A 57,671-nucleotide genomic window follows, 5' to 3' on the forward strand; every position below is an offset into this window, starting at 1 on the left:
CAAGGAAAGGCCAACGCCCCAAGAACACAGACAAAAAGCGCCGCGCAGGCAAACACACAAACAAGCAGCCCACACCCCAAAAAAACCAAAACCGCCCCCGCCGAGCAGGCGAAAAACCTATCCTTAGGGGGAATCCCCTGCCTTGACAACCAGCCCAAAGCGCAACCATAATCGCCCTGAACGTTCGCTAACCGAATCCATGTTCATATATCGAACAAATCGGAAGTGAACAAACCAAAAGCGTCAGCCCCGGCCCGGAGACCGTCCCGCACAAGCCCTTGCCTGCAAAGGCAAACAGCCTGGCGATACGCAGCGCCCCAAAAGGAAATTCGACATGATCAACAAGATTTTCGAGTCACTTCAGTCGGCGGTCGCCGATGTCCACGATGGCGCGACCGTCATGATCGGCGGCTTCGGCACGGCCGGCATGCCGTCCGAGCTGATCGACGCGCTTATCGAACAAGGCGCGCGCGAACTCACCATCGTCAACAACAACGCCGGTAACGGCGACATCGGCCTCGCGGCGCTGCTCAACGCCAAACGCGTGCGCAAGATCATCTGCTCGTTCCCGCGCCAAAGCGATTCGTATGTGTTCGACGCGCTCTATCGCGCCGGCGAAATCGAACTCGAACTGGTGCCGCAAGGCAACCTCGCGGAACGTATTCGCGCAGCAGGCGCGGGCATCGGCGGGTTCTTCACGCCCACGGGTTATGGCACCAAGCTCGCCGAAGGCAAGGAAACCCGTCTGATCGACGGCAAGCATTACGTGCTGGAGTCGCCGCTGCATGCGGACTTCGCGCTGATCAAAGCGTTCAAGGGCGACCGCTGGGGCAATCTGGTCTATCGCAAGACCGCCCGCAACTTCGGTCCGATCATGGCGAGCGCGGCGAAAACGGCCATCGTGCAGGTGTCGAAAGTGGTGCCGCTCGGCGAACTCGATCCGGAAAACATCGTCACGCCAGGCATCTTCGTGCAACGCGTGATCGAAGTGCCGCAAGCTGCGCATCAAGCCGAACTTGCATCCGCGAACGCCGCCTGAGGAGACCGACATGAAAAAACTGACCCGCGATGAAATGGCCAAGCGCGTTGCCCAGGATATCCCTGAAGGCGCTTACGTGAATCTCGGCATCGGCGTGCCGACGCTGGTGGCCAACCACCTTGGTGCCGACAAGGAAATCTTCCTGCACAGCGAAAACGGCCTGCTCGGCATGGGCCCGGCACCCGCGAAGGGCGAGGAAGACGACGAACTGATCAACGCCGGCAAGCAGCACGTCACGCTGCTTACGGGCGGTGCCTACTTCCATCACTCGGATTCGTTCGCGATGATGCGCGGCGGCCATCTGGATTTCTGCGTGCTCGGCGCGTTCCAGGTGTCGGCGAAGGGCGACCTGGCGAACTGGCACACCGGCGCGCCCGACGCGATTCCGGCTGTCGGCGGCGCCATGGACCTCGCAATCGGCGCGAAGCAGGTCTACGTGATGATGGAGCACCTGACCAAGCAGGGCGAAAGCAAGATCGCGGCGGAATGCACGTACCCGGTCACAGGCGTGAACTGCGTCGACCGCATCTATACGGACCTGGCCATGATCGACGTCACCGACAAGGGCCTCGTGGTGCGCGAGATCTTCTCGGACATCGACTTCGATGCGCTGCACAAACTGACCGGCGTGCCGCTGATCGACGGCACTCAGGCGGCACGCGCGGCCTAAGCACGGGCGCGGCAGCCGTCCGCACGAAGGCCTGTGGCGAGTCAAACCGCTGGCCGGGCGATGGCAACGCGCACGCCGCGCAGCGTGCTGCCACCAATGTGCGCGCGCGCAACGTGCCGTCGCCGATGAGCAAGCCGTGCAGCGTGCAGCCACCAATACGCGGGTCGCGCAAACCGTGCATCCGCCAATGTCCGCAGCGCGCATGAGGCAAGCTTCATGCGCGTGACCCGATGCCACGGCGTCACGTTGTTACAGCGAGCCGACGCGGCAGCATTCTGAACAGAATGCGCCGTAACGCCGTGTGCGGTACGCTCTCGATAGAAAGCGCCAAGGTCGCGCCTCGCAGCACGCCCGGATCGCCGCGGCGAAACCTTCACTTCCGACACCCTCATCGACGCCATCATGCTCGACTCCAGCGCCCGTCTGACCGGCCTTCTTTGCGGCACACAGCCGATGAACGACATCTGGGCGCCGCGTGCCACGCTGCAACGGATGCTCGATGTCGAAGCAGCGCTCGCGCGCGCTTCGGCTGCCCATAACGTGATTCCGCACAGCGCCGTGGCCGCGATCGAGGGCGCCTGCCAGGCCGATCAACTCGACGCCGACGCACTTGCGCGCGACGCGGCGCTCGGCGGCAACCTCGCGATTCCCCTCGTCAAACAACTCACCGCGCGTGTCAAAGCGGCGGACGCCGAAGCGTCGAAGTACGTCCATTGGGGCGCGACGAGCCAGGACATCATCGATACAGCAACGGTGCTGCAACTGCGCGAGACCTTCGATCTGCTCGACAGCGGCTTAGAAGCCACATGCGATGCAGTCGCGAAACTCGCGGCCACCCATCGCGCGACGCCGATGATCGGCCGCACCTGGCTGCAGCAGGCCCTGCCCATCACGCTCGGTCTGAAATTCGCACAATGGCTCGACGCGTTGCTGCGTCATCGTGAGCGGATCGATGCGTTGCGCGCGCGTGTGCTGGTGCTGCAATTCGGTGGCGCGGCGGGCACGCTGGCGAGTCTGCGTGACGCGGCGCCGCAAGTTACCCAATCATTGGCGCAAGAACTCAAGCTCGCTGTGCCCACCTTGCCATGGCACACGCAGCGCGATCGCATCGCTGAAACAGCGGCGCTGTTCGGCATGTTGATCGGCACGCTCGGCAAAATCGCGCGCGATATCTCGCTGCAGATGCAAACCGAAATCGACGAACTGGCCGAGCCCGCCGCGGCAGGCAAGGGCGGTTCGTCGACGATGCCGCACAAGCGCAACCCGGTCGGCTGCGCCGCGGTGCTGACGGCCGCGACTCGCGCGCCGGGGCTGGTGGCCACGGTGTTCGCCGGCATGGTGCAGGAGCACGAGCGCGCGCTCGGCGGCTGGCAAGCCGAGTGGGATGCGTTGCCGGACCTCGCGCGCCTTGCAGGCGGAGCGCTCGCCAACATCGAGCAGATCGCCACGGGTCTCAACGTGAATGTTCCGCGCCTTGCCGCCAATCTCGACGTCACGCACGGATTGATTCTCGGCGAAGCCGTGATGCTCGCGCTCGGCGACAGCATCGGCCGACTCGATGCGCATCGTCTGGTCGAGCGCGCATCGAAAGCGGCAATCGCCGAGCGCAAGACGCTCTTCGAGGTGCTCTCGGCGGACCACGCCGTGATCGAACATCTTTCGCTCGAGCGCCTGAAGCAACTGCTCGATCCTGCTCAATACGTCGGCCAGGCGCACGCTTATGTGGACGCCGCGCTGGCCCTTCATCACACGCGCGCCAAACGCGCCACTTCCAAGGAGTAACCGGCATGCCCTACGCCGCAGTCAACGGGACCGAGCTGCATTATCGAATCGACGGTGACCGTCACGGCAATGCGCCGTGGATCGTGTTGTCGAATTCGCTCGGCAGCGATCTGTCGATGTGGACGCCGCAAGTCGCGGCGCTGTCCAAACACTTCCGCGTGCTGCGCTACGACACGCGCGGTCATGGTCACTCGGAAGCACCGAAGGGTCCGTACACGATCGAACAACTGACCGGCGACGTGCTCGGCCTGATGGATACGCTGAAGATCGCGCGCGCGAATTTCTGCGGCGTGTCGATGGGCGGCCTCACTGGCGTCGCGTTGGCCGCGCGTCACTCGAATCGTCTTGAGCGCGTGGTGCTGAGCAATACGGCGGCGCGCATCGGTTCGCCGGAAGTGTGGGTGCCGCGCGCTGCACGAGCCCGCACTGAAGGCATGCTCGCACTGGCCGACGTGGTTCTGCCGCGCTGGTTCACCGCCGACTTTATCGAACGTGAACCGGTGGTGTTCGCCATGATCCGAGACGTGTTCGTGCATACCGACAAGGAAGGCTACGCATCCAATTGCGACGCCATCGACGCCACCGATCTGCGCCCTGAAACCCCCGGCATCAAGGTGCCTGCGCTAGTGATCAGTGGCACGCACGATCTGGCCGCAACGCCGGCACAAGGCCGCGAACTGGCGCAAGCGATTCCGGGCGCGCGTTATGTCGAACTGGACGCCTCGCATATTTCCAACATCGAGAAGGCCGAGGCTTTCACGAAGACCGTGCTCGACTTCCTGACGGAGCAGAAATGAACGACGAAGACCGTTACGAAGCCGGACTCGGGGTGCGCCGCGAGGTGCTGGGTAGCGCGCACGTCGACCGGTCGCTCGCGAACCGCACCGAGTTGACGGAGGAGTTCCAGAATTTTATTACCCGCTATGCGTGGGGCGAAATCTGGACGCGTGAAGGCTTGCCGCGTCACACCCGCAGCCTGCTGACCATCGCGATGATGGTCGCGCTCAATCGCGGCGAAGAACTCGCATTGCACTTGCGCGCCGCGAAGAACAACGGCGTGACGCGCGAGCAGATCAAGGAAGTGCTGCTGCAAACCGCAATCTATTGCGGTGTGCCGGCTGCCAATTCGGCGTTCCACCTGGCCGATAAACTGTTCCGCGAAGACGACGCTGCAGCGGCAAAGCCGTAACGACGCTGCAAAACTGGCGCGGCGTGTGGCCGCGCCGGCATTCGCCGCGCGTCACGCCGTCACGCGAGTCCTGCCTGCCGCCTTCCACCGGAATGACGCGATGTGGAGCCTGAAGCGTACGTCAGACAAAACGCGCTTCAGGCCGTTCTGCTCTCATCCATCACTGCCGTGTCCACCGGCAACTGCAAGCGCACGGCGCGCAACACCGTATCCTTGATGACCTCGCGCCAATGCGCGAGTGCGGCCTTGTCCATCAGCGCTTCACCGAGGAACGCCCCTAGCGTGTACTGATTGGCGTTGTAGAAATAACCGAGCGACGCGATTATCAGGTACACGTCACGCGCTTTGACGTCGGCACGAAAGACGTTTTGCGCCTTGCCCGCGTCCAGCAACTTCTGCACGACCGAAATCGCATAGCCCGAAATCTCCTTCAGCTTTGACGATTTCTTCGCGTGCTTGCCCTGATGCAGATTCTCGCTCGACAGCAGGGTGACGAACTCAGGGTGATCGAGGTAATACTGCCAGACGAATTCGACCATCTGTTCGAGGCCGTGCACGGGGTCGTCCAGATCGAGATCGAGCTTGCTTTCGGCCTCGTTGAACTGCGTGTAGATCGTCTCCAGGACTTCGACAAACAACTGTTCCTTGCTGCCGAAGTAGTAATAGATCATCCGGTCGTGCGAACGCGCGGCCTTCGAAATACTTTCGACCCGGCCGCTTGCATAGCCTTGCTTTGCGAAGACCTTGATTGCCGCTTTGAGAATCTTGGCGCGCGTGTCTTGCGCCTGCTTCGCTCGGATGCCGATAGCGCCCGGCTTGCGGGCAGCAGTGGGACTCATGGCGGTCTCGGATCTCTTTGTTAGCGTCAGGTTGAACGGCATGCGCCGCAGCCGCTTGGTGCGCTCAGGTATGGCGCGCCTTCATCATACAGCCCATATCACGCGCGCCGAAATGCCCTGCAAGCTCATGTGCTTCGGCGTAGATTGATTCGTAATCCCTGCGGGGATGCCGCGCCGCAGCATTCAGATGGGTACTGGGAAACTACCGGGAAACTCGTTGCGCAGTCTATTTTGATCGAGTAGATTTCAAGCAAGTTTGGTGTAGTGGATGCTACACGAACGGTGAGTGACCGCAACATGGAAAAATACGGGTCACGCAAAAGTCCCTTAAAACAGGGATTATTTGTCAGCCGGGCAGGACCGATTGTAATGTCGTCGTATGGAATCCCCACCATGACAGAACATACGAAGGTCGATTTCGGTGCGGAGAGCGTCGACGGCGAAACCGCCTCGACGCCGGGTCCGACCGTGCTCGAGAAAGCGGCGCCGCGCAGCGAGCGGATGGCGTCGAACAAGATCGAATGCAATGCGTGCCCGGTGTTGTGCCAGATTTCGGAAGGCCGCACCGGCGCGTGCGATCGTTATGCGAATGCGGACGGGCGTTTGATTCGCGTCGACCCTGTGGTGTTTCTTTCGCGCGCCGCGGGTTCGTCTGAAGCGATCACTAGCAATGTGGGTACCACGGTCGAATTTGGTGCATCGTCCGAGGTGCACGATCCTGCCGCGGAACAGGCGCTGTTCGTCACCGGCGTTGGCGCATCGTCCACGTATCCCGACTACAAGCCCGCGCCTTTCATCGTTTCCTCGAAGTTGGACGACGTCGACATGGTCACAGTCGTCACCGAGGGCATTTTCAGTTATTGCAGCTTCAAGGTGAAAATCGATACCGACCGCTTTCTCGGGCCGGAGCAATCGAACGTGCGCTGCCATGGTGAGATCGTCGGCCATGTGACCACGGCGGAGTACGGCTCGCAGATGCTGAGCCTCGGCGGTGTTCACCACCTGACTGGCGGCAGCAAGAAAGAAGGCCGCGTAACGTGCGACATGATGCTCGCGCTCGGCAACAAGGAAGCGGTGGAGTTGACCATCGACGGCGGCGCGAGTCTGGTGATTCGTGCGGGCGCGGCGCCGATTGTCGACGGCGTCGAAGAACAGCGCATGCGGGTGGGTTGTGGGTCGGCCACTATCGGCATCTTTGCGAAGCAATGGTTCGGTCACGCTGACGAAGTGGTGGTGGTCGACGATCACATCACCGGCGTACTCACCGAGCACCAGGCGGGCCGTTGCCTCGGCATGACGCCTTCAGGTCTGAAGATTCGCGGACGCAAATCGACTCCTGGCCGTTATTTCCAGGTGGCGAACCCCGGCACCGGTTGGGGCGGCACCGACATTCAGGACCCGCTGGCGATTGTCGAAAGCTTCGATCCCGCGGTGGCGAAACCGGGCATGCGCTTGCTGATGGTGTCGACCACCGGCGAACACGCACAGTGGTATGAACTCGATCGGGACCTCGTGCCGCGCATCGCAGCGATGCCGGATGCCGTGCGCGGCACGGTCGAACGAATCGGCGAGAATTGCGAGCCGTCGCTTGCTACGGTGCTGTTTCTCGGCGGCGCGGGCGGCAGCCTGCGAGCGGGGGCAACGGAGAACCCGGTCCTGCTCACCCGCGCGATCAAACAGAGGTTGGTGAACGTAACATGTGGTGGTGCGCCAACCTATGTGTGGCCGGGTGGCGGCATCACCGTGATGGTGGATGTCTCGCGCATGCCCGATCGATCGTTCGGCACTGTACCTACACCTGCGATCGTCGCGCCGATCGAATTCACCATGACATATGACGCGTATCGCGATCTCGGCGGCCATCTCGACGCGGTGCGTTCACTGGAAAGCGTGCTGGCGAATGGACCGGAGCATACGGAAGGGGCGCCGCTCGCGCGCAGGACGCTCGCGCGCCACCCTGACAACCCGTGGCCGCCGGCCATGCCGCCAATGCCAGGCTAACGGCGCCGCCGCCACCGGCACACTCGACACGACGAACGCGACGCACACGATGAACGCAACCCGAACCCGGCTCGACGCGGCCCGCTGGCATTGGCAGCATGGCCCGATCGATCTGATCCTCAGCGCGGATGGCGAGCCTTCGGCAGTGCAGGCTGCTTACGAGGCGTGCTGGGCGCGCTTTGTGGACGTATTGCCCGAGTTGGTCAGTGAGTTGAGGTTGCTTCGTCAGCCTGTGCAGGGCGACGCGGCGCATAGCGATTGCACGTTGAAGGGCGCCGTGGCCCGGCGCATGTGGAGCGCATGTTATCCCCACCGCGCTCGCTATATCACGCCGATGGCGGCCGTTGCAGGCAGCGTCGCGGACGAACTGATCACGGCGTTTGCACGCGAAGGCATCTCGCGAGCCTTCATCAACAACGGCGGCGATATCGCACTCTATTTGACTGAAGGGCAGCAGTACCGCGTGGGCGTGTTCGCCGATCTGGCGGCGTTCTCCGGTGGGAAGGCGCCAGGCGATCTGGCTTTGGACGCTAACCTGACGCTCGACGCCGCCACGCCGATTCGCGGCGTCGCGACGAGCGGCTGGCGCGGCCGCAGCTTCAGCCTGGGGATCGCCGACAGCGTGACGGTGCTCGCCCGCAACGCCGCCACCGCCGATGCCGCCGCCACGATGATCGCCAACGCCGTCAATCTGGAGCATGCGGGAATCGTGCGCAGGCCGGCTTCCTCGTTGAAGGACGATAGCGATCTCGGTGATCTGCTCGTGACCGTCGACGTGCCGTCCTTGCCGCAACCACTAATCGATTTTGCGCTGGCACGCGGTGTCGACGCCGCGCAGCGTTTGCACGAACAAGGTTTGATCGAAGGCGCCGCACTGTTCCTGCAAGGGCGGGCGCGTGTGACCGGCGGTACCTATCAGAATGGCGCGTTATTCATGCAGTGCGCCCGGATAACAACGGAGGCTCCGTGTTCGAAATACGCCGCGTGCTGACGCACGTCGAAGACATTTTCCACGAGTTCGGTCCCGCGCCCGCGCAGCCGCTCAGGCGCGGCGCAATCGCCGCGGTGATGACGAATCCGTTCGCCGGCCGCTACGAAGCCAGAATCGAACACGCCATGGAAGCGCTCAAGCCGATCGGCTTCGACATGGCGCAACGGTTGCTGGCGGCGATGGCTGTGCCGCACGCGGCGATCGAAAGCTACGGCAAGGGTGCAATCATCGGCTCGCGCGGTGAACTTGAGCATGGCGCGTTGTGGCACGTTCCCGGCGGCTATGCGATGCGCGAACTGTTGGAGAAAAATGGCGTGCCGACCAACGCGATCGTGCCGTCGACGAAGAAAGTCGGCGCGCCTTCCACCGCGCTCGACGTGCCGCTGACGCATGTCAACGCGAGCTATGTGCGCAGCCATTTCGATGCGATCGAAGTGCGTGTGCCCGGTGCGCCCGTCGCGGATGAACTGGTGTATATCCTCGTGATGAGCACGGGCCAGCGCGTGCATGCGCGCGTCGGCGGCCTGGCGAAAGAGGCGATTGTGGGCAAGGACGGCTTGCGCTGAGCGGCGCCTGATCTACGCAATGCGCTGAAGCATTGCAATGAAACAGTGAGTCGAAGCGCTGAGCTGAAGCAATGCGCTGCGGCGAGTAAGTAGAACACCAAGCAGAACACGCATCGAAACCCGGAGATCGAAATGGCAATCAAGCTTCGCAAGCTGGTCGTGCAGGTCGATGAAACACGCATTGAAATGGGGCAGGCCATCGAGCCGCCGACACGCCGTGCAGTCGCGATTGCGGTGATCGATAATCCCTACGCGGGCCGCTACGAGGCCAAGCTGGACGCACTGATCGAAGCCGGTGAGGAACTGGGTGCATTGCTCGGCAACAAGTGCGTCGAAGCCTTGGGTATCAAACCGGGCGACGCGCAAAGCTACGGCAAGGCGGCGATCGTCGGCGAAGCGGGTGAACTCGAACATGCGGCGGCGATTCTGCACCCCAAGCTTGGTGCACCGTTGCGGGTAGCAGTCGAGAAGGGCGCGGCGCTGGTGCCGTCGGCGAAAAAAATGGGTACGCTTGGCACCGCGATCGATGTCCCGCTGGGACACAAGGACGCCGCCTTCGTGCGCAGCCATTTCGATGCCATCGAAGCGCGCGTGTCGGACGCGCCGCGCGCCAACGAAATTGTCGTGGCGGTCGCGGTGACGGCCTCGGGCCGGCCGTTACCGCGTATCGGCGGCTTGCAGGTGAGTGAGATCAAAGGCGAAGACGGTTTGCGCTGAGTTACTTTAAGGGTCGCGATGCTTTCGAATTTGCTGGTACAGCTGGTCAACGGACTCGCCGACGCGTCGACGCTGTTTCTCGTCGCCGCCGGTTTGTCGTTGATCTTCGGCGTGACGCGCATCGTCAACTTCGCGCACGGCTCGTTCTATATGTTCGGCATCTATGTCGCGTATAGCATCGCGAGCCGTTTCGGCCATACAGCGGGCGGGTTCTGGCTGTCGGTGCTGGCTGCTGCGCTGGTGGTTGCGGTGCTTGGCGCGCTGGTCGAAATGATCGTGTTACGACGCATTTACCAGGCACCCGAGTTGTTTCATCTACTGGCGACATTCGCGCTGGTGCTGATCTTTCGCGACGCCGCGCTGTGGCTGTGGGGCCCGGAAGACCTGTTCGGACCGCGCGCGCCGCATCTGGCTGGTGCAGTTAATTTTCTCGGCCATCCACTGCCGACCTACGATATCGCGCTGATCGTGATCGGGCCGGTGGTGTTGCTGCTGCTCTGGTATGCGTTGACGCGTACACGGTGGGGCACGCTGGTGCGCGCCGCCACGCAGGATCGCGAGATGCTCGGCGCACTCGGTATTAATCAGGCGTGGCTGTTCACCGGCGTGTTTTTTGTCGGCGCGTTTCTCGCCGGCCTGGGCGGCGCGCTGCAAGGGCCGCGCATGTCAGCGAATCTGTCGCTCGATCTGGAGACTATCGGCAATGCGTTCGTCGTCGTCGTGGTCGGTGGTATGGGGTCGATTCCGGGCGCGTTCGTCGCGGCGTTGCTGATTGCCGAGATCAAGGCGCTGTGCATCGGCATCGGCCATGTGTCGGTGTTCGGTATCGATCTGTCGTTGAGCCGCTTTACGCTGGTTGCGGAATTTGTCGTGATGGCGGTGGTGCTGGTGGTGCGGCCTTGGGGCTTGTTAGGGAAGGCGAGCGCTGCGGTGCGTGGCATGGCCGCGCCTGAAGCGCCATTAAGGCCAGCAGGCAAGCGCCTGAAGTGGTTGGCCGCAATCGCTTTGTTGGTGCTGGTACTCGCGCCGCTTGCGGCCAATGCGTTTCCCTATATGCCTGTGCTGCTGGTTGAAATTCTGATCGCCGTGTTGTTCGCGACGAGTCTGCATTTCATCATGGGCCCTGGCGGCATGCATTCTTTCGGCCACGCCGCGTATTTCGGGCTGGGCGCATATGGCGCCGCGCTGTTTCTCAAAGTTTTGAATCTGCCGATGGAAGCCGCGTTGCTGCTCGGCCCCTTGCTCGCCGTGGCAGGCGCGCTCGTGTTCGGCTGGTTTTGCGTGCGTCTCTCAGGCGTCTACCTCGCGATGCTGACGCTCGCATTCGCACAGATCGTCTGGTCGGTCGTGTTCCAGTGGGACGACGTGACGGGCGGAAGTAACGGCATTCTCGGCTTGTGGCCGTCGAACTGGTTGGCGTCGCCGGTCGCCTTTTACTATCTGACGCTCGTCTGCGCTGTGATCGGCGTGTGGCTGTTGCGCAAGATGCTGTTCTCGCCGCTTGGCTATGCGATGCGGGCGTCGCGTGATTCGGTGTTGCGCGCCGAGGCGATCGGCATCGATGTGAAACGCGTGCAGTGGGCGGCCTTCGTCGTCGCGTCGCTGTTTTGCGGGCTTGCCGGGTCGCTTTATGCCTTCTCCAAAGGGACGATTTCGCCGGAGGTGATCAGCGTCAGCCGTTCAGTAGATGGCCTCGTGATGGTGCTGCTCGGCGGCTTGCAGACGTTGACTGGCCCGATCGTCGGCGCGGCCGTGTTCACGTGGCTGCAGGACACCGTCGCGCGGCAAACCGATTATTGGCAGGCGTTGCTGGGCTTCGCCATTCTGCTGCTGGTGATTGCGTTTCCGCAGGGTATCGTCGGGTTCATTCGTGAGCGTTTCGGCGACGATACGGTGGATAAGGCAGAAGAGCGTGCTCCTTCGCCATCACAGGGTACGGCGATCAAGGAGGGGCTATGAGCTTGCTACGCGTCTCCGGTCTCTCCAAATCGTTCGGCGGCCTGAAAGCGGTCGACGATGTCTCCTTCGATCTCGAAGCCGGCCAACTGTTGGCGCTGCTGGGTCCGAACGGCGCGGGCAAGTCGACCTGCTTCAACATGGTCAACGGGCAACTGCAGCCGTCGTCTGGTTCGATTCGTCTCGACGATCATGAACTGGTCGGCATGCGGCCGCGCGATATCTGGCGGTTGGGCGTCGGCCGCACGTTCCAGATTGCCGCGACTTTCAATTCGATGACCGTGCTCGAAAACGTGCAGATGGCGCTGGTCTCGCGTGAACGAAAGACCTTCGGCCTCTGGAAACCCGCAGGCTCGCGCTATGCCGATGAAGCCATGACGCTGCTCGAACAGGTCGGCATGGGCGCCGATGCGAACCGCGCCTGCGGCGTGCTCGCATACGGCGACGTCAAACGCGTTGAACTCGCTATCGCATTGGCAAACCGCCCGAAGCTACTACTGATGGACGAGCCCACTGCCGGCATGGCGCCAAAGGAGCGCAACGAACTGATGGCGCTCACCAAGCGACTCGTCACCGAGCACAAAATCGGCGTGCTGTTTACCGAGCACAGCATGGACGTTGTATTCGCGTACGCCGATCGCATGATCGTGCTCGCGCGCGGCAAGTTGATCGCCGAGGGCGACGCCGAAACGATCCGCAACGACGCACGCGTGCAGGAAGTCTATTTCGGCACTGGCAAGACCTTCCAGCCATGCGCGCCGCTGCATGAAGCGGCAGGCGGCCATCAAGGACAAGGAGCGCTGCAATGAGCGAGCCGATGCTGAAAGTCGCCGGCCTCAACGCGTTCTATGGCCGCGCGCACATTCTGTTCGACGTTGGCCTCGAAGTCGGCCGCGGCGAAGTGGTCGCGCTGATGGGCCGCAACGGCGCCGGCAAATCGACGACGATGAAAGCCGTGATGGGCCTGCTGCCACGCCGTCAGGGAGAGGTCCGTTTTCGCGGGCAAAACATCGCGGCGTTGCCGCCGTATCGGATCGCCCGCATGGGCATGGGTTTCGTCCCTGAAGATCGCCGCGTGTTTTCCGATCTGACCGTGATGGAGAACCTCGATACAGGCCGTCAGCCGCCACGTGAAGGCGCGCCTGAGTGGACGCCGGAAAAGCTGTTCCGCCTGTTCCCCAATCTCGGTGAAATGCCGAAACGTCCAGGCGGCCAGATGAGCGGCGGCGAGCAGCAGATGCTTACCGTCTCCCGCACGCTGATGGGCAATCCGTATCTGGTGCTGCTTGACGAACCGTCCGAGGGCGTCGCGCCCGTGATCGTCGAGCAGATGGCCAACATGATTCTCGAACTCAAGCGCGAAGGGCTGTCGATTCTATTGTCGGAACAGAATCTGCATTTCGCCGAGCTGGTCAGCGACCGCGCGTACGTCCTCGAAAAAGGGCAGATCCGCTTCAGCGGCACGATCGGCGAACTCGCAAAGAACGAAACGGTCAGGCGCGCTTATCTGAGCGTGTGATTCCATTGGCGCTGCCTGCGTGCAGGGTGTGTACGCTTGCGACTGCTGGGCAGTCGGTGCGAAAGGAGAGGCAGATGGCAGCAGAGACGTTGACAGGCTTGTCGGGCAAGGTCGCGGTAACGAACATCGGTCTGCTGTTATCCGGCGATATCGACCAGCCGATTCTCGACGCGAACACGCTGGTGATCGATGACGGCGTGATCGTCGCGATCGGCCGCGAGAAAGATTGCGACCTCGAAGGTGCGCGGACCACCGTCGACTGTAAAGGCACCACTGTCGCGCCAGGCCTGATCGATTCGCACGTGCATCCGGTGTTCGGCGACTGGACGCCGCGCCAGAATCAGATGGGCTGGATCGAATCGAATCTGAACGGCGGCGTGACGACGATGATCTCCGCGGGCGAAGTGCATTTACCTGGCCGTCCGAAAGACGTGGTCGGCGTAAAGGCGCTTGCCATTACCGCTCAACGTTCGTTCGAAGGAATGCGCGGCGCAGGTGTCGGTGGCGGCGTGAAAGTCATGGCGGGTGCGCCGGTGATCGAGAAAGGCATGGTCGAGGAGGACTTCAAGGAGCTCTCGGAAGCGGGCGTGAAGCTGCTCGGCGAAGTTGGACTCGGCAGCGTGAAAGGCGGCGAGGAAGCGGCACAAATGGTCGCCTGGGCTCGCAAATACGGCATTCAAAGCACGATTCACACGGGCGGCCCGTCGATTCCGGGCTCGGGTCTGATCGATAGAGACGTAGTGCTTGCCGCTGACGCGGACGTGATCGGCCACATCAATGGCGGGCATACGTCGCTTTCCTATCGGCACGTATGCGATCTGTGCGAGCAATCGAGCCGCGCGCTGGAGATCGTTCACAACGGCAACGAACGGATCGCGCTGCTCACCGCACGTCATGCGATCGAATTGAAGTGTCCGCATCGGATCATTCTCGGCACCGATAGTCCGGCGGGCTCCGGCGTGCAGCCGCTCGGCATTCTACGGATGATCGCGCTGATCTCCAGTCTCGCCGACGTCCCCGCGGAAATCGCCTTCTGCTTCGCGACAGGCAATACCGCCCGGCAACGCAATCTGCGGCAAGGGCTGATCGAAGTGGGCCGACCCGCCGACCTCGTCTTCATGGACCGCGCGCAGCACACGGCCGCCGATACGCTGCTTGAGAGCGTGCAACTCGGCGATATTCCTGGTGTCGGCATGGTGATGATCGACGGGTTGATTCGCTGCCGGCGTAGCCGCAATACGCCACCGGCGACCGAAGTGCCGGTGGTGCTTTGAACGCGCGCCGCACGGCGTGGCCGGCATTGTCATGAACCGCCCGGCGCCTCTTACGCTGAATGTCAACGGCGCAACGCATCTCGTCAACGCCGGCGCCGACACGCCACTGCTTTATCTGCTGCGTAATGATCTGGCGTTGAACGGGCCGAAATTCGGCTGCGGACTTGGCGAGTGTGGTGCGTGTACGGTCCTGCTCGACGGCATGCCGACGCGTTCCTGCGTGACGACCGCAAAGGTGGCATTGGGACGTGAGATCACCACGCTCGAAGGACTGGGCACGCGCAACGCATTGCATCCGGTGCAGCAGGCGTTTATCGAAGAACAGGCTGCGCAGTGCGGCTATTGCCTGAACGGCATGATCATGACCGCCAAAGCGTTGCTCGATCGCGATCCGCATCCGAGCGTCGAGACGATCCGGCGGGAACTGTCGCGCAACCTCTGCCGGTGCGGCACGCATGTCGAGATCGTGCGCGCGGTGCAGCGCGCGGCCGAACTGCTCGTTGCGCAAACCTCCGCGCGTGAAGGAGTGCGCGCATGACAGGGCCGGATTTCAGCGTCGATCGACGTCCCGCACCGCTGTCACGACGGCAGCTCTATGACGCGCAGAGCGTGCTCATCATCACGCGGCCGCCGCAGGCACCCGTGAAGCCTGCGATCGGTCAGCCGGGGTCGCGTTCGTCGTTCGTGCCGACCGAGGCGGACATGTTTCTCGTGGTGCGCGACGACGGCAGCGTTGCGGCGTTCAACGGTCACGTCGATCTCGGCACCGGCATTGGCACCGCGCTCGCGCAGATCGTTGCGGAAGAACTGGACGTGCCGTTGACGCGCGTGTCGGTCGTACTCGGCCACACCAGCGAGGCGCCGAATCAGGGGCCGACGATTGCAAGCGCGACGATCCAGATATCGGCGGTGCCACTCAGGCATGCAGCGGCACAAGCGCGTCAGTTCCTTCTGGCGGAAGCAGCCGCGCGCTTGAACGTCAGCACTGAGCAACTCGACGTGCGAGACGGTGTGATTTTCACGCGCGACGGTGGCACGGAAAAGAGCATTGGCTACGGCGAATTGATCACCGGTCGGCGCATCGAATTGGACCTTGCCGCCGATGCGCCTTTGAAATCGCCGGACGCATACAAGATCGTCGGTAAGAGCACACCGCGTGTCGATATTCCGGCGAAGGCGACCGGTGAGTTGAGTTTTGTGCATGACGTGCGTGTGCCTGGCATGCTGCACGGGCGCGTTGTCCGTCCGCCCTACGCCGGTGTCGCGCAGGGCGACTTCATGGGCCACAGTCTGCTGCATGTCGATGAAGCTTCGGTCAGCAATTTGCCCGGCATCGTCAAGGTCGTGGTGATCCGCGATTTTGTCGGCATCGTGGCAGAGCGCGAAGAGGTCGCGCAGCAGGCGGTGAAGCGGTTGCATGTGCAGTGGAAAGCGGTCGAGGGTTTGCCTGCGCTCGAAACCAGCGAGGAAGTGGAAGCTGCGCTAAGAGCGAATCCGGCCAAACGGCGCGATCTGGTGATCGAAGGCGACGTTGACGCAGCACTCGCGCAAGACCCTGCTCGAACGCTGGAACGTACCTATGTATGGCCGTTTCAGATGCATGCGTCGATCGGACCGTCGTGCGCCGTGGCCGACTACCGGGATGCGAAGCTGAAAGTCTGGTCGGGCACGCAGAACCCTCATTCGTTGCGTGCCGATCTCGCCTTGTTGATGGCGCTGGATGAAGCGCACATCGAAATCGTGCGGATGGACGCGGCAGGTTGCTACGGCCGCAATTGTGCGGACGATGTCGCCGCTGACGCCGCGCTGCTGTCGCGCGCAACCGGCAGTCCGGTGCGGGTGCAACTATCGCGCGAAGACGAGCATGCATGGGAGCCAAAAGGCGCCGCGCAATTGATGGACGTGCGCGGCGCTTTGGGTGCCGAAGGCGAGCTCGCAGCGTACGACTTCGCGACGCGCTATCCATCGAACGACGCCCCCACGTTGGCGTTGCTGCTCACTGGAACCATCTCCGCACAGCCGCAGGTCTTCGAAATGGGCGACCGCACGTCCGTGCCGCCATACGACTACCAGACCATGCGCATTGTCTGCGACGACACGCCGCCGATCGTGCGCGCGTCCTGGCTGCGGGGCGTGTCGGCGTTGCCGAACACCTTTGCGCATGAATCTTTTATCGACGAACTCGCTGCTGAGGCGGGCGTAGATCCAGTCGAGTTTCGTTTGAAGCATCTGACCGATCCGCGCGCGATCGATCTCGTGAAGGCTGTGGCTGAGAAAGCTGGCTGGCAGCCTCGTAACATCGCCTTGAAAGATGATCAGGAAGAGGGCGACATTGCGCGCGGTAGAGGTTTTGCCTACGCCCGCTACGTGCACAGCAAATTTCCCGGTTTCGGCGCGGCATGGTCTGCGTGGGTCGCTGACATCGAAGTCAATCGCAAGAGCGGCGAGCTCGCCGTGACGCGCGTGGTGGTGGGCCAGGACACCGGCACCATGGTGAATCCTGACGGCGTTCGTCATCAGATACACGGCAACGTGATTCAGGCGACCAGCCGTGCGCTGAAAGAACGCGTGACGTTCGGCGACAACGCGGTCACGAGCCAGGAATGGGGCGCGTATCCGATTCTGACGTTTCGCGAAGTGCCGGTGATCGACGTCGTGATGATGCCGCGCCACGGCGAGCCACCGATGGGCACAGGCGAATCGGCGTCGCTGCCTGGCGCCGCGGCGATCGCCAACGCGCTGTACGACGCGACAGGTGTGCGTTTTCGCAGACCACCGTTCACACCGGAGACGATTCGCGCCGCACTAGCCGATGCACAAGCGGAAGAAGCGGCGGCGCGCAAAAAGAAGCGCTGGCGGCTGGGTTTTCTCGGCGCAATTGCTGCGGGCGCTGCCGGCTGGCTAGGTGCATTGGCCTTGACGCCACAAGCCATTGCGCCGATTACGCCGCCGCTCGCGAGCGCATTTGCACCCGAACTGGTGGCACGCGGCAAACTGCTTGCGGCGCTGGGCAATTGCGCGGTTTGCCATACCGCGCACAACGGCGTGCCGAATGCCGGCGGCAAACCACTCGATACGCCATTCGGCACGATCTACAGCACCAACATCACGCCTGATGGACAGACGGGGATCGGCACATGGTCGCTCGACGCATTCGTGCGGGCGATGCGGCAAGGTATCAGCCGCGACGGCCATCATTTGTATCCCGCGTTCCCGTACACGTCGTTCAGGAACACGTCCGACGACGATCTGAAAGCGCTCTACGCGTACCTGATGGCGCAAACGCCGGTGCGTTCCAGGCCGCCGGAAACGAAGCTGGCCTTTCCATTCAGCGTGCGTCACTTGATGGCTGCATGGAACGGGCTCTTCCTCGGACGCAATACGTTTACTGCCAGTGCGACGCAAAGTGCGCAATGGAATCGCGGGGCGTATCTCGTGAACGGCCTCGGCCATTGCAGCGCATGCCATACGCCGCGCAATGCATTCGGCGCCGAGAAAACTGGCGCCGCCTTCATGGGCGGCGGAGTGGTGGAAGGGTGGGAAGCGCCCGCGCTGTCGACGCTTTCCAACGCGCCCGTACCCTGGAGCGAAGACGAACTGTTCAGCTATCTGCGCTACGGTCATGCGCCGCTGCATGGCGTCGCGGCCGGGCCGATGGCGCCGGTCGTCAACGATCTGGCGGCGCTACCCGACAGCGATATTCGCGCGATGGCCACGTATCTGGCATCGTTGAGTCCGCTGGAGCCCAATGCGGATACTGTGTCGATGGCGCGTCAATACGAGCAGGCCAGCACGATAACGGGCACGGCAACGGGTCTTGGTGCGCGTCTCTTCGACGGCGCGTGCGCAGCCTGTCATCACACTGGCAGTGGACCGCAATTGTTCGGTGCGCATCCGTCGCTGGCGCTTAACACGAATCTGCATAGCACGACGCCTGATAATCTGATTCGCGTGATTCTCGATGGTATCGGCTCGCCGGCACGGCCCGAACTCGGTACGATGCCGGCTTACCGCGACAGTTTCAACGACGCCCAGGTCGCCGAACTCGTGAGCTACCTGCGTCAGCAATTCGCCGGCGGCAAGCCGGCATGGCAGGACGTCACAGCGAGCGTCGCGAGAATTCGCGCGATGCCGCGGGCAGAGTGAAGTCGCCAAACGCATTGCAGCATCGCTCGCAGCACCACTGGCAGCACAATTCGCAACACGGTTTGCCGAACGAATCGCCGAACGCTTCAACGCTTGATAAAAACGACCGCATTCCCGCAATCCTTTTGATAACGGAGAAACGCATGACCACGCGCGCAGGATGGATCTCTCGCTTCACGGTTTCAACGGTTCTATCGCTCGCGGCCGTTGGCGCGAGTGCACAGCAGACCGTCAAGATCGGTGAAATCAACAGCTACAAGGCGCTGCCCGCCTTTCTCGGCCCTTACAAGAACGGCTGGAATCTCGCGCTCGAGCAGGTGAACGCGGCGGGTGGCGTACTCGGCAAACAGCTTGAAGTGGTGTCGCGCGACGACAACGGCAATCCGGGCGACACCATCCGCGTCGCGCAGGAGTTGATTGCGCGCGAGCAGGTGCAATTGCTGTTCGGCGGGTTCCTGTCGAACACGGGTCTCGCGTTGACCGACTTTGCGAAGCAGAAGAAGATTTTCTTCCTCGCGGCCGAGCCATTGACTGACAAGATCGTTTGGGCCGACGGCAACAAATACACATACCGTCTGCGTCCTTCGACGTATATGCAGGTGGCGATGCTGGTGCCTGAGGCGGTGAAGCTGAAGAAGAAGCGTTGGGCGCTTGTGTATCCGAACTACGAGTATGGTCAATCGGCGGTGGCGACATTCAAGAAGCTGATGACGGCGGCGCAGCCGGACGTGGAGTTTGTCGCCGAACAGGCGACGCCGCTGGGCAATGTCGATGCAGGCGCGGTGTCGCAGGCGATCGCCGACGCGAAGCCGGATGCGATTTTCAACGTGCTGTTTGGTGCCGATCTCGGCAAGTTTGTGCGCGAGGGCAATACGCGCGGGTTGTTCAAGGATCGCAGCGTGGTGTCGTTGCTGACGGGCGAGCCGGACTATCTCGACCCGTTGGGTGCGGAGGCGCCGACGGGGTGGATCGTGACGGGGTACCCGTGGTATTCGATTGATACGGCGGCGAACAAGAAGTTTGTCGATGCGTATCAGGCGAAGTATCACGATTATCCGCGACTGGGGTCGGTCGTGGGGTATTCGGCGTTGATGTCGATTGCGGCGGGGATCAAGAAGGCTGGGTCGACGGATCCGGATAAGTTGGCCGCTGCGTTCAAGGGGCTAGGGGTGGAGACGCCCTTCGGGCCGATTACTTATCGGGGGCAGGATAATCAGTCGACGATGGGGGCGTTTGTGGGGGTTACCGGTCTTAAGGACGGTAAGGGTGTGATGACTTCGTATCGGTATATTGATGGGGCTAGTGTGCAGCCTTCGGATGCTGAGGTTAAGAAGTTGCGGCCGGCTGAATAAGGTTTCGTTTTTTGCCTTTTGTGGCGGCATTGGCCGTGTTCTTGGGGCGTTGGCCTTTCCTTGATCTGGCTTTGGTGCCTTTCCTTGAATTGTTAGTGGTCTATTAGCGTTGCCCCTGTGCGGGGCGGCACCTACTTCTCTTTGCCGGCTGCAAAGAGAAGTAGGCAAGAGAAAGCAGCTCAAACCGCTCATGCCAAGTGGGCGCCGTGGTTTGCCAAGGGTAGTGGTGCATCTGGAATCCGTGCTCTCGCACATTCCGCGTTAGTGACAAGGGAGTCATCAGCTCCCACTCCGCACTGCGTGCGTCGCGGACGGGTATGCATGGGAAACCACCGGCTTCGGTTGAGGTCTGTGGGAGCCATCGGCTTCGCCTCGGCGAGGCGCCTCTGCACTCACCCGGGAACCCCCCCTTCAAATGATTTGTCGGTGCCCCGCAATCACGGTCACGGCTGCGGCGGTGCAAGGACGAGCCACGGTCCGGTGGCGAGGCGGGAGCGCCAAAACGTAGTGAGTGGTTTTATGAACTGCTCTTCGGCGCGCGCAGCGCCGCCGGAAGCATGACGCCCTTGTCACTGGCGTATGCAGGGGCACGAACCCAGATTCCAGATGCACCACTACCCTGTGCAAACTACGGGACCCGCTTAGCAGGAGCGGTTTGAGCTGCTTTCTCTTGCCTACTTCTCTTTGCAGCCGGTGTATGGACCGGAGACATAGCCGGCAAAGAGAAGTAGGTGCCGCCCCGCACAGGGGCAACGCTAATAGACCACTAACAAAACAAGGAAAGGCCAACGCCCCAGGAACACGGCCAATGCCGCCGCGCAGGCAAAAAAACCCCCTACTCCTCCGCATCATGCTCAATCACAAACCGCCGCAAATAAGCCAGCACAGCGGCTTCCACCGCCCGATGATCAGCGGTGCTCTTCGACCCTGCGTTTTCCTCATCGCCAAACAACGAGGACGGCGCATTATGCACATCCACTTCCTGGCCTTCGCGGAATATACGAATTTCGTGAACGTCTTCAGCGTACTCGGCAACCCAATGCACGCCTTCGATATGCGCGCCTGCGCGAACGGTAGGTATCTTCATGGAAGTCTCCCGTCGGGCCGGACCACGGCGCCAACCCTTGCCATCACCATACGCCGTCCAAGCGGCAGGCGCGAGCGGTGCAGGGCAATTTCCTGAGATTTCGCTGCGCCGCAGCGAGCGCCCCCGACGTCTAACCATGCCGCCGATGGCGCCCGCGCGAACGCCCGCATCTCTCCAGCAGTGTTACTGCACCGTCGCCAACACGTCACCCACCGTCTTGAAGATATGCGCGATCTGCTCTTCATCGATGATGAGCGGCGGCGAAAACGCGAGGATATCGCCGGTAAAGCGCACCAGCACGCCCGCCTCGAAGCACTTCACGAACGCTTCGTAAGCACGCGCACCCGGAGCACCGTCGCGCGACTCGAGTTCAACGCCCGCGATCATGCCGAGGTTGCGAACGTCCTTCACATGCTTCGCGCCGCGCAGCGAGTGAGCGGCGGCTTCGAATTTCGGCGCCATCGTCGCCGCACGCTCGAACAGGCCTTCGCGGCGATATAGGTCGAGCGTCGCAACGGCGGCCGCGGCCGCGGCCGGGTGGGCCGAATACGTGTAGCCGTGGAACAGCTCGATCGCGCCCTGTGCGCCGGCGTTGACGATCGTGTCGTGGATCGTGCGGCTCGCGGCCACGGCGCCCATCGGGATCGCAGCGTTGTTGATCGCCTTGGCCATCGTGATCAGGTCCGGCGTCACGCCGAAGTATTCGCTCGCCGTCGCCTTGCCGACGCGGCCGAAAGCGGTAATCACTTCGTCGAAAATCAGCAGGATGCCGTGCTTCGTGCAGATCTCGCGCAGCTTCTGCAGATAGCCTTGCGGCGGAATCAGCACGCCCGTCGAGCCGGCCACCGGTTCGACAATCACGGCGGCGATCGTCGATGCGTCGTGCAACGTGACAATGCGCTCGAGTTCGTCGGCGAGATGCGCGCCCCAGGCGGGCTGGCCCTTCGAAAACGCGTTGTGTTCGAGGTTATGCGTGTGCGGCAAATGATCGACCGCCGGCAGCAGCGCGCCGGAGAACGTCTTGCGGTTCGGCGCGATGCCGCCGACCGAAATGCCGCCGAAGCCCACGCCGTGATAGCCGCGCTCGCGGCCGATCAGACGCGTGCGCTGGCCTTCGCCGCGCGAACGGTGGTACGCCAGCGCGATTTTCAGGGCGGTGTCGACCGATTCCGATCCGGAGTTCGTGAAGAAGATGCGGTCGAGGCCGTTCGGCATCAGTTCGGCGACTTTCGTGGCCGCTTCGAACGCCAACGGGTGACCCATCTGGAAGGTCGGCGCGAAGTCGAGCGTGGACAGTTGCTCGGTGATCGCGGCGACGATTTCGTCGCGGCCGTGGCCGGCGTTCACGCACCAGAGACCCGCGCAGCCGTCGAGCACTTCACGCCCGTCCGTGGTGCGGTAGTACATACCCTTGGCCGATTCCAGCAGGCGCGGCGCAGCCTTGAACTGGCGGTTGGCGGTGAAGGGCATCCAGAAAGACGACAGGTCGTCGATGACGGGGCGCGAAGTCATGGTTTTCTCCTCGAAGTGGTAGCGAAACTGTAGCGTCCGCGGTTTAATGGCGGCATAAACAGTTGACGCAGTGTGGTGCTAACTGTGTTGGTGGATTTGCACTAACTGTGTCGATCGCGCGATGATGCCGCGGTGACTTAACTTGACGCTTTATCTGGCGCCTTCCGGTCCATCTTTCAGGCAACGTAGCCGGCCGTCGCAACCGGCCTTTCAGTCCGAACCATGATCGAACTACAACTTGAGCGCGACCGACGCGCCGCTCCCACGCTCGTCGAGCAGGTCGTGCAAGGCTTCGCGCGCGCCATCGAGGCGCAGTCGCTGCGCGCCGGCGCGCTGTTGCCGTCGGTGCGGCAGCTGGCGCAAAGCCACGAACTGAGCACCTTCACGGTCACAGAGGCCTACAACCGTCTCGTTTCGATGGGTCTCGTGGTGGCGCGGCGCGGTTCCGGTTATCGGGTGGCGGCGCGCGCGCAGTCCGCGCGAGCGGCCCCGACCGACTGGCAGCCGCCGAGCCTGACCGCGACCTGGCTGCTGTCCGACGTGTTCGCCGACCACTCGGTGCCGATCAAGGCAGGCGGCGGCTGGTTGCCGAACGAGTGGATCAACGAGACGGGTTTGCAGCATGCGCTGCGTGCGATGAGCAGGGTGCCGGCGGCGCGTCTCGGCGACTACGGGCATCCGTACGGTTTCGCGCCGCTGCGCGAGCGGATTGCCGAGCAACTCGACCGGCGCGGTTTGCCGGTGGACGTCTCCAACGTGCTGCTCACGCAGGGCGCGACGCAAGGGCTGGATCTGATCGTCCGCACGCTGCTGCGCGCGGGAGACGCCGTGATCGTCGAAGATCCCGGTTACTGCAATCTGCTGCAGATTCTCAAGCTAGCGGGGCTGGTGGTGCATGGGGTGCCGCGCACTCCGGCTGGCGTCGATACGGATGTGCTCGAAGCGCTGGTCGCGCAGCACAAGCCGAAGGCGATTTTCGTCAACACCACGCTGCAGAATCCGACCGGCGCGACCTTCGGCATGTCGGCGGCGTTCCGCCTATTGCAGATCGCCGAGCGTCAGCGCATGTGGGTGATCGAAGACGACGTCAGCCGCGAACTGGCGCCGTCCGGCGCGCCTTTGTTTGCCGCCATGGAAGGCTTGCAGCGCGTGCTCTACGTCGGCGGTTTTTCGAAGACGGTGACGCCGGGGCTGCGTTGCGGCTACGTGGTCGCCGAGCGGGCAGTCCTGCGCGAACTGGCACGCACGAAGATGGCGGTGGGATTGACCTCGTCGGAAGCGATCGAACGGATCGTCGACAAAGTGTTGCTCGAAGGGCGCTATGCGCGTCACGTCGAAGCCGTGAACGAGCGGCTCAAACTCGCGCATGCGACCGTCGAAGAGCGGCTCGATTCGCTCGGCCTGGAACTGTTTCACCGGCCGCGAGCCGGTTTGTTCCTGTGGGCTCGCCTGCCGATCGAAGCGGAGCGCGCGGGCGAGGTGGCGACCGCCGCGCTCCGGCACGGTATCTGGCTCGCACCTGGCTCCTATTTCCGTCCCGACGACGCCCCGAGCGCCTGGTTCCGTTTCAACGCCCCGTACTCGACCGACGATGCGTTGTGGCGCTTCATCGAGCGAGTCGGGCAGGGTGCGATCTAGCCGGGCCCGATCTCAAACGGACTGGCCGAGCAGCTTGAGCGCGATCGGATACAGCGAGAGCACCAGCAGCAGCGCCATCGCCACATTGAAGATGCGCAGCCGCTTCGGGTCCGACAGCACTTTGCGCATCGCGGTGCCGAAGCCCGCCCACAGGCAGATGCACGGAAAGCCGATCACGTAGAAGATCACCGCCATCGCGATGGCGTTCACGCTGGCGCTCTCGCTGAGGTGGATTGTCGTGGCGGCAGTCAGCACCATCATCCACGCTTTCGGATTGACCCACTGGAACGCAATGGCTTCATAAAACTTCATGGGCCGGCGATCGCCTTTCCTGACCTTCAACTCGCCCGACGTGCCGATTTTCCACGCGAGGTACAGCAGGTACGCGACGCTCGCGACTTCGAGCACGGTGTACAGCACCGGGAAGTGCACGAAGGCTTCGCCCAGACCAATCCCCACCGACAGCATCAGCAGCACGACCCCGGCGCTGATCCCCGAAAGATGCGGCAGCGTGCGGCGAAAGCCAAAGTTGACGCCCGAGGCGAGCAACATCGTGTTGTTCGGACCGGGCGTGATCGTGGTGACAAGCGCGAACAGAATGCCGGCGGGCAGCGCGCTGAGGCTGAGGTAGGACATGGACATGGGTGGCTCCGGTGTCGGTCAATAAGACCTTTGGAGCATTCTAGCGAACCATGCCGGTACAGTACCTATACGGTTTGCTGGATGGTGTCCGGTACGGGTGAGGGTACCGGACACCTCTTAGTGCGCAGCCGCGGCCGCGTCGCTCGAACCGCCGGCCTTGCCTGGCTTCGTGATCCAGATGAGCGGAATGATGATGATCATGATGATCGCGGCTCCGTAGAACACGTCGTTCAGCCCCAACATGGCGGCCTGCGACTGCACCGTATGATCGAACAGCGCATACGATGCTTGCTGGCTGAGGCCAAGCACCGAGTGGTAGGTGTTCATCTGCGCATTGAATATCGGATTGGTCGGACTCGACTGCTGCGTCAGGATTTCATGGTGCATGATCGTCCGGTTGTTCCATACGACGTTCGCCAGCGACGTACCAATACCACCAAAGAACACGCGTCCGAAGGTGGACAGCCCGGCCGCGGCCGGCACCTTTTCGGGCGGCTGTCCTGACAGGATGATCACGGTGAGCGGAGCAAAGAACAGCGCCATCGGAATACCCTGCAACAGGGTCGGCAGGATGATGTATCCCTCGCTGATGTCGGTATAGAAATACGTGCGCATGAAGTAGACAATCGCGAATCCGATAAACGCGAACGTGCCGATAATGCGCGCATCGGAACGCGGCAGAATCTTGCCCATGATGGGGGCGCCGATCACCGCGAAAATGCCCAGTGGCGCCGTAGCAAGCCCTGCGTCGACAGCCCGATATCCCAGATACTCCTGCATCCACTGCGGAAGCAGCACCAGCGTGCCGAAGAAGATGCCATACGCCACGGCAATCGAAACGGTGCCGCCGAGGAAGTTGCGCTGCTTGAACAGCGTCAAGTCGACGATCGGATTCTTTTCCGTCAGCTCCCAGATAATGAATGCCGCGAGACCGACTGCGGCAACGATAGCCAGCACGACGATCGTGCTCGACGAGAACCAGTCGAGATCCTTGCCCTTGTCCAGCATCACCTGAAGCGACGCGACCCAAACAATGAGCAGCACCAGCCCGACAACGTCGATTGGCAGCTTTCTGGCCGGCGTATCGCGCTTGCGATAGAGAAGCCAGACCATCGCGGCGGCGAACAGCCCGACCGGGATGTTGATATAGAAGATCCACGACCAGCTATAACTGTCCGTTACCCAGCCGCCGAGCGACGGCCCGACAATCGGCCCGGTCACCACGATCATCGAGAACAGCGCGAGTGCCAGCGAGGATTTCGCCTTTGGCCACGAACTGAGCAGCAACGCCTGCGACATCGGGATGAGCGGCCCGGCAAAGGCTCCCTGCAGCGCACGCGCAAGCAACAGGATCGGCAACGTTGGCGCGATACCGCACAGCCAGGATGCGAACACGAACAACAATATCGAGCCGACGAACAGCCGGACCTGCCCCAGCCTCTGCGTCAGCCAGCCAGTCAACGGAATCGCGATTGCATTCGCAGCGGCAAAAACGGTGATGACCCACGTGCCTTCGTCGACCGATACGCCGAGGTTGCCGGAAATGGTTGGAATGGCGACGTTGGCGATCGATGAGTCAAGCACGGTCATGAAGCCCGCGAGACCAACGCTCAGGGAACCCAGAGCGAGTGTCGCCCCGGTCAGCGGCGGGTGATTGGGATGGTTGGTGTTCATGGTGATACGGCTGTCCTGTGTCTGGCAAGAAAGGCGCGGCATCTTTCACGTGCCGCGGTCCAATGAGCGGCGGTCATTCGTTTTCGGCGATGATCCGCGCGATCGCGGCATCGGCCTCGTCGCCGTACTTTGCGAAAACGTCGGTCTTATAGGCGGACGTAGACTGCGTACCGAGTTGGGCGCCGGCAGGGTCCTTGACGTTGACATCCACGTTCATTGACAGACCCACTCGCAGCGGATGCTTTTCCAGTTCCGCGGGTGGAATCTCGATGCGCACCGGCAGCCGCTGCACCACCTTGATCCAGTTACCCGTCGCGTTCTGCGCCGGCAGCAGCGCCAGTGCCGAACCAGTGCCTGGCGTAAAGCCCACCACCTTGCCGTGATAGACGACCGCGGAGCCGTAGACGTCGGCTGTCAGCTCAACTGGTTGCCCAACCCGGATGTGACGAAGCTGCCACTCCTTGAAGTTCGCATCGACCCAGACCTGCTCTAGCGGCACCACCGACATCAGCGCTGCGCCGGGTGACACGCGCTGCCCGACCTGAACCGAGCGCTGCGCGATATATCCGGTCACGGGGGCCGGCAACGTGGTGCGCGCATAAGCCAGGTAGGCGTCGCGAACGTGGGCGGCGCTTGCCAGTACGTCCGGATGCTTCTCGACCGACGTGTTGGCCGTCAGCGCGCGATTGGCGCCAAGCTGCTGCCGGGCTGCCTCAAGCGAAGCCTGAGCCGACCGGACCGCGTCACGTGCATGTGAGATTTCCTCGTCCGACACCGCCCCCGTCATGCCAGTGGCAAGCCGGCGCTTCAGATCGTCCTGCGCCTTCGAAAGATCCGACTGGCGTTCAGCGATATCTGCGCGGTATCTGTCGTCGTCGGCATATAGGCCATGGACTCTGCGAACGGTTTGGCCCAGATTGGCCTCGGCCTGTTGCAACGCAATCCTGGCGTCCGCGGGATCGATCTGGACGATCGGTTCGCCCTTCCTGACGATTTGCGTGTTATCCGCATTGACCCCGATGACGGTTCCCGTGACCTGCGGCGTAATTTGCACGACGTTGCCGTTGACGTATGCGTCATCGGTATCCACGTGATGACGGGCGTCGACGAAATAGAAAGCGCCAAACGCAGCGCCTGCGACCGCAAGCGAAGCGACAAGCAGCGAGAGCAGGAGTTTGCGTTTGCCGGGCTTCTTTTCCGGCTCTTTATCCGACGATGACTGAGGTGCGTTCATAGGTAGCTCCAATAAAGTTTGATGGTCGCGCTCAGGCCGATACGCCCGAGTGCCGATCTGGTCGTTCAGTGAGTTGCCGTGCTGCCGGACGGCGCAGGAATCGGTGTCTCCGTGTTTGCGGCAAGGCCAGCCTGCGAAGCATCGAATCCGCCGCCTAGTGCCTTGATCAGCCCGATTTGCATGCCGCGGCGATTCATTTCGAGGTTCACGACAGCTGTTTCGGCGGCGAGCCGGTTGTCGTCGGCGTTCAGTACCTGCAGTTGCTGATTCAAGCCAGCCTTGTATCGAACGAGCGCCAGTTGGTAGGCTTTGGTCTGTGCATCCAGGGCCTGCTGCGCATCGACCAGTTGACGGTCGGCCGAGTGGATCTGCGTGACCTGCGTGGCAACATCGGATAAAGCGCTGATCAACGTCTGGTTGTACGTCGCGACGTCGTAATCGAAGTCCGCGTAGCGGCCCTTCAGTTGGGCGCGCAGCGCACCAGCGTCGAAGATAGGAAGATGAATCGCGGGTCCTGCCTGAAGTTGGCCGCTTCCAGCCGTCAGGAATCGCCCCCAGCCAAACGCGTCCAGTGCAGCTGATGCGGAAAGATTGACGTCCGGAAAGAACTCGGCCTTTTTTTCCTTTACATCGTGGATTGCTGCATCCACCTGCCAATAGGCCGCAACGATGTCCGGGCGCCGCGAAATCAGGTCGGCGGGCAGGTTGTCGGGAAGCACGACGCCGGCGCCCTCTCCAAGCGATGGGTTGGCGATCTTGAGGCCGCCATCCGGTCCTTCGCCGAGCAGGGCACCCAATTGGTAGCGGACGGTCGTGATCTGTCCATCGAGGTCACTGACGCTGGAGCGGCTCGTTGCGGTTTCGCCGTATGCGGTCTGCCGCTCAACGTTGGTGTCGAGCCCCGCACCCACGCGCCCATCTGTGATTCGGCCGATATCCTCGCGATTCTTCACTTCGCGAGCCTCGATATCACGCAACGCATAGAGCTGCGCAAGATGGTTGTAGGTGCTGGCCACCGACGCGGCCAAAGAGATGCGCACCTGCTCGGCTTCGGCTTCGGCGACCTTCTCCTGCGAGACAGACTGACGAAGCCGTTCGCGATTCTTGCCCCACAGGTCGAGATCAAACGAAGCACTGGCGAGCACGTTGTTCTCGCTCTGCCAGGTGCCGTTGACCGGCGGTGGAGCGGACCCATTGTCGCTATAGCGCTCGCGCGTCCATGAATAGCTTCCCGTCACGTTTGGATAGAGTGCGGAATGGGCCGTGCCGACTGAGGCAGAGGCTTTCTCAATGCGTGCACGTGCCTGATCGATCGTTGGATTGCCGGCCAGTGCCTCGTCGATCAGCCTGGGCAGCTGCGCATCGCCGAACTGCTTGGCCCAATCCATTGCAGGCCACTGTCCGCCCTCGGCGGGCAAGCTCTCCTTCGTTTCATACTGGGTGGGCGGGGCAATCTGCTTGTCGCTTTTGATGCCGGCGTAGTTGACGCATCCGGCGAGGCCAAGCGCCGCCACCGCCGAGGCTATCGTGGCAGCCCATGCGCTCGCTCGGAGCTGGGGTCGGTCGTGGTTCATGATGGTTTCCGTTTTCCTTTGGCTCATCTGGGTTGTATGTCTTTGCTTCACTTGAAGTGCATATGCACACATTAGCGTTTAATTTTTCACTGATCGATCTACCGCAGTGAATCAATCTGTTGCGTCGTGGTTATCTTTCGGACAGGTAGCTCGTCATGCGAAACAGTTCACTTCGCAGATGCGCTGCCTGTTGCGGGCCAAAACTACGTTCGAAACTGGCCTGCGCCGTTGCCCAATGAGCGGCCGCTTCGTCGAGCTTCGTTATCCCTCTTCTGGTGAGTACGACTCGCAGTCGCCGATTGCTTTGCGGTTCGGCAGGAGCAACCACGAGGCCACGCCGAAGCAGGGGTTTAAGCGCTCGAACGAGGGTCGTTCTGTCCATCACCATCGCTTTGGCCAACTCGGCCATCGTCAGATTCGTACAACGACTCAGCGTTTTGAGGACGCTGAACTGCGTGGGCGTGATGCCGGCCTCAGACAAATGACGCTCATAGAGCTTTGAAATATGTCGGGAGGCTTGACGAAGAGCGAAACAGTCGTCGTCCGGAAGATCGTTTGAGTGCATACGCACAGAGTAATGCGGCCCCCGCCGGGAAGCGATGCTGGCCGGATTATCAGTTTGTTGTCGTTTCGTGCACCAATCGCCCGGGGAGCAACGGGGAATGGGGCTGGGCGCTGAGCGGACGCGCGCAGCGTGGGCCGGATCCAGGCGGCCTCATCGCCGAACACCGAAAGCGGCGCCTCATCCCGCCCTTTTTTGTTTCCGTCGCGCTTTGCAGGTCGTCTTAGCTGGACTAGCGCGATGTCGCCAGCGTTTCGAAGAAGGTAGCCGCATAGTCAATAAATGCACGCACCTTGGCAGGCAGCAGGGTCCGGTTGCTGTAAGCGAGCTGGATTTCGACGCTGTTGTCGACAAGTTGCGAACCGGTAAGCAACTGGACGAGCTTTCCCGAGGCCAATTCGTTCTCTACAAGCGCTGCCGGCACGACACCGATTCCGAAACCCTGCAGCACCATTTCCAGGTTGAAGGCAGGGCTGTTCGACGAAACATCGAAGCGAAGCGGAACGCTCAGCTCGTCCTCGCCAATCCGGAAGCCGATGGCGGGGCGGCGAATGGACGGCGACATCGGCACAAAAAGATGCTCGGCCAGTTCCGATGGATCTCCCGGCGTTGACGATGTCTGCAGATACTGCGGCGTCGCGACGATGACAACCGGAATGCGCTCGAGCAGGCGCACGACCGTCGTTTCGCTCGTCAGCATGTACGGAAGAACGAGGCCAAGGTCGAACCCGTCGCCGACCAGATCGACCGGCCGTTCCGTCAGCGTCACGTCGAGCGTGACCTTCGGATGGGCCCGCTTGAATCCGGCGATCAGGGGAACCAGCCGGCTTACCGTCGCCGTCGTATGGGCGACAAGGCGCAAGACGCCACCCGCTTCGCGTGTCTGGTTGGCTACGTCCGCTTCGAGTAGATCCAGGTCGTCCAGGATACGCACGCAGCCTTCGTAGAATCGTTCCGCGGCTTCGGTGAGCGAGACCTGCCGGGTCGTCCGGTTTAACAGCCGGCATCCGATCCGCTCTTCCAGCCCCGCGATTGCCCGCGACACCGCCGGCCGGGCCAGCCCATGAATATCCGCCGCGCGGGTGAAACTCTTCAGTTCGACCACCGACCGGAAAATGCGTAGGCTTTCGATATATTCCATGATGAGATCTCGTCGACCAACGGGAACAAAGGATGGACGGAATGCCGTTTTCAGCGCCACCGGAGGTGCCAGTTGCGGATCCTGTCTCCCACGGTATTTCGCAGGATAGGCAACGGTTGAGCCGGCGACAGAAAACAGTCTATGCCACAGCGGCGCTGCCTTCATGTCTGGTAACCACGTCGCGTCGGTTAAAAAATTGCGAAGGCGCTTGACAGTCTATCTATGAGTAGATATAGTTCAACCCATGGAACCGACAACGACAGTGCGCGAACAGATCCTCGACCACGCAATCACGCTCATCATGCTGCGTGGTTACAACGGGTTCAGTTACCGTGATCTGTCCAGTCTGGTTGGCGTAAAAACCTCGAGCATCCATTACTACTTTCCGTCGAAAGACGATCTGGTTCTGGAGGCGGTTAATGCGTACAGCAACGAGGTATTGGGCGCGCTCCATGGCATTAACGCTTCATTGGCCGCGGACACAAAGCTGAGCAAGTACGCGAAGCTGTTCGGCAGGACCCTCGGTGACGGCAATCAGATCTGCCTGTGCGGCATGCTGGCTGCAGACATCGAATCACTGCCCGACAACATCCGCCAGGCCGTGCAAGCGTTTTTTAAAGCGAACGAAAACTGGCTTGCCAAGGTTCTCGCGCAAGGCGTGCAGGAAGGGACGCTGGCGGTGAACGGCAAACCGGAAAACGCGGCGCGGGCGCTGTACGCGGCTTTTCAGGGCAGTGTGCTCGCAAGCCGTCTGTTCCACACCAAGGCCCGGCTCGAAGACGTCGAGGCGACGGTGCGGATCGCGAAGTGAAGCTCGCACCGCGGTAGTCAGGTAATCAGGTATGAGGCGGTACGCCGCCTCTTTGTTTGGCGCACTTATCTATCTCTGAGTAGATAGATAAGTGGGGAGTATGTAGTAGCCAGGAAAAGTCTGGTTTGTCAGTTTAATTTTGCGGACTAATCTATCTAGTAGTAGATAGTAAATTAGATCACTCACTCTTGTAAGGAGCCTCACCATGTCACTCGAAAAAGTCCTCTACCGCGCTCAAGCTCATGCCACCGGTGGCCGCGATGGCCGCGCCGTGGTGCCAGCAGGCAACCTCGATTTCAAGCTGACCACGCCGAAAGAACTGGGCGGTGCGGGCGGCGAGGGCGCCAATCCGGAACAGCTCTTTGCGGCCGGCTATAGCGCCTGCTTCCTCGGCGCGATGAAATTCGTCGCCGCCCGCGACAAGATCGCCATCCCCGCGGACGTCTCGATTGACGGAAGCGTCGGCATCGGCGTGATCCCGAACGGCTTCGGCATCGAAGTGGAATTGAAGATCTCCCTGCCCGGCATGGCACGCGAAGCGGCGCAGGTACTGGTCGACAAGGCGCACATCGTTTGCCCGTACTCGAACGCGACCCGCGGCAACATCGACGTCACCCTGACGATCGTCTAAGCCTCAGCCTCTCACCATCACGAACCTGGAAAAAATCATGAAGACCTTCAAGCCTTTGCTGCTGGCCGCCGTACTTGCAACCAGCGCCACCCTCGCCATCGCCGCAAGCCCGGCAACACCCGCCTCGCCCGATCTGGTGACCAGCCAGTTCCTGCATGCGTTGAACAGCGGCACAGGACCGGCAATCAACACGTTGACACCGGCGCAGGCGCGTCAGGTGCTGGTCGGCGCGCAGAACAGCGTGAAGGTCGACCTCTCCGGCATCGATGTGTCGAACAAGACCATCGAGCAGGACGGCATCTCCGTGCCGATCACGATCGTGCGGCCGCAGGGCGCAACGGGCACGCTGCCGGTCTTCATGTTCTTCCATGGCGGCGGTTGGATCCTTGGGGACTTCCAGACGCACGAGAGGCTGGTGCGCGACCTCGTCGTGCAATCCGGGGCTGTGGCGGTGTTCGTCAATTACACGCCGTCGCCCGAAGCGCGTTACCCGGTGGCGATCAATCAGGCATACGCGGCCACCAGATGGGTCGCGGAGCATGGCAATGAAATCGGTGTGGACGGCAGCCGCCTCGCAGTAGTGGGCAATAGCGTCGGCGGCAACATGGCCGCGGTTGTGTCCCTGATGGCGAAGAACAAGCAGGGCCCTGCAATCCGCTTTCAAGGCCTGATGTGGCCGGTGACGGACAACAATTTCAGCGACGGCTCGTACAACGCCTACCCGGAAGGCCACTTCCTGACCCGGCCGATGATGAAGTGGTTCTGGGATGCGTATACAAAGGATCCGAAGCAGCGCAATGAGATTTACGCTTCACCGCTGCGTGCTTCAGTGGAGCAACTGAAGGGTCTGCCGCCGGCGCTGATCCAGGTAGCGCAGTCCGACGTATTGCGCGATGAAGGCGAGGCCTATGGTCGCAAGCTCGACGCCGCGGGCGATGAAGTCACGACGGTTCGCTACAACGGCACGATCCACGACTTTGGCTTGCTTAATGCACTCGCCAACGACGCGCCGACCAAAGCCGCAACCAGGCAGCTTGCCAACGAGTTGCAGGCGCGTCTGAAGTAAACCGTAAAACCCTGGCCGCAGCGCAATTGCGTAACAGCATCGTGCCGCGGTTACCGGAGCATTCGACTTTACGTTGATGCAAGGCGTTGTCCGTGTTCCGGCACGGAACAGTTTTATTTCCCTTGTTATGTAAGTCGATTACTGAAACGGCAGCCTATGCCGCTCCGTGTCCGACAGCAAAATAAACGGTATATACTGTTTATACGGTTATCAACACGGAGAGACCACATGACAACACCCGTTACGAAAGAGCACACCAAGAAGGCGTTCCACTTCCCCAAGAGTTCGTCCAAGCACGCAGTAGATGGCGCCGAGCCGGTAGTCGCGGCGGAGCAGCCGGCGGAAGCGGCACCTGCCGTCGAAAAGGCGTCCAAAGCGAAGCGCGCGGCCGCCGCGGAAGCAACGCCGGTCGTCAAGAAAGCCGCTAAAAAAGTGAAGCGCGCGGCGACTGCGGAAGCGAAGGCCGCGGTCAAGAAACCAGCCAAAGCGAAGCGCTCGGCAACGGCTGAAGCGGCGCCTGTCGTCAAGAAGGTAGCTAAAGCGAAGTCCTCGGCAGCGGCGGAAGCAAAGCCTGTCGTCGAGAAAGCAGCCAAAACCAAGCCCGCGGCCACTACCGAAGCGGCGCAAACCACCAAGAAAGCAGCCAAGCCGAAGCGTTCCGCAACTGCGGAAACCGCGCCTGCCAGCGCTCCGGAAGCCAGGAAAGCCAAGCAGCCAAAGAAAGAGAAAGTCGTGCGCGACAGCTTCACGATGCCGAAATCGGACTACGACATGATCGCGTCTCTCAAGCAGAAGTGTCTCGACGCCGGCGTGCCGGTGAAGAAGAGCGAGCTGTTGCGAGCAGGCCTGATGATGCTGGAGTCGGCAGCACCGCAGCGCCTGCTGGCCGCGGTGTCGTCGCTCGAGACGGTGAAGACGGGGCGTCCCGCGAAGGGCTAAACCCGGCCGATGCAGGGTTTAGAGGAAGGCGTGCCCGCCCGGGCGGTGTCGGACTGCAGCGCATCCGGCTGCAAGTTCTCGAGCCGTCGGGGCGGGTACGAAGCATCATCATGACATCGCCATATTGCTGGCAGGTGACGGACAAATTACGTCGAACCGCCAGCCGCTTCCCAACGAATCCGCCTGGCACGTTGTGCCGCTTCCGTTTTTGCAGAGCAGGTTTCCAGAACCTGACAGGCGAGCTTCGCCAGCCTCCTCAGCTCCCCACCGGCGAAGCCAGATAATTCCAGTCGTGCAGGAAAATCTGCTCGAAATAGGCGGCGGCATCGGCGCTATGAATGATCAGCCCCGCATCGCGATTGCGCAGCGTGCCGTCCGCCGACCAGTTCTGACTGCTGACCATGACGACATTTCCGTCGACCACGATTCCTTTGTTGTGAACGTTCGCCTGCCGGCGCAGAACCGACGACGGCACGCCCGCCGCGACCAGCTTTTCGACCCATGCGTCGTTCTGGAACTGACTCGTGATCAGACGCACGTCGAGGCCACGGTCGATGAGCGCCTTAACCGCCGCAATCAACGCGTCATGTTGTGCATCGTCCGGGTGTCCGCTCGGATGGATATATTGGGTCTGCATGTAGAAGCGCTGCTGGGTGGACTCGATGAGCGCCTGAACATGCGGCTGATAGTTATCGGGCGTCAGTAGCGGCTGGATTTGTACGGTATCGCTCAGCGTCTTCGGCGCGAAGAACTGGCGCGGGGTTTTGCCGGCTGCAAACGCTTCGATCGGAACGTCGAGAGCGGCGGTCCCGGCTCCCGGAATATCCATCCCCATTGCCTTGGCTTGAGTTATCGCGTCGCGAGAGACCGCATAGTCGTTCTGCAGGAACGAGCGAAACGTGCTCGCCAACGCCTTGCTCGTGACAATCACATGCCAGTCCCGATCGCTCTTCTCGGCAAGCTTGCGCGCGGCAGCCACGTCCGAGAGATCGATCTCCGGCTGATTGCTGTTGTTCCAGTTGCCCGAAGAGAGCCAGAAAGTATCGTCTTCACGCACGGCGACCTTGATGTGATACGCGTTCGGATAGATCCAGACGGGTGCCTTCGGGTCGGCATTGGTGAGCGCCCAGGTGCCGGCGAAGCGCCCGCCGAGCTTGGCCGAGAGATCGGCCTGGGTTTGCTCATCGGTCTGGTCGGCCGTGGGATTCTTCGCGGGATGGTCGAGCGTAAGCGTCAGCTTCTGGCCTCCGGAAAACGCGGACTCGACTGCGGTCAGAATGTGCTCGGACGTGAAGTCGTACATTCCCACCACCAGTTCTTCGCGAACGCCGGCGATGAAATTCGATAGCTCCGCCCATCCGGCATCGGGACTCACGTGCAGTACCAGCGAGACCTGTTCCGTCACCGCATCGAGACTCGCGCCGGGCGCCGGTGTGTACGGAATCTCCTCCTTACGCGCCCGGGCGGCGACGAACGCCTGGAGCGGCGCAGGCGGACTCGCGAGTGCGTTGCCTTGTCCATCGAAGAACACCTGGTCCGCGAAATCGGGTTGCCGCAGTTCATGGCGAGCGTCAGCCAGTGCGCAATATCGCGAGGGGTCTAGCGCCTGCATCGATTCCATGGTGTCGGCAGCGCGTACATCGACGGGTACGCCGTCGATCTGCTTCGGCAGCGCAGTTTGCAGTGCTGTGAGCCTGTCCGCCACCACGGTGACGACAATGGCACGCATGACAGCGCGTCCAGGCGCCGGCCATTGCAAGCCGCTACGCACGGAGAGCACGCCCTCTTGCCGGAACGACTCGGCGTGCGTGTCGAGCATGGTCCGGATGTTGATCGGCTGGGTTTCCTGTGCTGAACCGGCGGTGGTGCCGGCAGAGTCCGTCCTGAGGCCGGCGAGGGCCGCCGAGAAAAGGGCCGCGCCGGTTGGCAACGCACTGGCGAATATCATGCGGCGCGCGTCTCGCCGTTCCACCGCCGGCGCGCTGGCCTTCAATTGCGAGAGCGGCTGAGGCAACTGCGTGAGGCTGTCGACGAAGCTGCGCAGCGACCGTCCGCCCGTCAGCGATCCGCCACCGGGTTGCCCGGATGCGAGATCGACAATTTCGGGTGCGCCGAAATGTCTGACCTGCTGCAACTTGTTGTTCTGCGGGTTGAACCAGGTGAGATAGCCATTAGGCAGCACCTGACGGGGCCGCGTGATCTTGCCACTGAAACTGTAGCGTGCGCCCGACGTGCCGGCAGGGTCGAAATAGTTAGGCGTGTAGAAGTCCGAGACCAGCACGTCGTCGATCAGATAGGCGCAGGTTGCGTCTTCGGGCGGATCGCATATCTCGACCAGATATTCGACTTTGCCGTCACCGTCCTGCACTTCGTTGTCGACGATCGTCACCGCATTGGCCGCGGTGAGGCGGTTGCCGCCCGGATCGACCAGCATTTCGAGTATCTCGTGACTCGCCGACAGCGACCATGTATTGCCGGGCAGGACAACCGCGAACGGCTGGTTGTGCTCGGTCAGGTGAAAACCGGCGGCCCCCGCCTGAACCTCGTCCACCACGTAAACCGGCCAGACGCCTGGGTCGAGATGGTCGATGGACTCGAGCGCGACGACGGTGCCCGACACGTTCCAGATCGGGGCGAGATCGCGGCTGAGCTGCAGGTTGAGTGCCTGCGCGACACGGACGACATCGGTGTAAGGTACGGCGGCGGATTGCGACACGATTCCAACGCGGGCGGTCAACATGGCATGTCTCCTGGGTGAGGACGGAACAGCTCATGCTCAGGGTGACGCGTTGTTATGGCGTGGGCATGACAGCAGTGTGTCCGTCCCGCAAAGCGGCCACGATCGAGTCGCCAGAATGCGCTCTAGACGACTGGTCTAATTGAGGCCATAATCCGCTTCCTATGAGAGCTAGCCATCCCCACATTCGCCGGCACATCCTCGACGCCGGGCGCGCGCTGATCGCACGCAAGGGCTTTGTCGCGGTCGGGCTGAACGAGATTCTGACGACCGCCGAGATCCCGAAGGGCTCGTTCTATCACTACTTCGGCTCGAAGGAATCGTTCGGCAGCGAGTTGCTGCAGCAGTACGTCGCCGACTACGCGGTCCGTCTCGACGAACTGTTCGGTCGGCCCGGTGTCAACGGCCGGGACAAGCTGCTGAGCTATTGGGCTGCCTGGCAGCAGGAGCAGCTCGATCAGGACGGCGACGAAAAGTGTCTGGTGGTGAAGCTGAGCGCGGAAGTCGGCGACCTGTCCGATGAGATGCGCGTGGTGCTGCGCGACGGCGTCGACCGCTTGATGGTGCGTCTTGCTTCTGTGATTGAAGAAGGCCAGGCAGACGGCTCGCTTTCGCCGGAGATCAGGTCCAGGGAGGCGGCCGAACTCCTGTACCACATGTGGCTCGGCGCGGCGCTCATCACCAAGCTGCGACAGGATGGAAGCGCGATGGCGCAAGCCATGGCGGTCACACAGAGCGTCCTGCGCGCGGCATGACATGGCTGCGGCTGAGGTCTTGGTACTGATGAGACTCGTCGAACAGAAGCACTCAGAAAACCATTTGCAGAAGCACCCAGAGAAGCACTCGCAGAACCCCTCACTCCGCGCAGAACGGAGTCCTCATCGTTGCACATTTCAGGAGACAGACTGTGCGTAGCGTTATCTATTCCTCTTTCGGCAATCCCGCCGAGGTGCTGCAGGTCGCGGAACGTCCCACGCCGAATCCCGGTGCGGGTCAGGTGCGCATCAAATCGACCTTGTCGCCGATTCACAATCACGACCTCTGGACGATTCGCGGTCAATACGGCTACAAGCCGAAACTGCCGGCCGTGGGTGGCACTGAAGTCGCCGGCGTGATCGACGCGATCGGCGAAGGTGTCGAACACTTGAAGCGCGGTCAACGCGTAGTGGTGGCCGGCATCTACGAGGGCTGGGCCGATTACGTTCTGGCGCCGGCGGCAGCGGTGGTCCCGCTGCCTGACGCGATCAGCGACGAAACAGGTTGCCAATTGATCGCCATGCCGTTGAGCGCGGTCATGTTGCTCGAATATCTGCACCTCGAACCCGGTCAGTGGTTCATCCAGAACACGGCGAACGGTGCGGTCGGTAAGACTCTGGCGATGCTCGCGAACGCGCGCGGCATCAATGGGGTCAATCTGGTCCGGCGCGAGGCGGGCATTGCGGAATTGGCCGAGGTCGGCATCGGCAATGCAGTGTCGACCGAAAGCGAGGGCTGGAAGAAGCGGGTTCGCGAGATCGCCGGCGATGCACCGATCATGGCAGGTGTCGATTCCGTGGGAGGCGACGCTAGCGGTGACATCTTCGGTCTGCTTGGCGAAAACGGCACCCTGGTGTCGTTCGGCGCGATGTCCAATGAGCCGATGCGCCTCAGCTCCGGCGATGCGATCTTCAAGCAGGCGACCGTCAAGGGTTTCTGGGCGAGCAAGATTTTCGAGGTCACTTCGGGCGCGGATAAAGCGCGAATGATCGGCGAATTGCTGAGGCTCGCCGCGTCGGGCGAGTTGAAGCTGCCGGTCGAAGCCATCTTCGATGTCGAGGACGTGGCGCAAGCGGCAGCGGTGAGCGGGAAGAGCGCGCGCAAGGGCAAGGTGCTGTTGCGGTTCTAACGAGCGAAGGCGTGTCGCTGCGTCGCGCACAAGCGTGCGCCGTGCAGTGTCACGCTGATGCAATCAATCGATGCAGTGACGTCCCTGCAGTTCCACATGCAACTGGACGAGCCACGCACGCGCGCAATATGCGTCGATCGATGCCTGGCCGGCGGGCTCGTCGAGCAATCTGACCTGGTGTGCCGCTAAAGCTGCGTCGAACGCGCGGCGTGCGGCCCATCTCAACGAAAGCATGACGACCAGAGTCAGTCCGATCGTGGCCACGTGGTAGGGCAGCAAGGGCGCGTTGTCGTCGAACAGGCCGAACAGCACTGAAAGGATCAGGCTCGGAATGATGGCGACGCACGTCGAGAGGCAAAAGAGCACGGCGTTTGCGCGCAGTGCGGTTGCATTGGTGAGTTTCATCGAGTGAGATCCCGCGATCGGATAGCGGTCTCGATGCTGAACTCGCGTGACTTACCTGATACTTACGGCCGGCGGGCCTTGCCGAGGCATCTGTTGCCGCGATCGTTCCCTATCCCGTGCGCTGTGCCCCAATACGCCTGTTCCCGCCGTTTCGAGTAAGTAACGAGTAAGTCCAGTGGTTCTAGAGTCGATGCTGCCTCATCCATCCACTCAGGACTCGACGTGAAAAAAACTCTTCGCCGTGAGCGCAGGTTGTTACTGGCTATCGCATCGTTCGCATCGTTCTGCGCGTATTCGGGCGCGGCTTTGGCCGACGGCCTGAGCCCTGAACCGCCCACAGCGGACGACACAGGCTTCACCGTGCTGAACAATTCCACGAACGTGACACATTGGGGCCTGGGCGTGGGCGCGGGCATCGAGCAGGCACCCTACAAAGGCTATGGCACGAAATTCACGCCGATTCCGCTAATCTCGTTCGACAACAAATGGGTGCATGTCTTCGGTACGGCTGTCGACCTGAAAATCGGCAAGTGGAGCAACGTGAGCCTCGCCTTGCGTGGACAGTACGCCCTCGGCGACGGCTACAAGGCGTCTGATGCGCCGATTCTGAACGGCATGCAGAACCGCAACGGTGCGTTCTGGTACGGTCCGGCGCTTGCATGGCACACCGCATACGGCACGCTCTCGGGCGATTTTCTGGAAGGCGGCAACAAGGGCCAGAAAGCCACGATCGATTTCAGCAAGTCCTTCGAGTACGGGAAATTCGACTTCGAACCGCACGCCGGCGTGGATTGGTTGAGCCACAAATATGTCGATTACTATTACGGTGTGCGCTCATCCGAAGTGCGCGCCGGGCGCCCGGAATATACCGGCAAGGCGACCTACGACATCTCGGTCGGAACGCGTATCAACTATAAGTTCACGCGCCATCAGATCCTGATCCTCGACGTCGGCGTCGAGCACCTTGGCAGCGGTATTACCGACAGTCCGCTGGTGGGCAAGCGCTATATTCCGCAAGCCAGGATCGGCTACCTTTACGAATTCAACTGAGCACCAGCGCATGTCGCGTGTCGCACTGATCGAAGACCACGAGCGCCTCGCCGACATGATCCGTCAGGCGCTTTCCGCTGCGGGCATCGAGACCGATGTGTTTGGCACCATTTCGGAGGCGCAGTATGGCGTGAGCCGGGCCGACTACGCGGTGCTCATCATCGATCGCGGTTTGCCGGATGGCGACGGCCTGACTTTTCTGCGGACGTTGCGCGCGGCAGGGCAGATGACGCCGTCGCTCATGCTGACGGCGCGCGACGCGCTGCATGACCGCGTCGACGGACTGGAAAACGGCGCGGACGACTACGTGACCAAGCCCTTCGCGATGAGTGAACTGGTCGCGCGGGTGCGTACGCTGATGCGCCGGCCGGTGGCGCTGACGGATCTGGTGATTTCGTTCGGCGACCTCACGGTCGATCCGCAGCAACGCGCCATGCGCTGCGGCGCGCAGTCTGTTCTGCTGGCGCCTGCCGAGTTGCAGATCGTGCTGTGTCTCGTGAAGGCGGCGGGCGCCACCGTCCGACACGCGGCGCTCGAACATGCCGCGTGGGGACTCGGCGAAGCCGTCACGCCCAATGCGCTCGAAGTTACGCTGCATCGTCTGCGTAAAAAGCTGAGCGCGGTCGGCGCGACGACGCGGCTCGCCAATATTCGCGGCGCGGGCTTCGCGCTCCAGGTTGCCGCCGGGTCCGCCGGACAGCACTAAATCAACGGCCCATTGCTCACCATGTTCAATCACTGGATTCGCAGTTTATCCGCGCGGCTTTGGGTGACCAGCATTGTTGCACTCGCGATCAGCCTGACCGTGCTGGCGACGGCCGCTACCTATGCGTTCAGTCACTTCCCTCAGCAGATGCTCGGGTTGCATGAGGAAATGGAAAGCGCCACGGCGATTGCGAGTGGACTCCGGTTCGACGGTACCGGCCGTCTGGTTTCCGTGGCGCTTCCTTCGGAGAAGGCCTGGCTTTTCGAGGTGGCGCCGACGGAACTGAAGTACCGGGTACTCGACGAACGCGGCAACGTGTTGCTGGCTTCGAACGGCGCCGAGGGGCGTGAAGCATGGATTGCCGGCGATCTATCCGGGGCTGTCGGCAATGTTCAGCGCGTGGAGATTGGGGCGAAGCCGTTCGAAATCCTGACGCTACGGGTTCCGCATGGTTCGGCGGTTTTCTATACCCAGACCGCGACGTCGGAGCGCTTCGTCAACGCGATTATCGACGCCAAGATCAAGCCGATCCCGGCGATCATCAAGACGATCGTTCTCGTTGCCACGATCATTTTTGGCCTGTCTTTGCCCTTTACCGTGCATCGGGTGCTCAAGCCGCTTAGAGAGGCATCGCGCGCGGCTGCGCGCATCACGCCGCGCAACCTCACCACGCGGCTTTCCACCACGGGCATTCCGAGTGAAATCAAACCGTTGATCCATGCCTTCAACGAAACACTCGATAGACTCGAAAAAGGCTTCGCCGTGCAGCAGCAGTTTCTCGCATCCGCCGCGCACGAGTTGCAGACACCGCTCACCTTGATCCGCGGCCAGATCGAACTGCAGCCCGGGATCGACGACAAGGACCTGCTGTTCCGTGAAATCGATCTGATGGCGCGTCAGGTTCGGCAACTGTTGCATCTCGCCGAAGTCAGCGAGTCGCAGAACTTCAGCTTCGGTGAGGTGAATATCGTCAACGTGGTGCAGGACGTGGTGGCTTATCTTGCGCGCAAAGCCGACCGCAGGGAGGTGACGCTCCGGCTCGAAACCACGGTCGCGCCGTCGTCGATCTGGGCCGACCGAAGCGCGTTGTTCATTCTGCTCAAGAACATCGTTGAAAACGCGATCAACGCCTCGCCGGCGCATGGCACGGTCGTGCTGATCGTCGATGCCGTCTCGGTGCAGGTTCAGGACGAAGGACCGGGCATCAGGCAGGAGTATCTGCCGTTTCTCTTCAAGCGGTTCTGGCGCGCGCCGGATGCCCGGCATGAGGGCGCCGGGCTCGGCCTCGCGATCTGCAAGGAGATCGCCACGGCTCACGAATGGCGCTTGACCGTGAGCAGTCTGGTATCGGGCACGCGCTTCGCGGTGTGGTTTTCGTAGCGCTGCGGATTACTTATCCCTTGACGTGCTCCGTCGAGAGCCAGCCGCCGCTTACACCGATCTGCGCCACCTGTTTTGCCACCGCGTCGGCGAGGCGCTTTGCATCCGCCGAAACACCGGCCTTCTTGGTTTCGGACATGGCGTGCAAACCGCCGCCCACGGCTGCCGAGGTCGCGATGCTTCCGGCTGCGGCGCCCACGCCGGCCGTTTCGACCATGCCGGGTGCTTTGCCGCTGTCGCCGGTGGCATTGAAACTTTGCACCAGCCGCGCGGTGCCGCCCGCCGGTTTGTAGAGAATCTGCACGGAGCTGCTCACCTGGCTCTTGCCGGCGCCGAGTCCAATCAGCACGCGGCGGCGGCGATTACCCGCGTCGATCTTGTCGAAGCTGCCTTGCACGAGCAGGACGTTCTGGTCGGCGGGGGCGGGGACGTCCGAGCGAATCGCGCGCAGCCCCATCGATTGCAATTGATGCACGATTTCGTTGGCCACCTGCTCACGCACGGCAATCGCATCGGCCGATTGCTTTTCCGCGGCGGACGAGCCGTCGAGTTGCGACTTCAATTTCTTCAGCATGCCGCCGTTGTCCAGTTTGACCTGATCCGGATTGCTGTCGAAGGTGTAGACATAAATATTGTCCGGGCGCACTTGCGGCTGTGCGCTGGTCTGGGTCGCGTTGTTGATGCTGCCGCCGGCGCAACCGGTCAGGAGCGCGCTGCCGCAGACCATTGCAACGCATGCAAAACGGGCGGCATTCTTTTTGAGGAAACTCACTGAAGTCAACATGTTCATCCTGTCGTCGGCACGCGGTGCCGTTAGCTTCGAACGCATCTTCCGATGATCGGGCAACCGTGGGATCGTTGATCATCGGGGTCGCATTCGCACGCGCGTTTTCACGCAAAGCACCCTTGATCTCATGCGTCTTTTTTCGTACGCACCGGCAGCGAAACGAAGTATGGGCGAGTCACTTCCCGAACTCCATTCAACAATTATTTCGCGCAATGTCACGGCGAAACATGCAGCCGCGGAGCGGGTTTGGCATGGGATGAATGCGACGGCAGAGTGTCAACTCAAGGCAAGTTTGACGATGCAGCACAGCACGAAGATGAGCAGGGCGGCGGCGACGGCCATATTGAGCGGATAGGGCATTGTTCACCAGGCACTAGCGTTACGGTGCTCTCATCCTAATCACCTGAGGGAAGATGAAAAGTAGGCAATGAGGCGGCTATGTGCGAAAGCTAACGCAGCGCGCCGAACGGCTGCGCTGCTTTTCGACGGGAGCGCTTCCAGCCGATTTTGTATCGGGACGAATTGCCGCGTCCCTCGCGTCGGGTTGGAATTACCGGCCGTTCGACTGCGTGATGATCGAGTCCGCGCTTTATTGCGGAGCAGGCGGTTGCACCTCTGCCGGGATGCCACGCGGCGGCCTGTTCGTCGCCACGAGATCTTCCGACAGACTGGTGCGCAGCGTAGCGATCGCCTGGTCGGTATTGGCCGGCTTCAACTGCTCGCGGGCCAGCGAGTCGTACACGTAGTGGCGCAGCATCGGATCTTGCGTCTTGCTCAACACCTCGTGATACACGGCGACGATCTCGCCCTCACGCCCGCTCATTGCGTACAGGCGGCGCAACTGTTCGAGGTCGTTGACCACCGCGAAACCCGGACCCATCGGCGCATGCGGCGAAGATGGCCCGTCGCCGTGATGCGACTCGCCGTGCGCGGGGGACGAAGCGGGCGGCGGCGCTGCCGCTTCCTGTGCCAGCGCGCCGGTGGCGGCCACGGTCAAAACGGCGGCCAGGGCCGCGCTCAGCAATCCTTTTTTCATGATGTCGCTCCCATTGAGACAGCACCGGCGCAACGGTGCGCCAGCACATCGGAAACGATAGTCGACATGCCGTTTCGTCGGGTTACTGAAGCTATCCTGTAACTTACCGGACCTTGCATGCTTCGTGGCCGAAGCCGCAAAACGTTCCGGCAAAGAGACGCTCGACGCCAGGGTGTGCCCGCTGGCGCAATGCAACCGGATGGCGCATGATTGACGCACTGTGCCGTCCGACCCCAGAAGCAGCACGCCTTTTGCGGGAGGCTCGGCGCACGCGACGCCACTGGTGCCTATGCCGAAGAAACCCATCGCGGCGATGCACTGCGGGCGAGTATTCAATCGTTAAGGAGGATTTCGCATGAGCCAACCTGACGCCGCCAATCCGTTTGGCGATTTCACCAAAATGCTGGAGCAGTTCAAGCTTCCCGGCTTCGACGTACCCGCCATCATGGAAGCGCGACGCAAGGACGTGGAAGCACTGGTTCAGGCGAATCAGACGGCATTCCAGGGCATGCAGTCACTTGCGCAGAAACAGACCGAGATGCTGCGTACCACGTTGGGCGAATTGCAGTCGCTCACCGGGCAATTGTCGGCCGGCGGCGCCGCGCCTCCGGCGAAAGCCGCCGAACTGATCCAGCAAAGCCTGCATAAGTCGCTCGCCGACATGCAGCAGTTGGCGCAAGCCGCGTATCAGACGCAGGCCGAGTCGTATGCGGTGATCGCAAAACGCGTAGAAGAAAATGTGCAGGAGCTTAAATCGCTCTTGCAACAGCAGAAAAAGTAACGGACGCTGCCGGGTTCGAATCGCCCGATTCGAACCCGGCGCGGCTTGCAGAACTCGCAATGAATTAGCAATGAAGACCCGATGCCGCGAATGACCACCAGGTTATCCGCGGCATTTTTTTTGCCGCCTCGGAGCGCGCTCGTACGCGGTTTTCTCTTCACACAAAAGCAGTCCGCACGTGCCGCAATAATCAGATGAAATAGGCCGATCAACGCGAATTTTTCAGCGAACGCTTACATTACTCGCGACATGCGCCACGCATTAATATTTTTCTGCTGTGGCCCCGTTATTTAATACGTGTGTTCGCTTTAAACAGGACGTGTCGGCAAAATTTGCGCTCAAGCGACGCCCCTTGGTGATCCTGTCCTCAAATATCAAACAGGTTCAAACGACGTCGAGCATGCAGAAGGTTTAAATCGTCCCGCAAACGATTGCTGTGCCCTTGCGCGATCGCTAAAGTTTCGCGCTGCCACTCCGTAGACGCATTCACGCAACCCAACCGGTGTGAATGCAGAACCGGCACCGCCGGTCAGGAGTGCGCCCCTGGATTCCCCGTTCGTGATCGGCTCACCCGCCGGCCACGAGCGTTTCACCTCGAAGGAAATCTCTTGAAACCGATGCTTTCTACAAGCATTGCTCGCGCAATGCTCGGGGCAGGCTGCGCGCTGTCGTTTGCCGCGCACGCCACGCTCGGCCAGAACGTCAGTTCTGTCGACAGCGATCAGACGAGCCTTCACGCAGTGGCTCATACGATCACTACGCAAAGCGCGTATTCGGTGCACCTGGTGGCGATGCCGTCCGGCACGCTGGTGCGCGAGTACGTTGCGCCCAACGGCATCGTCTTCGGTGTCGCGTGGCAGGGCCCGACGCTGCCCGATCTGAAAACCATGCTGGGCGCGTCGTTCGACCAATACGTCGCCGCCACCGCAACCCGGCGTGGCACGCCGCTCGCGGTGTCCGGCAGCGATCTGGTTGTGTTCTCCGGCGGGCACCTGCGCGCGTTTGCCGGCTACGCCTATCTGCCGCAAGTGGTGCCTGCGGGCGTCGATGTCGGCGTCATTCAATAACGGAGCGAATCATGCGTCATACGTCTTCGTTCGTTACCTTGTTGTGCGCGACGCTGCTCGCGTTGCTCGTCAGTGCCTGCGGCGGCGGGGGCGGTGGCTCCGGCGGTTCCAGCTCCTCATCGAGCTCCGGCACGACGAGCCTTTCGGCCGGTCCCACCGTCACGAATACCTCGCCTTCGCCGCAAGTGGTGGCCGCCAACGCGGTGCGCGTGACGGTCGACTCCGGCGTGAGCAACGTGCCGAACATGCCGTTCGTCAGCATCACGATTTGCGCGCCCGGCACCAGCCAGTGTCAAACCATCGATCACATCCTGGTGGATACCGGTTCGTGGGGCGTGCGCGTGTTCGCTTCGCAATTGCCGGCCTCGATGGCGCTGCCGCAGCAGAAGGACGCCTCGGGCCATCTGGTTGCCGAATGCATGCAGTTCTTCGACGGCTACACATGGGGTTCGGTGAAGCTCGCGGACCTGCAGATCGCCGGTGAAAAAGCGGCCTCGCTGCCGATCCAGGTGATCGACCCGAACTACGCTTCGGTGCCGTCCGATTGCGCGAGCGTCGGCGCGTCGCGCAACACGCCGGGCACGTTGCAGGCCAATGGCATTCTGGGCATCGGCGTGTTCAAGCACGACTGCGGCGCGAACTGTGTGCAACAGGCGGTGGCCGGCACGTATTACGGCTGCAGCGGCACGACCTGCACGTCGATTCCGCTTGCTGAAGCGCTGCAGGTCGCCAACCCGATTCCGTACTTCGCGACCGACAACAACGGTTCGATGTTGAGTCTGCCGACGGTGTCGGGCGGCGCGCAGTCGGTCAGCGGGCAACTGGTGTTCGGCATCGGCACGCAGGCCAACAATGCGCTGGGCAGCGCGCAGGTGATCGGCGTAAGTGCGTCGAACGGCACCTTTACGACGGTGCAGAACGGCACGACGTATTCGAGCAGTATTCTGGACAGCGGCTCGACGGGCCTGTTCTTCCAGACCAGTGCGTTGCCGACATGCGCGAGCCCCAATAGCGCGTACTACTGCCCGGTGTCGACCCAATCGTTGAGTGCGATGATCCAGGGGGTGAACGGCACGACGAGCGCGGTGAACTTCAGCGTCGGCAATGCCACGACGATCTCGCAGACGTACAGCGGCGATTCAGCGTTGCCGCTGCTGGCTGGACCGGCCTTTGTGACGTCCTCGATTTTCGACTGGGGCCTGCCGTTCTTCTACGGGCGTAACGTGTACGCCGCCGTCGAGCAGCAGACGACGCCTGGTGGTACGGGGCCTTACGTCGCGTATTGAGCGATCGCCAGGTTTGGCTCCGATGAAAAAAATCCCGCTGCCGGTTGATTCGGCAGCGGGATTTTTTATGGGTTCTCGAAGCGTTCCATGTGCGGTTATTGCAATTGGACTAACGCCGGCGTGCGGCCCGCTTGGCGGGTGCTGCTTTGGCGGCGGCGGGTCCGGATTGCAACGGCGGCGCTGACGACGCGGCTGTCTCCATGACAGGTGCCTGCACGGGTTCTTGTGACATGACGGGTTGTGCGACCGGTTGTGGCGCAGCCAGTGGCACCGGCTGCGCGACCGGTTGTGCCGCCACCGGTTGCAACGCCCCAGCCTGCGCCGTCTTTAACGGCGCCTGCCCCGTTCCGGCTTTACGCGCCGGCTTCGCCGCTTCGCGCGGTTGCGTTTTGTCGCCGGCTGCCGCAATCACCCGATGCACGAACCGCAGCTTATCCACCACCGGCGAGGCCAGCGTGAACGGATACCCGTCGGGCATGCCGAGACTGCGGTTCAGGCTGTTCAAGGCATACGTGAGCGGAAACCAGCGTTTCATCAAATTCTCGAAGCTCGCGTCTTCGACGGGCGTGCGGTCGGTCAGCGTCGGCTCGCTCGGGTCGTCGGGCAACAAGGCGAGGCCGTACGACGTCGACGTATCCAGCACGTCGACGATCAGCATGTAGTGCGCCCACGTCTCGGCCCAGTCTTCCCAGGGATGCATCGTCGCGTAGGCGCTGATATACGAGGCCTGCCAGTCCTTCGGTGCGCCGTCGCGGTAGTAGGCCGTCAGCGCTTCGCCGTAGTCGGCGCGCTCGTCGCCGAATAGCTTGCGGTAGGGCTTGAGCCAGCGCGGGTCGTTCTCGACCAGTTGGCTGAAATAGTAGTGGCCCGTCTCATGGCGGAAGTGGCCAAGCAGCGTGCGGTAGGGCTCGCCCATCGCGCTGCGCACCTTTTCGCGGTAGGCGTCTTCGGCTTCGGCAATGTTCAGCGTGATGAGCCCGTTGTCGTGGCCGGTCATGACGCGCTCGCCGTCGTCGCCGTCTTCGAGGAATTCGAATGCCAGCCCGTATTCGGGATCGTCCTTGCGCGAGAGCACGTCGAGGCCGAGCGCGGCCAGCGTGTACAGCAGACGCCGCTTCGCCATCTCCAACCGGTACCAGTAGAGCCGGTTGTCCGGCGCGCTCAGATTCGGGATCGTGCGCGTAAGCTGACAGGCGCGGCACAGCGTGTCGGGCGAGTCGGCGGGGATCATCCAGTTGCAGACATTTTCGACCGCGTAGTTGTGGCACTGCCGGAACAATGCACCCTCGCCACGCGGATGCAGACTGCGCCAGCGGCCTTCGCCGGCGTCTTCGAAGGCACTGATTTCGGCCAGTTCAGGCACATATCCGAGCAATGCCTCGCACCGTTCGCAACGAACGTTTTCATAGAACACAAGGTGCGAGCAGCGATTGCAGTGGAAGGTTTTCATCGATAGAGCCTGGGTGTGGGGGCAGTCGTGGAGCGAAGCCGACGCGCAATCTTCATGCAGCATTTGCCAGACGTCACTGGTTTAACGCACATTACGTGCATGATCGTGCATCGGCGCTGCGCCGCTTTGGTGCGCGGCTACCGAAAAGGCAGTGGAAAGGCGCGCTGATCGATCGACCGGACGGTCGACAGATGCGGCAAACTTCGCAGCAGGCTGTAATCCGGGCGGTACAGGCAGTTCACGCGGTTTTTCGATCCACGGCATGAAGCTTGCTTTTTGGCGGGCTGCCATCCCTTGTCCAGGAGTCCGGTGTGTCCATACGCGTTGCGTTGAATCATGTCACACATTACCGCTACGACAGGCTGGTTGCGCTGTCGCCCCAGGTCGTGCGTCTCAGGCCTGCGCCGCATTGCCGGACCCCCATTCTGTCTTATTCGATGCGGGTCGAACCGGCTGAACACTTCATCAACTGGCAGCAGGACGCGTTTGCCAACTATCAGGCGCGCCTCGTCTTCCCCGAGAAGACCCGCGAATTCAAGGTGACCGTGGATCTGGTCGCCGAGATGGCGGTCTACAACCCGTTCGACTTCTTTCTCGAACCGTCGGCGGAACGGTTTCCGTTCGAGTATGAACCCGGCCTCGCGCTGGAGCTTGCCCCGTACCTCGTCAAGCGGGCCATGACGCCGCGCTTCGCCGAGTTCGTCGCGAGTATCGACCGCAAGCCGATGGTCACCGCCGACTTCCTCGTCGCGCTGAATCAGCGGCTGCAACGCGAGATCCGCTACCTGATCCGCATGGAGCCCGGCGTGCAGACGCCCGAGGAAACGCTGGTGAGCGCCGCGGGTTCCTGCCGTGATTCGGGCTGGCTGCTGGTCGAGACGTTGCGGCAACTGGGGCTGGCGGCGCGCTTTGTCTCCGGCTACCTGCTGCAGCTCGCGCCCGACGTCAAATCCATCGACGGCCCGAGCGGCACCGAAGTCGACTTCACCGACCTGCACGCATGGTGCGAGGTCTATCTGCCGGGCGCGGGCTGGATCGGCCTCGACCCGACCTCCGGCCTGCTCGCCGGGGAGGGCCATATTCCGGTCGCCTGCACGCCCGAACCCGGCAGCGCGGCGCCGATCTCCGGCGCGGTCGACGAGTCCGAAGTCGAGTTCGAGCACACCATGTCGATCGAACGGGTACTGGAGACGCCGCGCGTCACCAAGCCCTTCACCGAAGAAGTGTGGAGCGACGTCGTCAAAATGGGCGAGCAGGTCGACCAGCGCCTGACCGAGATGGACGTGCGCCTAACGATGGGCGGCGAGCCGACCTTCGTGTCGGTGCGCGATCGCGACGCCGCCGAATGGAACACCGACGCCCTCGGCCCCACCAAACGCGGCTACGCGGTCGCACTGATGGACAAGCTGCGCTCGCGCTACGGCGCTAACGGCTTTCTGCATATCGGCCAGGGCAAGTGGTATCCGGGCGAACAGTTGCCGCGCTGGGCAATGTCGCTCTACTGGCGCGCCGACGGCGAGCCGTGCTGGCAAGACCCTACGCTATTCGCCGACGAACGCGAGCCGGGCACCTACACGGCCGCCGACGCCCAGCGTTTCCTTTCTCATCTGGCGGGCAAACTTTCGCTCGACACGGACTGCATCCAGCCCGGCTTCGAAGACGTCTGGTACTACCTGTGGCGCGAGCGCCGTCTGCCGGTCAACGTCGATCCGCTCGATGCGCGTCTGGATGACGAGCTGGAGCGCGTGCGTCTGCGGCGCGTGTTCGACGCGGGCCTGGGCGGCGCGACCGGTTTTGTGCTGCCGCTCGCGCGCGAACGCGACGTGCCGAACGAGCCGCCGAAGTGGGTCAGCGGCCGTTGGTTCTTCCGCGACGAACGCATGTTCCTGATTCCCGGCGATTCGCCAATGGGTTATCGCTTGCCGCTCGATTCGCTGCCGTGGGTGTCGAAGACCGACTATCCGTATCAGCACGCACACGATCCGTTTGCGCCACCGGTGCCATTGCGCCCGGCTGCGCAATTGCGCATGCAATACGACGGCGAGCAGCGCACCTTGAGCGCCGCCGATGCGCGGCGTGCGGCGGCGTTGTCGTCGTCAGCGGCGGATTTGTTGAGCGGCATGGCGGGCAGCGGCGTGCTGGCCTTTGCGCCTCAGTCAGGCGACCAGCAGCCGCCGGAGCGTGGGCAGTCGTCGAAGGAAACGTTGCGTACGGCGATCTGCGTCGAAGCGCGCGACCCGAAACGGGCCGCCGGTCCGAAGGCGGAAACCGAAGCGTTCGGCAGCGGCCGCTCGCTGCTGCATGTGTTCATGCCGCCGCTCACCGAACTCGACGACTATCTCGACCTCCTTGCGGCGATCGAAGCGACGGCCGCCGAGTTGCAGATGCAGGTGGTGCTCGAAGGCTATCCGCCGCCGCGCGATGCGCGCCTGAAGGTCCTGCAGGTGACGCCGGACCCAGGCGTGATCGAGGTGAACATTCATCCGGCTTCGAGCTGGGAGCAACTGGTCGACAACACGGAGTACCTGTATCAGTCCGCGGCCGAGAGCTATCTGAGCAGCGAGAAGTTCATGACCGACGGCCGGCATACGGGAACCGGCGGCGGCAATCACTTCGTGCTCGGTGGCGCGACGCCTGCTGATAGTCCGTTCCTGCGCCGTCCCGATCTGCTGGCCAGTTTGATCGCGTATTGGCATAACCATCCGTCGCTGTCGTACCTGTTTTCCGGGCTCTTTATCGGGCCGACGAGCCAGGCGCCGCGTGTCGACGAAGCGCGCAACGACCAGGTGTATGAGTTGGAGGTGGCGTTCCGCGAGTTGCAGCGGCAGATCGATCTGCTCGGCGGCCGCGACAGCGCAAACCTGCCGGCGTGGATGATCGACCGCTCGTTGCGCAACATCCTGATCGACGTGACGGGCAACACGCACCGCGCCGAGTTCTGCATCGACAAACTCTATTCGCCCGATGGTCCGACTGGCCGCCTCGGCCTGCTCGAATTGCGCGGCTTCGAAATGCCGCCGCATGCGCGCATGAGTCTCGTGCAGCAGTTGCTGCTGCGCGCGCTGGTGGCGCGCTTCTGGCACACGCCGTACACGCAGCGGCTCACGCGCTGGGGCACGGAACTGCATGACCGCTTCCTGCTCGGCACCTTCGCGAAGATGGATTTCGACGACGTGCTCGGCGAACTCAACCAGGCGGGCTTCGCCTTCGAGAGCAGCTGGTTCGCGCCGCACTTCGAATTCCGCTTCCCGCTGGTCGGCGCGACCACAGTGAACGGCGTCTCGCTGACGATCCGCAACGCGCTCGAACCGTGGCACGTGATGGGCGAAGAGGGCTCACCCGGCGGCACGGTGCGTTATGTGGATTCGTCGGTGGAAAGGCTCGAAGTGCGCGCGCTCGGTTTGAACGACAACCGTCATGTGGTGACGGTTAACGGTGTGCCGGTGCCGCTTCAGCCGACGGGCCGCGTCAGCGAATATGTGGCCGGTGTGCGCTTTCGCGCCTGGGCGCAACCGTCGGCGCTGCATCCGACCATCGGTGTGGATGCGCCGCTCACCTTCGACCTGGTCGACACATGGACTGGCCGCTCGGTCGGCGGATGCCAGTATCATGTCGCACATCCGGGCGGGCGCAACTATCAGACCTTCCCGGTCAACGCCTACGAGGCCGAAAGCCGGCGGCGCGCACGCTTCTTCGCATCCGGTCATACGCCGGGGCCGCTCACGGTCGGTGTACCGCAGCGCAGCCTTGAGTTTCCGTTTACGTTGGACCTGCGCTACTGGTAACCTGGTAGACTGAAAGCGGCAGCACACTTTTAAGAACGACACGACCTTGGCCTTTCAATCGACTTTTCCTTTCGAAACGTCCGCGGCGCGCGCGGACGCTTCGTCCTTATTGCGGCTGTTGCCGGCCTACGAAGGACATTGGGACGAGTTACGCGACGCCTCGGGCGTGTTGCGCGAGCCGTGGCGGCAGTTCTTCGAGCGGCTCGGCGAAGACGGCATCGCGCGATTGGAGGATCACCGCGCGTCGATCGCGCAGCAGATCCGCGACAACGACATCAGCTACAACGTCTACGCGGATAACGGCGAGCCGCGGCCGTGGGCGCTCGACCTGCTGCCGTTCCTGATCAGCGAGGCGGAGTGGGCGCATATCGAGCGTGGCGTGACGCAGCGCGCGCATCTGCTCAATGCCATCGTCGCCGATATTTATGGGCCGCAGACCTTGCTCGATCGGGGGCAGTTGCCGCCCGCGCTGGTGTTCGGGCATCCGGGTTACCTGCGCTCCGTGAAGGGCTTCACACCGCCTGGCGGGCAATATCTGCAGGTGGTTGCCGTCGATCTGGCGCGTACGCCTGGCGGCAACTGGACGGTCATGGCGCATCGCACCGAGGCGCCATCCGGCCTGGGTTATGCGCTGGAAAACCGGCTGATCGTGTCGACGCTGTTCGCCGAACCGTTCCGCGCGATGCGCGTAAGCCGCCTCGCCCCGACCTATTCGCAACTGATCGCGACGCTTGCGCAGGCTGCTCAGGCCACCATGGCGCACGACAGTTCGGGCGCCGATGGTTTGCCCCATATCGCGTTGCTCACACCTGGACCGTTTAGCGAAACCTACTTCGAGCACGTGTTTCTCGCGCGCTATCTCGGCGTCACGCTGGTCGAAGGCAAAGACCTGACCGTGCGTGACGACATGCTGTATCTGAAGACGCTCGCCGGTCTCGAACGCGTGCACGTCGTGTTGCGGCGTCTGGACGATGCGTTCTGCGATCCGGTCGAACTGCGCGCGGATTCGAGCATCGGTGTGCCGGGCCTGTTGCAGGTGATGCGTGCGGGCAATGTGATCGTGTCGAACGTGCCGGGTTCGGGCTTTGTCGAATCGCCTGCCTTGCATGGCTTTCTGCCGGGCATCGCCGAAGTTTTGCTCGACGAAGACCTCGTGCTGCCGAGCGTGGCCACCTGGTGGTGCGGCGAAAAGGCGGCGCGCGTCCACGCATTCGGGCGTCTGGACGAAGCGTTCATCGTACCGACCTGGCCGGTCGCGGCACGCGATGCGCCGCCCGGGATCGAGCAGGGCAGGCAACGGCTGTCGACATGGCGTGAACGCATCGAAGCGATGCCCGATGCCTATACGATCCAGCAGCCGCAGCGCTTTTCCTGCACGCCGCGTTACGAAGACGGCACCATTGGCCGCCGTCCGTCGGTACTGCGTGTCTATGCGATTGCCGACGTCAACGGCGGCTGGCATGTGATGCCAGGCGGTTTCACGCGGATGGCCGCCGAGCGCCAGGCGACGGTGTCGATGCAGTACGGCGGCAGTAGCGTCGACACGTGGGTGCTGTCGAGTCAGCCGACGTCGACCTTCACGCTGCTGCCCTCGCCGATGCAACCCGCCGACCTCGCGCGCAAGCATCGCACCGTGTCGAGCCGCGCGGCGGAAAACCTGTTCTGGGCCGGACGTTATGGCGAACGCGCCGAAAACAATGTGCGGCTGTTGCGCCTGATTCTCGGCTCGCTGGAAGGCAACGACGCCGATGCGATGTTCCCCACGCTGGTCGAGCTCGCCATGCATTGCGGTCTCGTGCAATCCGGCGACATGTTTGCGCCGAATTCGCCGCAAGTGTTCGAGCGTGCGTTGGTCGCGAATCTGAGCGAAAGCACCGGCCCCACGAGCATTGGCCAGAACCTCGCATGGCAAGCACGCTCAAACGGCGAAGTGCGTGGGCGTTTGTCGAACGATCACTGGCGCACGATTCTCGCGGCGCGTAACGACTTCCGCGATGCATTGCAGACGTTGATGCCGGCTGCGGGGGGCAACGGCAATGGCAATGGTGGTGGTAACGGTAACGGCAGTGGTAGTGGTTCATCGCAGGGCGGCGCGAATGGTAACGGTCGCGCTGAGCGCAGCGAACGCTACGATCGTTATGACCGTGTGACACTGATGAACGCGCTTGAACGTTTGTCGGTGCAGCTATCGGCGATCAGCGGCGCGCAAGGCGACCGCATGACACGCGACGAAGCGTGGCGTCTGCTATTCGTCGGGCGGCACATCGAACGCGTGTCGGCGATGACGTCGTTCCTGCGAGTGGTCGCCGATAATGGCCAGCTCTCGACACCAGCCGGGTTCGATCTGCTGCTGCAATTGTTCGACAGCACGCTGACGTATCGCTCGCTGTATCCGGGCCGTTTCGAAGTACCCGCCTTGCTCGATTTGCTGGTGATCGAGCCCACTAATCCGCGCGGCGTCTATGGCGTCTATGAGCGCCTGCGCAAGAAGCTCGACGAGATCGCCGTGGCGGCGGGCAGCATGCGGCATCGGCCGTTTGCGGAATTGATGCCGCCAGCCGCTTCCTTGCCGGCACTCGAATCGCTGTGCGCCATCGACGAAGACGATTCATACGCCGACCTGATTGCGGTGTGCGATCAGATTGGCGGCTATGTCGGCGCGGCGGCGCATGAGATCAGCGCGCGCTATTTCAGCCATGCCAGTACGGTGGCTTCTCAGGTCTGGTCATGAAGCACGCGCCGACCGTCTTGTCCGTCTCGCATCGCACGACCTACCACTACTCCACGTATGTGGAGACCGCCCAGCATCTCGCGACGATCCGGCCGATCGCCTGTGCGTGGCAGCGTGTGGTCTCGCACAGCGAAAAGATCGAGCCGGAACCGTCGTATCAGACCAGCCGTCTCGATGCATTCGGCAACGACGTCCTGTACTTCGCGCTGGACGCCCCGCACGAGCGCCTGCAACTCGTCAGCGAAACTACGGTGGCGCTCATGCCGCGCTGGACCGACCTCGACCCCGAGGAAACGCCGGAATGGGAGTGCGTGGCGGACGAGTTGCGTTTCTGGGTCGGCGGCGAGTTCCGGCCCGAGGTGGAGTTCTGCTTTGCATCGCCTAACATCGTGCCGCGCCCGTCGTTGCGCGCTTATGCGCTGCCGAGCTTTCCGCCCGGCATGCCGATTGTGGCGGGTGCGATCGATCTGATGCACCGGATTCACGAAGACTTCGCGTACAAACCTTCGGCGACGATGTTCGACACGCCCGCCGAGCGCGCCTTCGAATTGAAGAGCGGGGTATGCCAGGACTTCGCGCAGGTGATGATCGGCTGTTTGCGTTCGCTGGGTTTGCCGGCGCGCTACGTGAGTGGTTATCTGCGCAACGATCCGCCGCCTGGGCAGCCGCGGTTGATCGGTGCGGATGCCTCGCATGCATGGGTGTCCGTGTATTGCCCGGAGAGTGGCTGGATCGATCTCGATCCCACCAACGACGTACTCGCCGACATGGACCACGTGACGCTCGCGATTGGGCGCGATTACAGCGACGTGTCCTTGCTGCGCGGGATGATCCTGGGGGGCGGGGCGCATCGGGTTGAGGTCGGCGTGACGGTGCTCGCGCTCTAGGCTGCGGCTTTTACCGGCCGCTTCTACTCGCTTTACCCCTTCAGCAAGCCACTTTCTAGTTGGGCGAATCCGCTCGACGTGCCGCGCGTTCGCTGCGGCACGCTCTTTTATCCCGCTTTCGGGGAAAACCCTCTCTTCTCATTCCCACTCGTCGGGAATCCAATTTTTGAAATCCGAGAATGTTCTGGCATTCTGATTCCGTTATTCATTGTGGGTAGTTTTCATCGTGAACGCGGAACAGGGTGTGACAGGGGCTGAACGGGTGCTGCTGGTGCTGGCGGCGCTCGCCAGTCATGGCAAGGCCATGTCGGTCAAGGATCTGCTCGCTGTCACCGGTCTCGCGCAAAGCACGCTGTACCGGCAAATCGCGCTGCTCAAGCGCTGGGGTTTCGTCGCTGAAAACGCGGGGCATTACGCGCCGGGTCCGATCAGTCTGCAACTCGCACTGGGTTTCGACGTGAATTCGCTGCTCGTCGAAGCGAGCCGCACGGAGATGCAGCAACTGGCGCGCGCGTCGCAGGAAAGCATCGGGCTGGTGGTCGCGGTCAAGCATCAGGTGATGTGCCTGGAAATGGTCGACAGCCAGCACTCATTGCGTTGCTCGTTCGAAAAAGGCCGCGCCGTGCCGCTGAAAGCCGGCGCCTCGGCGAAATCGCTGCTGGCGTTCATGGCCGACAAGGCACGCACGGAAGTACTCGACAACCTGTTCGACGACGACCCCGCCGGCCGTGCCGCGATCGAAGCCGAACTCGAACAGATTCGCGCTCAGGGCTATGCCGTCAGCGACAGCGAAGTCGATCCGGGCGTGTGGGGCGTGAGCGCCCCGATATTTCATCGCAGCGGACGCGGTGCCGGAAGCAGCGCGTCGATCACGCTGATGGCGCCGTCCACGCGCGCCATCGGCCGCGAAAGCCAATTCATCGACGGGACGCTACGTACGGCCCGCGCTATTTCCGAGCATATGCAAACCGATTGATCGGGCAGGGCCGCTCGCGGCCGTATTCGATCTGGATACCGAACGAACTGAACAAACTGAACGAACCGAACAAACCACAAGGAGCCCTCCCATGAAACTGAATCGACTGTTGTCCCTCGCATGCGTCACGTTTGCGGTGACGTTTGCCGGCTTTTCCGACGCGGCTTCCG

The 57,671-nt window shown here is 62.2% G+C and carries 47 protein-coding genes and 1 pseudogene (1 of these 48 running past the window's edge); 34 read left to right on the forward strand and 14 right to left on the reverse strand.

Annotated elements, in window-relative coordinates; translation table 11 throughout:
* Positions 1-334 precede the first annotated feature (334 nt).
* From M0D67_RS23750 to pcaC, 5 genes are all read left to right on the forward strand, one after another.
* The gene (locus tag M0D67_RS23750) at positions 335-1,039 is read left to right on the forward strand and encodes a 3-oxoacid CoA-transferase subunit A (protein WP_154566933.1); all 705 of its coding nucleotides are present in this window, start codon (positions 335-337) and stop codon (positions 1,037-1,039) included.
* A 10-nt stretch (positions 1,040-1,049) separates the two neighbouring features.
* Positions 1,050-1,709, forward strand: coding sequence for a 3-oxoacid CoA-transferase subunit B (locus M0D67_RS23755; protein ID WP_093647594.1), 660 nt, complete (start codon positions 1,050-1,052; stop codon positions 1,707-1,709).
* Positions 1,710-2,111: 402 nt separating this feature from the next.
* The gene (locus tag M0D67_RS23760) at positions 2,112-3,491 is read left to right on the forward strand and encodes a 3-carboxy-cis,cis-muconate cycloisomerase (RefSeq protein ID WP_266239795.1); all 1,380 of its coding nucleotides are present in this window, start codon (positions 2,112-2,114) and stop codon (positions 3,489-3,491) included.
* Between the two features lie 5 nt (positions 3,492-3,496).
* On the forward strand, positions 3,497-4,288 hold the full coding sequence (pcaD, locus tag M0D67_RS23765) for a 3-oxoadipate enol-lactonase (RefSeq protein ID WP_154566931.1): 792 nt from the start codon (positions 3,497-3,499) through the stop codon (positions 4,286-4,288).
* A complete protein-coding gene (pcaC, locus tag M0D67_RS23770) occupies positions 4,285-4,680 on the forward strand; it encodes a 4-carboxymuconolactone decarboxylase (RefSeq protein ID WP_266239796.1) in 396 nt (131 codons plus the stop codon). Before pcaD ends, pcaC begins: the two co-directional genes overlap by 4 nt.
* 137 nt (positions 4,681-4,817) lie before the next feature.
* Here pcaC and M0D67_RS23775 read toward each other — a convergent pair whose 3' ends face one another.
* Positions 4,818-5,519, reverse strand: a complete 702-nt coding sequence (locus M0D67_RS23775) for a TetR family transcriptional regulator (RefSeq protein ID WP_266239798.1) — start codon at positions 5,517-5,519, stop codon at positions 4,818-4,820.
* A 393-nt stretch (positions 5,520-5,912) separates the two neighbouring features.
* On the opposite strand from M0D67_RS23775, the gene M0D67_RS23780 reads away from it, so the two are divergent.
* From M0D67_RS23780 to M0D67_RS23830, 11 genes are all read left to right on the forward strand, one after another.
* On the forward strand, positions 5,913-7,520 hold the full coding sequence (locus tag M0D67_RS23780) for a 6-hydroxynicotinate reductase (protein ID WP_266239800.1): 1,608 nt from the start codon (positions 5,913-5,915) through the stop codon (positions 7,518-7,520).
* Positions 7,521-7,569: 49 nt separating this feature from the next.
* Complete coding sequence (locus tag M0D67_RS23785) at positions 7,570-8,511, forward strand: UPF0280 family protein (RefSeq protein ID WP_266239802.1); 942 nt, start codon at positions 7,570-7,572, stop codon at positions 8,509-8,511.
* Positions 8,487-9,077, forward strand: coding sequence for an amino acid synthesis family protein (locus tag M0D67_RS23790; RefSeq protein ID WP_266239804.1), 591 nt, complete (start codon positions 8,487-8,489; stop codon positions 9,075-9,077). The genes M0D67_RS23785 and M0D67_RS23790 overlap by 25 nt, the downstream gene beginning before the upstream one ends.
* Positions 9,078-9,209: 132 nt before the next feature.
* Positions 9,210-9,794: an amino acid synthesis family protein gene (locus tag M0D67_RS23795; RefSeq protein ID WP_054043300.1), complete on the forward strand. Its 585-nt coding sequence runs from the start codon at positions 9,210-9,212 to the stop codon at positions 9,792-9,794.
* Positions 9,795-9,812: 18 nt separating this feature from the next.
* Positions 9,813-11,753, forward strand: coding sequence for an ABC transporter permease (locus M0D67_RS23800; RefSeq protein ID WP_200652951.1), 1,941 nt, complete (start codon positions 9,813-9,815; stop codon positions 11,751-11,753).
* Positions 11,750-12,559: an ABC transporter ATP-binding protein gene (locus M0D67_RS23805; protein ID WP_266239807.1), complete on the forward strand. Its 810-nt coding sequence runs from the start codon at positions 11,750-11,752 to the stop codon at positions 12,557-12,559. The genes M0D67_RS23800 and M0D67_RS23805 overlap by 4 nt, the downstream gene beginning before the upstream one ends.
* On the forward strand, positions 12,556-13,269 hold the full coding sequence (locus tag M0D67_RS23810; RefSeq protein WP_054043304.1) for an ABC transporter ATP-binding protein: 714 nt from the start codon (positions 12,556-12,558) through the stop codon (positions 13,267-13,269). Before M0D67_RS23805 ends, M0D67_RS23810 begins: the two co-directional genes overlap by 4 nt.
* Before the next feature lie 74 nt (positions 13,270-13,343).
* Positions 13,344-14,543 carry an amidohydrolase family protein gene (locus M0D67_RS23815; protein ID WP_266239810.1) on the forward strand — a complete coding sequence of 400 codons (1,200 nt, stop codon included), beginning with the start codon at positions 13,344-13,346 and terminating at the stop codon, positions 14,541-14,543.
* A 31-nt stretch (positions 14,544-14,574) separates the two neighbouring features.
* Positions 14,575-15,081, forward strand: coding sequence for a (2Fe-2S)-binding protein (locus M0D67_RS23820; protein ID WP_266239812.1), 507 nt, complete (start codon positions 14,575-14,577; stop codon positions 15,079-15,081).
* The gene (locus tag M0D67_RS23825; protein ID WP_266239814.1) at positions 15,078-18,689 is read left to right on the forward strand and encodes a molybdopterin cofactor-binding domain-containing protein; all 3,612 of its coding nucleotides are present in this window, start codon (positions 15,078-15,080) and stop codon (positions 18,687-18,689) included. The genes M0D67_RS23820 and M0D67_RS23825 overlap by 4 nt, the downstream gene beginning before the upstream one ends.
* A gap of 143 nt (positions 18,690-18,832) precedes the next feature.
* The gene (locus M0D67_RS23830) at positions 18,833-20,041 is read left to right on the forward strand and encodes an ABC transporter substrate-binding protein (protein ID WP_266239816.1); all 1,209 of its coding nucleotides are present in this window, start codon (positions 18,833-18,835) and stop codon (positions 20,039-20,041) included.
* Between the two features lie 835 nt (positions 20,042-20,876).
* Here the strand turns inward: M0D67_RS23830 and M0D67_RS23835 are convergent.
* Both M0D67_RS23835 and M0D67_RS23840 read right to left on the reverse strand, forming a co-directional pair.
* Positions 20,877-21,128: a hypothetical protein gene (locus M0D67_RS23835; protein ID WP_154567441.1), complete on the reverse strand. Its 252-nt coding sequence runs from the start codon at positions 21,126-21,128 to the stop codon at positions 20,877-20,879.
* A gap of 183 nt (positions 21,129-21,311) precedes the next feature.
* Positions 21,312-22,640 (reverse strand): aspartate aminotransferase family protein, encoded by a 1,329-nt coding sequence (locus M0D67_RS23840; protein ID WP_266239818.1) that lies wholly within the window; start codon positions 22,638-22,640, stop codon positions 21,312-21,314.
* Between the two features lie 222 nt (positions 22,641-22,862).
* Here M0D67_RS23840 and M0D67_RS23845 point away from each other — a divergent pair, with 222 nt between their 5' ends.
* A complete protein-coding gene (locus M0D67_RS23845; RefSeq protein ID WP_266239820.1) occupies positions 22,863-24,278 on the forward strand; it encodes a PLP-dependent aminotransferase family protein in 1,416 nt (471 codons plus the stop codon).
* A gap of 12 nt (positions 24,279-24,290) precedes the next feature.
* Here the strand turns inward: M0D67_RS23845 and M0D67_RS23850 are convergent, their stop codons facing one another.
* The 6 genes from M0D67_RS23850 to M0D67_RS23875 all read right to left on the reverse strand — a co-directional run bounded on the left by M0D67_RS23850 (position 24,291) and on the right by M0D67_RS23875 (position 31,105).
* Positions 24,291-24,914, reverse strand: coding sequence for a LysE family translocator (locus tag M0D67_RS23850; RefSeq protein WP_266239984.1), 624 nt, complete (start codon positions 24,912-24,914; stop codon positions 24,291-24,293).
* Positions 24,915-25,037: 123 nt separating this feature from the next.
* The gene (locus M0D67_RS23855; protein WP_266239822.1) at positions 25,038-26,594 is read right to left on the reverse strand and encodes a DHA2 family efflux MFS transporter permease subunit; all 1,557 of its coding nucleotides are present in this window, start codon (positions 26,592-26,594) and stop codon (positions 25,038-25,040) included.
* A gap of 73 nt (positions 26,595-26,667) precedes the next feature.
* Positions 26,668-27,828 (reverse strand): HlyD family efflux transporter periplasmic adaptor subunit, encoded by a 1,161-nt coding sequence (locus tag M0D67_RS23860; RefSeq protein WP_266239824.1) that lies wholly within the window; start codon positions 27,826-27,828, stop codon positions 26,668-26,670.
* A gap of 65 nt (positions 27,829-27,893) precedes the next feature.
* On the reverse strand, positions 27,894-29,402 hold the full coding sequence (locus tag M0D67_RS23865; protein ID WP_266239826.1) for an efflux transporter outer membrane subunit: 1,509 nt from the start codon (positions 29,400-29,402) through the stop codon (positions 27,894-27,896).
* A gap of 130 nt (positions 29,403-29,532) precedes the next feature.
* Positions 29,533-29,967 carry a MarR family winged helix-turn-helix transcriptional regulator gene (locus M0D67_RS23870; RefSeq protein ID WP_154567440.1) on the reverse strand — a complete coding sequence of 145 codons (435 nt, stop codon included), beginning with the start codon at positions 29,965-29,967 and terminating at the stop codon, positions 29,533-29,535.
* Positions 29,968-30,196: 229 nt separating this feature from the next.
* Positions 30,197-31,105 (reverse strand): LysR family transcriptional regulator, encoded by a 909-nt coding sequence (locus M0D67_RS23875; protein ID WP_266239987.1) that lies wholly within the window; start codon positions 31,103-31,105, stop codon positions 30,197-30,199.
* Between the two features lie 244 nt (positions 31,106-31,349).
* Here M0D67_RS23875 and M0D67_RS23880 point away from each other — a divergent pair, with 244 nt between their 5' ends.
* The 4 genes from M0D67_RS23880 to M0D67_RS23895 all read left to right on the forward strand — a co-directional run bounded on the left by M0D67_RS23880 (position 31,350) and on the right by M0D67_RS23895 (position 34,552).
* On the forward strand, positions 31,350-31,916 hold the full coding sequence (locus M0D67_RS23880) for a TetR/AcrR family transcriptional regulator (RefSeq protein WP_054040330.1): 567 nt from the start codon (positions 31,350-31,352) through the stop codon (positions 31,914-31,916).
* Between the two features lie 205 nt (positions 31,917-32,121).
* Positions 32,122-32,547: an organic hydroperoxide resistance protein gene (locus tag M0D67_RS23885; protein WP_266239827.1), complete on the forward strand. Its 426-nt coding sequence runs from the start codon at positions 32,122-32,124 to the stop codon at positions 32,545-32,547.
* 37 nt (positions 32,548-32,584) lie between these two features.
* Complete coding sequence (locus M0D67_RS23890) at positions 32,585-33,613, forward strand: alpha/beta hydrolase (protein WP_266239828.1); 1,029 nt, start codon at positions 32,585-32,587, stop codon at positions 33,611-33,613.
* A 228-nt stretch (positions 33,614-33,841) separates the two neighbouring features.
* Positions 33,842-34,552, forward strand: coding sequence for a hypothetical protein (locus M0D67_RS23895; RefSeq protein WP_308112587.1), 711 nt, complete (start codon positions 33,842-33,844; stop codon positions 34,550-34,552).
* 256 nt (positions 34,553-34,808) lie between these two features.
* Here the strand turns inward: M0D67_RS23895 and M0D67_RS23900 are convergent, their stop codons facing one another.
* The gene (locus M0D67_RS23900; RefSeq protein ID WP_266239830.1) at positions 34,809-37,292 is read right to left on the reverse strand and encodes a phospholipase D-like domain-containing protein; all 2,484 of its coding nucleotides are present in this window, start codon (positions 37,290-37,292) and stop codon (positions 34,809-34,811) included.
* A gap of 161 nt (positions 37,293-37,453) precedes the next feature.
* Between M0D67_RS23900 and M0D67_RS23905 the strand changes: the two genes are divergently transcribed.
* Together M0D67_RS23905 and M0D67_RS23910 are read left to right on the forward strand one after the other, a co-directional pair.
* Positions 37,454-38,044, forward strand: a complete 591-nt coding sequence (locus M0D67_RS23905) for a TetR/AcrR family transcriptional regulator (protein ID WP_266239832.1) — start codon at positions 37,454-37,456, stop codon at positions 38,042-38,044.
* A 152-nt stretch (positions 38,045-38,196) separates the two neighbouring features.
* Complete coding sequence (locus M0D67_RS23910; protein ID WP_266239834.1) at positions 38,197-39,174, forward strand: zinc-binding dehydrogenase; 978 nt, start codon at positions 38,197-38,199, stop codon at positions 39,172-39,174.
* A 63-nt stretch (positions 39,175-39,237) separates the two neighbouring features.
* Here M0D67_RS23910 and M0D67_RS23915 read toward each other — a convergent pair whose 3' ends face one another.
* Positions 39,238-39,579 carry a hypothetical protein gene (locus M0D67_RS23915; protein WP_266239836.1) on the reverse strand — a complete coding sequence of 114 codons (342 nt, stop codon included), beginning with the start codon at positions 39,577-39,579 and terminating at the stop codon, positions 39,238-39,240.
* 222 nt (positions 39,580-39,801) lie between these two features.
* On the opposite strand from M0D67_RS23915, the gene M0D67_RS23920 reads away from it, so the two are divergent.
* The 3 genes from M0D67_RS23920 (at position 39,802) to M0D67_RS23930 (ending at position 42,715) form a co-directional block, all read left to right on the forward strand.
* Positions 39,802-40,629 carry a MipA/OmpV family protein gene (locus tag M0D67_RS23920; RefSeq protein ID WP_266239838.1) on the forward strand — a complete coding sequence of 276 codons (828 nt, stop codon included), beginning with the start codon at positions 39,802-39,804 and terminating at the stop codon, positions 40,627-40,629.
* Positions 40,630-40,639: 10 nt separating this feature from the next.
* The gene (locus M0D67_RS23925) at positions 40,640-41,335 is read left to right on the forward strand and encodes a response regulator transcription factor (RefSeq protein ID WP_266239840.1); all 696 of its coding nucleotides are present in this window, start codon (positions 40,640-40,642) and stop codon (positions 41,333-41,335) included.
* Positions 41,336-41,398: 63 nt separating this feature from the next.
* Positions 41,399-42,715, forward strand: a complete 1,317-nt coding sequence (locus M0D67_RS23930) for an ATP-binding protein (RefSeq protein WP_308112588.1) — start codon at positions 41,399-41,401, stop codon at positions 42,713-42,715.
* 13 nt (positions 42,716-42,728) lie between these two features.
* Here M0D67_RS23930 and M0D67_RS23935 read toward each other — a convergent pair whose 3' ends face one another.
* Positions 42,729-43,499: a DUF4410 domain-containing protein gene (locus M0D67_RS23935; protein ID WP_266239844.1), complete on the reverse strand. Its 771-nt coding sequence runs from the start codon at positions 43,497-43,499 to the stop codon at positions 42,729-42,731.
* Between the two features lie 592 nt (positions 43,500-44,091).
* Entirely contained in the window at positions 44,092-44,538 is a 447-nt protein-coding gene (locus M0D67_RS23940; protein WP_266239846.1) for a hypothetical protein, read from the reverse strand.
* A 355-nt stretch (positions 44,539-44,893) separates the two neighbouring features.
* On the opposite strand from M0D67_RS23940, the gene phaP reads away from it, so the two are divergent.
* The 3 genes from phaP to M0D67_RS23955 all read left to right on the forward strand — a co-directional run bounded on the left by phaP (position 44,894) and on the right by M0D67_RS23955 (position 47,672).
* On the forward strand, positions 44,894-45,319 hold the full coding sequence (phaP, locus tag M0D67_RS23945; RefSeq protein ID WP_266239848.1) for a phasin family protein: 426 nt from the start codon (positions 44,894-44,896) through the stop codon (positions 45,317-45,319).
* 617 nt (positions 45,320-45,936) lie between these two features.
* Entirely contained in the window at positions 45,937-46,386 is a 450-nt protein-coding gene (locus tag M0D67_RS23950; protein ID WP_266239991.1) for a DUF2844 domain-containing protein, read from the forward strand.
* An 11-nt stretch (positions 46,387-46,397) separates the two neighbouring features.
* Positions 46,398-47,672: a DUF3443 domain-containing protein gene (locus M0D67_RS23955; protein ID WP_266239850.1), complete on the forward strand. Its 1,275-nt coding sequence runs from the start codon at positions 46,398-46,400 to the stop codon at positions 47,670-47,672.
* Positions 47,673-48,060: 388 nt separating this feature from the next.
* Here the strand turns inward: M0D67_RS23955 and M0D67_RS23960 are convergent.
* A pseudogene (locus tag M0D67_RS23960) lies at positions 48,061-49,122 on the reverse strand (putative zinc-binding metallopeptidase); the annotation flags it as partial.
* 311 nt (positions 49,123-49,433) lie between these two features.
* On the opposite strand from M0D67_RS23960, the gene M0D67_RS23965 reads away from it, so the two are divergent.
* The 5 genes from M0D67_RS23965 to M0D67_RS23985 all read left to right on the forward strand — a co-directional run.
* The gene (locus M0D67_RS23965) at positions 49,434-52,907 is read left to right on the forward strand and encodes a DUF2126 domain-containing protein (protein ID WP_266239852.1); all 3,474 of its coding nucleotides are present in this window, start codon (positions 49,434-49,436) and stop codon (positions 52,905-52,907) included.
* A gap of 46 nt (positions 52,908-52,953) precedes the next feature.
* Positions 52,954-55,638 (forward strand): circularly permuted type 2 ATP-grasp protein, encoded by a 2,685-nt coding sequence (locus tag M0D67_RS23970; RefSeq protein WP_154562851.1) that lies wholly within the window; start codon positions 52,954-52,956, stop codon positions 55,636-55,638.
* On the forward strand, positions 55,635-56,525 hold the full coding sequence (locus tag M0D67_RS23975) for a transglutaminase family protein (protein ID WP_266239855.1): 891 nt from the start codon (positions 55,635-55,637) through the stop codon (positions 56,523-56,525). The genes M0D67_RS23970 and M0D67_RS23975 overlap by 4 nt, the downstream gene beginning before the upstream one ends.
* Positions 56,526-56,751: 226 nt before the next feature.
* Positions 56,752-57,501 carry an IclR family transcriptional regulator gene (locus M0D67_RS23980; protein WP_266239857.1) on the forward strand — a complete coding sequence of 250 codons (750 nt, stop codon included), beginning with the start codon at positions 56,752-56,754 and terminating at the stop codon, positions 57,499-57,501.
* 91 nt (positions 57,502-57,592) lie between these two features.
* Positions 57,593-57,671, forward strand: the start of a protein-coding gene (locus M0D67_RS23985) for a transporter substrate-binding domain-containing protein (RefSeq protein ID WP_171927857.1). It continues 677 nt past the right edge of the window; 79 of the gene's 756 nt are visible here — the first part of the coding sequence; its start codon is at positions 57,593-57,595; its stop codon lies beyond the right edge, outside the window.

The organism is Paraburkholderia sp. SECH4 (assembly GCF_030511745.1).
GTDB classification, from domain to species: Bacteria; Pseudomonadota; Gammaproteobacteria; order Burkholderiales; family Burkholderiaceae; genus Paraburkholderia; species Paraburkholderia madseniana.

What these genes read in the sequence shown, in the direction of transcription:
- M0D67_RS23750 (WP_154566933.1), top strand. Translation starts at nt 335, where the DNA reads ATGATCAACAAGATTTTCGAGTCACTTCAGTCGGCGGTCGCCGATGTC.
- M0D67_RS23755 (WP_093647594.1), top strand. Translation starts at nt 1,050, where the DNA reads ATGAAAAAACTGACCCGCGATGAAATGGCCAAGCGCGTTGCCCAGGAT.
- M0D67_RS23760 (WP_266239795.1), top strand. Translation starts at nt 2,112, where the DNA reads ATGCTCGACTCCAGCGCCCGTCTGACCGGCCTTCTTTGCGGCACACAG.
- pcaD (WP_154566931.1), top strand. Translation starts at nt 3,497, where the DNA reads ATGCCCTACGCCGCAGTCAACGGGACCGAGCTGCATTATCGAATCGAC.
- pcaC (WP_266239796.1), top strand. Translation starts at nt 4,285, where the DNA reads ATGAACGACGAAGACCGTTACGAAGCCGGACTCGGGGTGCGCCGCGAG.
- M0D67_RS23775 (WP_266239798.1), bottom strand. Translation starts at nt 5,519, where the DNA reads ATGAGTCCCACTGCTGCCCGCAAGCCGGGCGCTATCGGCATCCGAGCG.
- M0D67_RS23780 (WP_266239800.1), top strand. Translation starts at nt 5,913, where the DNA reads ATGACAGAACATACGAAGGTCGATTTCGGTGCGGAGAGCGTCGACGGC.
- M0D67_RS23785 (WP_266239802.1), top strand. Translation starts at nt 7,570, where the DNA reads ATGAACGCAACCCGAACCCGGCTCGACGCGGCCCGCTGGCATTGGCAG.
- M0D67_RS23795 (WP_054043300.1), top strand. Translation starts at nt 9,210, where the DNA reads ATGGCAATCAAGCTTCGCAAGCTGGTCGTGCAGGTCGATGAAACACGC.
- M0D67_RS23800 (WP_200652951.1), top strand. Translation starts at nt 9,813, where the DNA reads ATGCTTTCGAATTTGCTGGTACAGCTGGTCAACGGACTCGCCGACGCG.
- M0D67_RS23805 (WP_266239807.1), top strand. Translation starts at nt 11,750, where the DNA reads ATGAGCTTGCTACGCGTCTCCGGTCTCTCCAAATCGTTCGGCGGCCTG.
- M0D67_RS23810 (WP_054043304.1), top strand. Translation starts at nt 12,556, where the DNA reads ATGAGCGAGCCGATGCTGAAAGTCGCCGGCCTCAACGCGTTCTATGGC.
- M0D67_RS23815 (WP_266239810.1), top strand. Translation starts at nt 13,344, where the DNA reads ATGGCAGCAGAGACGTTGACAGGCTTGTCGGGCAAGGTCGCGGTAACG.
- M0D67_RS23820 (WP_266239812.1), top strand. Translation starts at nt 14,575, where the DNA reads ATGAACCGCCCGGCGCCTCTTACGCTGAATGTCAACGGCGCAACGCAT.
- M0D67_RS23825 (WP_266239814.1), top strand. Translation starts at nt 15,078, where the DNA reads ATGACAGGGCCGGATTTCAGCGTCGATCGACGTCCCGCACCGCTGTCA.
- M0D67_RS23830 (WP_266239816.1), top strand. Translation starts at nt 18,833, where the DNA reads ATGACCACGCGCGCAGGATGGATCTCTCGCTTCACGGTTTCAACGGTT.
- M0D67_RS23835 (WP_154567441.1), bottom strand. Translation starts at nt 21,128, where the DNA reads ATGAAGATACCTACCGTTCGCGCAGGCGCGCATATCGAAGGCGTGCAT.
- M0D67_RS23840 (WP_266239818.1), bottom strand. Translation starts at nt 22,640, where the DNA reads ATGACTTCGCGCCCCGTCATCGACGACCTGTCGTCTTTCTGGATGCCC.
- M0D67_RS23845 (WP_266239820.1), top strand. Translation starts at nt 22,863, where the DNA reads ATGATCGAACTACAACTTGAGCGCGACCGACGCGCCGCTCCCACGCTC.
- M0D67_RS23850 (WP_266239984.1), bottom strand. Translation starts at nt 24,914, where the DNA reads ATGTCCTACCTCAGCCTCAGCGCGCTGCCCGCCGGCATTCTGTTCGCG.
- M0D67_RS23855 (WP_266239822.1), bottom strand. Translation starts at nt 26,594, where the DNA reads ATGAACACCAACCATCCCAATCACCCGCCGCTGACCGGGGCGACACTC.
- M0D67_RS23860 (WP_266239824.1), bottom strand. Translation starts at nt 27,828, where the DNA reads ATGAACGCACCTCAGTCATCGTCGGATAAAGAGCCGGAAAAGAAGCCC.
- M0D67_RS23865 (WP_266239826.1), bottom strand. Translation starts at nt 29,402, where the DNA reads ATGAACCACGACCGACCCCAGCTCCGAGCGAGCGCATGGGCTGCCACG.
- M0D67_RS23870 (WP_154567440.1), bottom strand. Translation starts at nt 29,967, where the DNA reads ATGCACTCAAACGATCTTCCGGACGACGACTGTTTCGCTCTTCGTCAA.
- M0D67_RS23875 (WP_266239987.1), bottom strand. Translation starts at nt 31,105, where the DNA reads ATGGAATATATCGAAAGCCTACGCATTTTCCGGTCGGTGGTCGAACTG.
- M0D67_RS23880 (WP_054040330.1), top strand. Translation starts at nt 31,350, where the DNA reads ATGGAACCGACAACGACAGTGCGCGAACAGATCCTCGACCACGCAATC.
- M0D67_RS23885 (WP_266239827.1), top strand. Translation starts at nt 32,122, where the DNA reads ATGTCACTCGAAAAAGTCCTCTACCGCGCTCAAGCTCATGCCACCGGT.
- M0D67_RS23890 (WP_266239828.1), top strand. Translation starts at nt 32,585, where the DNA reads ATGAAGACCTTCAAGCCTTTGCTGCTGGCCGCCGTACTTGCAACCAGC.
- M0D67_RS23895 (WP_308112587.1), top strand. Translation starts at nt 33,842, where the DNA reads ATGACAACACCCGTTACGAAAGAGCACACCAAGAAGGCGTTCCACTTC.
- M0D67_RS23900 (WP_266239830.1), bottom strand. Translation starts at nt 37,292, where the DNA reads ATGTTGACCGCCCGCGTTGGAATCGTGTCGCAATCCGCCGCCGTACCT.
- M0D67_RS23905 (WP_266239832.1), top strand. Translation starts at nt 37,454, where the DNA reads ATGAGAGCTAGCCATCCCCACATTCGCCGGCACATCCTCGACGCCGGG.
- M0D67_RS23915 (WP_266239836.1), bottom strand. Translation starts at nt 39,579, where the DNA reads ATGAAACTCACCAATGCAACCGCACTGCGCGCAAACGCCGTGCTCTTT.
- M0D67_RS23925 (WP_266239840.1), top strand. Translation starts at nt 40,640, where the DNA reads ATGTCGCGTGTCGCACTGATCGAAGACCACGAGCGCCTCGCCGACATG.
- M0D67_RS23935 (WP_266239844.1), bottom strand. Translation starts at nt 43,499, where the DNA reads ATGTTGACTTCAGTGAGTTTCCTCAAAAAGAATGCCGCCCGTTTTGCA.
- M0D67_RS23940 (WP_266239846.1), bottom strand. Translation starts at nt 44,538, where the DNA reads ATGAAAAAAGGATTGCTGAGCGCGGCCCTGGCCGCCGTTTTGACCGTG.
- phaP (WP_266239848.1), top strand. Translation starts at nt 44,894, where the DNA reads ATGAGCCAACCTGACGCCGCCAATCCGTTTGGCGATTTCACCAAAATG.
- M0D67_RS23950 (WP_266239991.1), top strand. Translation starts at nt 45,937, where the DNA reads ATGCTTTCTACAAGCATTGCTCGCGCAATGCTCGGGGCAGGCTGCGCG.
- M0D67_RS23955 (WP_266239850.1), top strand. Translation starts at nt 46,398, where the DNA reads ATGCGTCATACGTCTTCGTTCGTTACCTTGTTGTGCGCGACGCTGCTC.
- M0D67_RS23975 (WP_266239855.1), top strand. Translation starts at nt 55,635, where the DNA reads ATGAAGCACGCGCCGACCGTCTTGTCCGTCTCGCATCGCACGACCTAC.